This window comes from Microvirga sp. 2MCAF35, from assembly GCF_052115545.1.
Classification (GTDB): Bacteria; Pseudomonadota; Alphaproteobacteria; order Rhizobiales; family Beijerinckiaceae; genus Microvirga.
Map to the genome: position 1 here is coordinate 1 of NZ_JBFRGW010000001.1, position 56,737 is coordinate 56,737.

Annotated in this window: 52 protein-coding genes; 26 read left to right on the top strand and 26 right to left on the bottom strand. The window is 64.2% G+C overall.

What is annotated here, in order from left to right; all coding sequences use genetic code 11:
• Nucleotides 1-501 (top strand): amidohydrolase family protein (locus AB4097_RS00005; RefSeq protein WP_442035978.1); only part of this gene is annotated, 501 nt, incomplete at its 5' end.
• Nucleotides 502-513: 12 nt separating this feature from the next.
• Entirely contained in the window at nt 514-1,581 is a 1,068-nt protein-coding gene (locus tag AB4097_RS00010) for a Gfo/Idh/MocA family oxidoreductase (protein ID WP_442035980.1), read from the top strand.
• A 177-nt stretch (nt 1,582-1,758) separates the two neighbouring features.
• On the opposite strand, the gene AB4097_RS00015 is transcribed toward AB4097_RS00010, so the two are convergent.
• The 5 genes from AB4097_RS00015 to AB4097_RS00035 all read right to left on the bottom strand — a co-directional run bounded on the left by AB4097_RS00015 (nt 1,759) and on the right by AB4097_RS00035 (nt 6,668).
• A complete protein-coding gene (locus tag AB4097_RS00015) occupies nt 1,759-2,457 on the bottom strand; it encodes a hypothetical protein (RefSeq protein WP_442035982.1) in 699 nt (232 codons plus the stop codon).
• A 433-nt stretch (nt 2,458-2,890) separates the two neighbouring features.
• Nucleotides 2,891-3,322, bottom strand: a complete 432-nt coding sequence (locus AB4097_RS00020) for a GNAT family N-acetyltransferase (RefSeq protein ID WP_442036380.1) — start codon at nt 3,320-3,322, stop codon at nt 2,891-2,893.
• A 2-nt stretch (nt 3,323-3,324) separates the two neighbouring features.
• Complete coding sequence (locus AB4097_RS00025) at nt 3,325-4,149, bottom strand: ABC transporter permease (RefSeq protein ID WP_442035984.1); 825 nt, start codon at nt 4,147-4,149, stop codon at nt 3,325-3,327.
• A 3-nt stretch (nt 4,150-4,152) separates the two neighbouring features.
• A complete protein-coding gene (locus AB4097_RS00030) occupies nt 4,153-5,100 on the bottom strand; it encodes an ABC transporter permease (protein WP_442035986.1) in 948 nt (315 codons plus the stop codon).
• Nucleotides 5,101-5,168: 68 nt separating this feature from the next.
• Nucleotides 5,169-6,668, bottom strand: a complete 1,500-nt coding sequence (locus AB4097_RS00035) for an ABC transporter substrate-binding protein (protein WP_442035988.1) — start codon at nt 6,666-6,668, stop codon at nt 5,169-5,171.
• A 142-nt stretch (nt 6,669-6,810) separates the two neighbouring features.
• On the opposite strand from AB4097_RS00035, the gene AB4097_RS00040 reads away from it, so the two are divergent.
• From AB4097_RS00040 to AB4097_RS00065, 6 genes are all read left to right on the top strand, one after another.
• Complete coding sequence (locus tag AB4097_RS00040; protein ID WP_442035990.1) at nt 6,811-7,908, top strand: anhydro-N-acetylmuramic acid kinase; 1,098 nt, start codon at nt 6,811-6,813, stop codon at nt 7,906-7,908.
• 7 nt (nt 7,909-7,915) lie between these two features.
• A complete protein-coding gene (locus AB4097_RS00045) occupies nt 7,916-8,941 on the top strand; it encodes a serine hydrolase domain-containing protein (RefSeq protein ID WP_442035992.1) in 1,026 nt (341 codons plus the stop codon).
• 103 nt (nt 8,942-9,044) lie between these two features.
• The gene (locus AB4097_RS00050) at nt 9,045-9,935 is read left to right on the top strand and encodes an N-acetylmuramic acid 6-phosphate etherase (protein WP_442035994.1); all 891 of its coding nucleotides are present in this window, start codon (nt 9,045-9,047) and stop codon (nt 9,933-9,935) included.
• Between the two features lie 41 nt (nt 9,936-9,976).
• Nucleotides 9,977-10,885, top strand: a complete 909-nt coding sequence (locus tag AB4097_RS00055; protein WP_442035996.1) for an N-acetylglucosamine kinase — start codon at nt 9,977-9,979, stop codon at nt 10,883-10,885.
• 288 nt (nt 10,886-11,173) lie between these two features.
• Entirely contained in the window at nt 11,174-12,076 is a 903-nt protein-coding gene (locus AB4097_RS00060) for a sugar kinase (protein ID WP_442035998.1), read from the top strand.
• Nucleotides 12,077-12,172: 96 nt separating this feature from the next.
• A complete protein-coding gene (locus AB4097_RS00065) occupies nt 12,173-13,642 on the top strand; it encodes an HWE histidine kinase domain-containing protein (protein WP_442036000.1) in 1,470 nt (489 codons plus the stop codon).
• 127 nt (nt 13,643-13,769) lie between these two features.
• On the opposite strand, the gene AB4097_RS00070 is transcribed toward AB4097_RS00065, so the two are convergent.
• The 8 genes from AB4097_RS00070 to AB4097_RS00105 form a co-directional block, all read right to left on the bottom strand.
• The gene (locus AB4097_RS00070) at nt 13,770-15,353 is read right to left on the bottom strand and encodes a peptide chain release factor 3 (RefSeq protein ID WP_442036002.1); all 1,584 of its coding nucleotides are present in this window, start codon (nt 15,351-15,353) and stop codon (nt 13,770-13,772) included.
• A 394-nt stretch (nt 15,354-15,747) separates the two neighbouring features.
• Nucleotides 15,748-16,809 carry a succinylglutamate desuccinylase/aspartoacylase family protein gene (locus AB4097_RS00075; RefSeq protein WP_442036003.1) on the bottom strand — a complete coding sequence of 354 codons (1,062 nt, stop codon included), beginning with the start codon at nt 16,807-16,809 and terminating at the stop codon, nt 15,748-15,750.
• A 120-nt stretch (nt 16,810-16,929) separates the two neighbouring features.
• Nucleotides 16,930-17,871: a glucokinase gene (locus AB4097_RS00080; protein ID WP_442036382.1), complete on the bottom strand. Its 942-nt coding sequence runs from the start codon at nt 17,869-17,871 to the stop codon at nt 16,930-16,932.
• A gap of 104 nt (nt 17,872-17,975) precedes the next feature.
• Nucleotides 17,976-19,784 (bottom strand): glycoside hydrolase family 15 protein, encoded by a 1,809-nt coding sequence (locus AB4097_RS00085; protein ID WP_442036005.1) that lies wholly within the window; start codon nt 19,782-19,784, stop codon nt 17,976-17,978.
• Between the two features lies 1 nt (nt 19,785).
• Nucleotides 19,786-20,538, bottom strand: coding sequence for a trehalose-phosphatase (gene otsB / locus AB4097_RS00090; RefSeq protein WP_442036007.1), 753 nt, complete (start codon nt 20,536-20,538; stop codon nt 19,786-19,788).
• 22 nt (nt 20,539-20,560) lie between these two features.
• Complete coding sequence (locus tag AB4097_RS00095) at nt 20,561-22,762, bottom strand: alpha,alpha-trehalose-phosphate synthase (UDP-forming) (RefSeq protein WP_442036384.1); 2,202 nt, start codon at nt 22,760-22,762, stop codon at nt 20,561-20,563.
• A 496-nt stretch (nt 22,763-23,258) separates the two neighbouring features.
• Nucleotides 23,259-24,581 (bottom strand): HlyD family type I secretion periplasmic adaptor subunit, encoded by a 1,323-nt coding sequence (locus AB4097_RS00100; protein ID WP_442036009.1) that lies wholly within the window; start codon nt 24,579-24,581, stop codon nt 23,259-23,261.
• A complete protein-coding gene (locus AB4097_RS00105; RefSeq protein WP_442036011.1) occupies nt 24,582-26,357 on the bottom strand; it encodes a type I secretion system permease/ATPase in 1,776 nt (591 codons plus the stop codon).
• Nucleotides 26,358-26,755: 398 nt separating this feature from the next.
• Between AB4097_RS00105 and AB4097_RS00110 the strand changes: the two genes are divergently transcribed.
• On the top strand, nt 26,756-27,610 hold the full coding sequence (locus tag AB4097_RS00110; RefSeq protein ID WP_442036013.1) for a hypothetical protein: 855 nt from the start codon (nt 26,756-26,758) through the stop codon (nt 27,608-27,610).
• Between the two features lie 242 nt (nt 27,611-27,852).
• On the opposite strand, the gene cydB is transcribed toward AB4097_RS00110, so the two are convergent.
• The 6 genes from cydB to AB4097_RS00140 form a co-directional block, all read right to left on the bottom strand.
• The gene (gene cydB, locus AB4097_RS00115) at nt 27,853-28,902 is read right to left on the bottom strand and encodes a cytochrome d ubiquinol oxidase subunit II (RefSeq protein ID WP_442036015.1); all 1,050 of its coding nucleotides are present in this window, start codon (nt 28,900-28,902) and stop codon (nt 27,853-27,855) included.
• Nucleotides 28,903-28,913: 11 nt separating this feature from the next.
• The gene (locus AB4097_RS00120; RefSeq protein ID WP_442036017.1) at nt 28,914-30,350 is read right to left on the bottom strand and encodes a cytochrome ubiquinol oxidase subunit I; all 1,437 of its coding nucleotides are present in this window, start codon (nt 30,348-30,350) and stop codon (nt 28,914-28,916) included.
• Nucleotides 30,351-30,513: 163 nt separating this feature from the next.
• Nucleotides 30,514-31,392, bottom strand: a complete 879-nt coding sequence (locus AB4097_RS00125; RefSeq protein ID WP_442036019.1) for an MBL fold metallo-hydrolase — start codon at nt 31,390-31,392, stop codon at nt 30,514-30,516.
• A gap of 88 nt (nt 31,393-31,480) precedes the next feature.
• The gene (locus AB4097_RS00130) at nt 31,481-31,831 is read right to left on the bottom strand and encodes a hypothetical protein (protein WP_442036021.1); all 351 of its coding nucleotides are present in this window, start codon (nt 31,829-31,831) and stop codon (nt 31,481-31,483) included.
• Between the two features lie 296 nt (nt 31,832-32,127).
• Complete coding sequence (locus AB4097_RS00135; RefSeq protein ID WP_442036023.1) at nt 32,128-33,294, bottom strand: DNA topoisomerase IB; 1,167 nt, start codon at nt 33,292-33,294, stop codon at nt 32,128-32,130.
• 27 nt (nt 33,295-33,321) lie between these two features.
• Nucleotides 33,322-33,639, bottom strand: a complete 318-nt coding sequence (locus AB4097_RS00140; protein ID WP_442036025.1) for a SemiSWEET family sugar transporter — start codon at nt 33,637-33,639, stop codon at nt 33,322-33,324.
• Nucleotides 33,640-33,750: 111 nt separating this feature from the next.
• Between AB4097_RS00140 and AB4097_RS00145 the strand changes: the two genes are divergently transcribed.
• From AB4097_RS00145 to AB4097_RS00170, 6 genes are all read left to right on the top strand, one after another.
• Nucleotides 33,751-34,902, top strand: a complete 1,152-nt coding sequence (locus AB4097_RS00145; protein WP_442036027.1) for a glycosyltransferase family 4 protein — start codon at nt 33,751-33,753, stop codon at nt 34,900-34,902.
• Nucleotides 34,899-35,549: a class I SAM-dependent methyltransferase gene (locus AB4097_RS00150; RefSeq protein ID WP_442036029.1), complete on the top strand. Its 651-nt coding sequence runs from the start codon at nt 34,899-34,901 to the stop codon at nt 35,547-35,549. The genes AB4097_RS00145 and AB4097_RS00150 overlap by 4 nt, the downstream gene beginning before the upstream one ends.
• Nucleotides 35,550-35,692: 143 nt before the next feature.
• Complete coding sequence (locus AB4097_RS00155; RefSeq protein WP_442036031.1) at nt 35,693-36,208, top strand: Fur family transcriptional regulator; 516 nt, start codon at nt 35,693-35,695, stop codon at nt 36,206-36,208.
• 137 nt (nt 36,209-36,345) lie between these two features.
• Nucleotides 36,346-37,632, top strand: coding sequence for a flavodoxin-dependent (E)-4-hydroxy-3-methylbut-2-enyl-diphosphate synthase (ispG, locus tag AB4097_RS00160; RefSeq protein WP_442036033.1), 1,287 nt, complete (start codon nt 36,346-36,348; stop codon nt 37,630-37,632).
• Between the two features lie 198 nt (nt 37,633-37,830).
• Nucleotides 37,831-39,777: a potassium transporter Kup gene (locus AB4097_RS00165; protein WP_442036035.1), complete on the top strand. Its 1,947-nt coding sequence runs from the start codon at nt 37,831-37,833 to the stop codon at nt 39,775-39,777.
• A 43-nt stretch (nt 39,778-39,820) separates the two neighbouring features.
• Nucleotides 39,821-40,372, top strand: a complete 552-nt coding sequence (locus AB4097_RS00170; RefSeq protein WP_442036037.1) for a GNAT family N-acetyltransferase — start codon at nt 39,821-39,823, stop codon at nt 40,370-40,372.
• A 9-nt stretch (nt 40,373-40,381) separates the two neighbouring features.
• Here the strand turns inward: AB4097_RS00170 and AB4097_RS00175 are convergent, their stop codons facing one another.
• On the bottom strand, nt 40,382-41,308 hold the full coding sequence (locus tag AB4097_RS00175; RefSeq protein WP_442036039.1) for a polyprenyl synthetase family protein: 927 nt from the start codon (nt 41,306-41,308) through the stop codon (nt 40,382-40,384).
• Nucleotides 41,309-41,411: 103 nt separating this feature from the next.
• Between AB4097_RS00175 and mtgA the strand changes: the two genes are divergently transcribed.
• The 3 genes from mtgA (at nt 41,412) to AB4097_RS00190 (ending at nt 44,358) form a co-directional block, all read left to right on the top strand.
• Nucleotides 41,412-42,098 (top strand): monofunctional biosynthetic peptidoglycan transglycosylase, encoded by a 687-nt coding sequence (gene mtgA, locus AB4097_RS00180; RefSeq protein WP_442036041.1) that lies wholly within the window; start codon nt 41,412-41,414, stop codon nt 42,096-42,098.
• 152 nt (nt 42,099-42,250) lie between these two features.
• Nucleotides 42,251-42,436, top strand: coding sequence for a 50S ribosomal protein L32 (gene rpmF, locus AB4097_RS00185; RefSeq protein WP_009493255.1), 186 nt, complete (start codon nt 42,251-42,253; stop codon nt 42,434-42,436).
• A gap of 290 nt (nt 42,437-42,726) precedes the next feature.
• Nucleotides 42,727-44,358 (top strand): EAL domain-containing protein, encoded by a 1,632-nt coding sequence (locus AB4097_RS00190; protein WP_442036044.1) that lies wholly within the window; start codon nt 42,727-42,729, stop codon nt 44,356-44,358.
• A 7-nt stretch (nt 44,359-44,365) separates the two neighbouring features.
• Here AB4097_RS00190 and phaR read toward each other — a convergent pair whose 3' ends face one another.
• Nucleotides 44,366-44,941 carry a polyhydroxyalkanoate synthesis repressor PhaR gene (phaR, locus tag AB4097_RS00195; protein ID WP_442036046.1) on the bottom strand — a complete coding sequence of 192 codons (576 nt, stop codon included), beginning with the start codon at nt 44,939-44,941 and terminating at the stop codon, nt 44,366-44,368.
• 235 nt (nt 44,942-45,176) lie between these two features.
• Here phaR and AB4097_RS00200 point away from each other — a divergent pair, with 235 nt between their 5' ends.
• The 3 genes from AB4097_RS00200 (at nt 45,177) to AB4097_RS00210 (ending at nt 48,075) form a co-directional block, all read left to right on the top strand.
• Nucleotides 45,177-46,355: an acetyl-CoA C-acetyltransferase gene (locus AB4097_RS00200; protein ID WP_442036048.1), complete on the top strand. Its 1,179-nt coding sequence runs from the start codon at nt 45,177-45,179 to the stop codon at nt 46,353-46,355.
• 178 nt (nt 46,356-46,533) lie between these two features.
• Nucleotides 46,534-47,259: an acetoacetyl-CoA reductase gene (gene phbB, locus AB4097_RS00205; RefSeq protein WP_442036050.1), complete on the top strand. Its 726-nt coding sequence runs from the start codon at nt 46,534-46,536 to the stop codon at nt 47,257-47,259.
• A gap of 69 nt (nt 47,260-47,328) precedes the next feature.
• Nucleotides 47,329-48,075, top strand: a complete 747-nt coding sequence (locus tag AB4097_RS00210) for an SDR family NAD(P)-dependent oxidoreductase (protein ID WP_442036051.1) — start codon at nt 47,329-47,331, stop codon at nt 48,073-48,075.
• On the opposite strand, the gene AB4097_RS00215 is transcribed toward AB4097_RS00210, so the two are convergent.
• On the bottom strand, nt 48,076-48,555 hold the full coding sequence (locus AB4097_RS00215) for a MepB family protein (protein WP_442036053.1): 480 nt from the start codon (nt 48,553-48,555) through the stop codon (nt 48,076-48,078).
• Between the two features lie 195 nt (nt 48,556-48,750).
• Here AB4097_RS00215 and yddG point away from each other — a divergent pair, with 195 nt between their 5' ends.
• Nucleotides 48,751-49,626: an aromatic amino acid exporter YddG gene (yddG, locus tag AB4097_RS00220; RefSeq protein ID WP_442036055.1), complete on the top strand. Its 876-nt coding sequence runs from the start codon at nt 48,751-48,753 to the stop codon at nt 49,624-49,626.
• Here yddG and AB4097_RS00225 read toward each other — a convergent pair.
• Both AB4097_RS00225 and gloB read right to left on the bottom strand, forming a co-directional pair.
• Nucleotides 49,598-50,362: a GNAT family N-acetyltransferase gene (locus AB4097_RS00225; protein WP_442036057.1), complete on the bottom strand. Its 765-nt coding sequence runs from the start codon at nt 50,360-50,362 to the stop codon at nt 49,598-49,600. The two genes, yddG and AB4097_RS00225, sit on opposite strands and share 29 nt — an antisense overlap.
• A 33-nt stretch (nt 50,363-50,395) precedes the next feature.
• On the bottom strand, nt 50,396-51,163 hold the full coding sequence (gene gloB / locus AB4097_RS00230; protein ID WP_442036059.1) for a hydroxyacylglutathione hydrolase: 768 nt from the start codon (nt 51,161-51,163) through the stop codon (nt 50,396-50,398).
• A 114-nt stretch (nt 51,164-51,277) separates the two neighbouring features.
• On the opposite strand from gloB, the gene AB4097_RS00235 reads away from it, so the two are divergent.
• The 4 genes from AB4097_RS00235 to AB4097_RS00250 all read left to right on the top strand — a co-directional run bounded on the left by AB4097_RS00235 (nt 51,278) and on the right by AB4097_RS00250 (nt 55,465).
• A complete protein-coding gene (locus AB4097_RS00235) occupies nt 51,278-52,123 on the top strand; it encodes a class I SAM-dependent methyltransferase (protein ID WP_442036061.1) in 846 nt (281 codons plus the stop codon).
• A 138-nt stretch (nt 52,124-52,261) separates the two neighbouring features.
• Entirely contained in the window at nt 52,262-53,215 is a 954-nt protein-coding gene (locus AB4097_RS00240) for an acetyl-CoA carboxylase carboxyltransferase subunit alpha (protein WP_442036063.1), read from the top strand.
• Between the two features lie 259 nt (nt 53,216-53,474).
• Entirely contained in the window at nt 53,475-54,764 is a 1,290-nt protein-coding gene (locus AB4097_RS00245) for a L,D-transpeptidase family protein (protein WP_442036065.1), read from the top strand.
• A gap of 179 nt (nt 54,765-54,943) precedes the next feature.
• On the top strand, nt 54,944-55,465 hold the full coding sequence (locus AB4097_RS00250; RefSeq protein ID WP_442036067.1) for a hypothetical protein: 522 nt from the start codon (nt 54,944-54,946) through the stop codon (nt 55,463-55,465).
• A 61-nt stretch (nt 55,466-55,526) separates the two neighbouring features.
• On the opposite strand, the gene AB4097_RS00255 is transcribed toward AB4097_RS00250, so the two are convergent.
• Together AB4097_RS00255 and AB4097_RS00260 are read right to left on the bottom strand one after the other, a co-directional pair.
• Nucleotides 55,527-56,234: a protein phosphatase CheZ gene (locus AB4097_RS00255; protein ID WP_442036069.1), complete on the bottom strand. Its 708-nt coding sequence runs from the start codon at nt 56,232-56,234 to the stop codon at nt 55,527-55,529.
• 5 nt (nt 56,235-56,239) lie between these two features.
• Entirely contained in the window at nt 56,240-56,623 is a 384-nt protein-coding gene (locus AB4097_RS00260; protein ID WP_114943316.1) for a response regulator, read from the bottom strand.
• Nucleotides 56,624-56,737 lie beyond the last annotated feature (114 nt).

Consider the following 56,737-nt stretch of genomic DNA (forward strand, 5'->3'; position numbering starts at 1 on the left):
ACGCATCTCTACAACGCGATGCCGCCGCTGGCCGGGCGCGATCCGGGCCCGGTGGGGGCGGCGCTCGACAGCCCGGAGACCTGGTGCGGCCTGATCGTCGACGGGCACCATGTGAGCGATGCGGCGCTGCGGATCGCGATTGCGGCCAAGGGCCCGGAGCGGATGATGCTGGTGACCGACGCCATGGCGGTGACCGGCACGGATCTCGCCGGCTTCGCCCTGCACGGGCGCAGGATCCACCGCCGGGACGGCCGGCTCACCACGGACGACGGCACGCTGGCGGGCTCGGATCTCGACATGGCGAGCGCCGTGCGCAATGCGGTGCACCGGCTCGGGCTCGGCCTGCCGGCCGTGCTGCGCATGGCCTCCCTGGTCCCGGCCCGGTTCCTCAAACTCGATCACGAACGCGGCCGCATCGCCCCCGGCTACCGCGCCGACCTCGTCCTCCTCGACGAAAGCCTGCACGTGCGCCACACTTGGATCGGGGGCAACAGCAACTGAACGGGGTTTTTCATGAGCGCACAAAAGGTTCTCGTGGTCGGGCTCGGGAACATGGGATTGTCCCATGCCCTCGCCTATAGCCGGATCGACGGCTACGAGATTGCGGGGCTCTGCACGCGCAACATCGACAACATGGAGCTTCCGGCCGCCTTGGGAGATGCTCCGCGCTTTTCCGATTTCGAGCAGGCTCTTGAGGCCACGAGGCCGGACGTGGTGTCGATCAACACCTGGTCCGACACGCATGCGCCCTACGCCATACGCGCCATGGAAGCGGGTGCGCATGTCTTCGTGGAGAAGCCTCTCGCCGACAATGTGGCGGATGCGGAGCGCGTGGTCGAGACGGCGATGCGCACCGGGCGAAAGCTCGTGATCGGCTATATCCTTCGTCACCATCCGTCGTGGATCAAATTCATCGAGATCGCCAGGACGCTCGGAGCGCCCCACGTGTTTCGCATGAACCTCAATCAGCAATCGAGCGGCGCCGCCTGGGACGCGCACAAGCGCCTGCTGCAATCCCTCTCGCCCATCGTCGATTGCGGCGTACATTACGTCGACGTGATGTGCCAGATCACGAAGGCGAAGCCCGTGCAGGTCCACGGCGTCGGCACGCGCCTGACGGGGGACATGCCGGACGGCATGTACAATTACGGCCATCTCCATGTGACCTTCGATGACGGCTCGGTTGGCTGGTACGAGGCCGGATGGGGCCCGATGATGAGCGAGACGGCCTATTTCGTGAAGGACGTGATCGGGCCGAAGGGAAGCGTGAGCATCGTCATGGCCGAAACGGTCGGCGAGATCCGCTCGGACGATATCAACGCCCACACCAAGACCAACCAGATCCTGCTGCATCACGCGGCTTTGAAGGACGATGGAACTTTCGCGAAGGCGGACGAGCGCATCAGCACCACGGATGAGCCGGACCATGACGCCCTGTGCGAGCGCGAGCAGCGCTTCCTCCTGCGGGCGATCCAGGAGGACCTGGATCTGACTGATCATATGAACGATGCCGTCCGGTCGCTCCGTATCGTGCTGGCCGCCGACGAAGCGGTGAGGACGGGGCGGGTTATCTCACTTTAAAGCGGTTTGGTTCTTGCAATATCCGACCCGGCTGCCAGCGATTTTCGCCATCGCATCGAAAGCATTTTCGGCGGAGTAGACCCGGTTGGTCTTCGGAAATGCAGCTCAGCAAAGATGAGAGCTGATTCCACGCCAGTGGAAGTAGCTTTATCACGCGAACAATCGACTCCGAGGATGCTAAATCTGTGAAGTGAGTACGGCAGGATTACCTCCGGAAAGGGCAGCCAACGGCTTTCCGGCTGCATCCTCCACGCGAGAGGACATCAGCGCGGGCTCGGAAGGCGTGACCGCCCGTGCAAAGATTTGCGTCGTCGCAATCGTAGCCGCCAAAACGACCATATAGATCAGCACGAGCGGCAGCGCCGGCAGGAAGTTGAATTGAGGGAATGCGCCAAGGACGAACGGCACATACCAAGACGTTCCGGAGATTGCACCGGATGTGAGCAGCAGGAAGCGCTGGCTTGGGCTTAAGCCATCGAACATCGGACGCCCGATGTGATCATGAATCAGCGGCAAAACGGTTCGGTGGATGAAAACTCCATTCAGGGTAAGGACGCCCACAACGACAAGCTTGGCCCAAACCTTCTGGTTCGACAGCTTGACGGGGTCAAAATAGCTGTAGAAGACGAGGAATCCCAACCCGGTTATCCAAAGAAGCAGCAAGCCAAAGGCAACGATTCTCGAAAACAGAAGAATAATGTCGTAGTGATCTTTGCTGATCTTATACGGAAGAACGAATCTGAATATGAAGATATCGAGCAATGTTGCCGTTCCCAGCCCAAAAACCAAGCCGATCAGATGACCGACTATCAGGCTGGACTTTAAGGTCGCCACTGGATCGACCATTATTCTGTCTAACAAAATATGTGGGAACATGAGTTCTCTCCACAGACTTTGGTAACGCAGGAAATTTATCTAGTTTAATCGATTTTGCCTTCAAAGATGGCGAAAAGGTGAAAATAACAAATGCTCAGAGAGAATAATTTAACATAGATCTATATAAAATTGGCTAACACTTTATACACTTACTATTAGGTCGTTCTCCAGGCCTTCGATTCTTGAACCAGCCATGTTAGAAGCTACTTATGTCCGACCTCCAAGAAGATCTATTCTTTCATCAATCGGCCTATCGTCCGTATTCTAGGCGGCAACTTCGGGTCGTGAAATGGACCGCGTCAGCCTGACAGTGGATCAGCCCTGTTGGATGCTTGCCGGATTGGCAGGTAAACTTTTGAAATGGTTGGCTTGGAGGCATCCGAATTCCGGTCGAGAACCTTATAACCAAGGCAAGGCCGCGCCGGCCGAGCCTTCAGTCTTTGGCATAAAGCACGAAGTGGCGGCATCGCCCTGCGAACTCACGTTCGTACTCCCGTCCGATCCGCCAGCCATGCCGCTCGTAGAACCGGCGCGCTGCGTGATTGTCGTGAAAGCATTCCAGGCTCTTCGCACCTTGCGCTTCGGCCTCGCGGAGCAGGAGCGCACCGCCGCCTTTGCCGCTCGCATCGGGATCCATGAACAGCATGTCGATATGTCCATCGGTCATGAGCAGGAAGCCTATCGGACTGCCGCTCGAGAGCGCGACCAGCATGCGCTGCCATGAGGCGGTGAACCGCTCGGCAAAGTATGCGGCGTCCCGACCCGCGAGCACGTCCTGCTCCAGGATATCCGCGAAGGCTGACCGATAGGATCGCTCGGCGATGGCCGCCAGGGCCGGAATGTCTTCGGCCTCGGCGGAGCGCACGATCAAGATTGGCCCCGCAGGCGCGGATCGAGCGTGTCGCGCAAGGCATCGCCCAGGAGATTGAACCCGAAGGACAGGAACAGGATAGCGAAACCGGCGAAGATCGCGCTCCACGGCGAGAGCATGAGGAAGTTGCGGCCTTCAGACAGCATCAGGCCCAGCGACGGCGTCGGCGGTTGCGTGCCGAGGCCGAGGAACGAGAGCGAGGCTTCGACCAGGATGGCGGCGGAGAGCAGCAGGCTCGTCTGCACCAGGATGACCGAAGCGAGATTCGGCAGGATGTGCAGGAAGATGATGCGCGCGTCCGAGGCGCCGATGGCCTTCGCGCCCGCCACGTATTCGCTTTCGCACAGGACGAGCGCCGGTCCGCGCAGGAGACGGGCGAAGATCGGCGTATAGACGACCGCGATGGCCGCGGCCGCGCTGTAGGTGTGGGGCCCGAGGACGGCGATGATGCCGATGGCGAGCAGCATCACAGGGAAGGCGAAGAGCACGTCCATGATGCGCATGATGACGCGGTCGAGCCAGCCGCGGTAATAGGCGGCAACGAGGCCGAGCGCACCACCGACCAGCAGCGCTATGCCGACTGCGATGAGGCATGCGATGAGCGACGTGCGATAGCCGTAGAGGATGCGCGTCAGCACGTCCCGTCCGAGCTGATCCGTGCCGAACCAGTTGAGCCAGGATGGCGGGCGCAGGCGCCGTGCGACGCTTTGCGCCATGGGGTCGTAGGGCGCAAAGAGCGGCGCCCCGATGGCGAGGATGAGCTGGAGCGCCACCAGGATGACGGCGAAGGCGAGAAGCTTGTTCTTGGCCAGTTGCTTCACGACTCAGGCCCTCACGCGCGGGTCGACCACGATGTAGAGGAAGTCGACGAGAAAGTTCACGAACACGAAGCCTGCCGTCACCACCAGGATGGTGGCCTGGATCAACGGATAATTGCGCTCGGCGATGGCGCCGAGGATCAGGCGGCCGAGTCCCGGAATGGCGAAGACCTGCTCGACCACGATGGCGCCGCCGAGCAGATAGCCGGTCATGATGCCGACGCTGGTGAGAAACGGGATCAGCGCATTCCGCAGGGCGTGCTTGTAGACGACGCGCCGCTCCGGCAGCCCCTTGGCCCGGGCCGTGCGCACATAATCCTGCCCCAACGCGTCGAGCATGGCCGAGCGCACGAGGCGCGAGAGATTGGCGAGGATCGGCAGCGCCAGGGCGAAGGCGGGCAGCACCATGCGCTGGAGATTGCCGACGGGATCTTCCGAGAAGGGCACGTAGCCGAGCGAAGCGAAGCCCGGCGCCCAGCTGGAGAGAAGCAGGATCAGCACAATGCCGAGCCAGAAGGACGGGATCGTCAGGCCCGCGATGGCGGAAACCCGCATGGCCACATCGGCCGCGCCGCCGCGCGTCTGCGCCATCAGGCAGCCGACCGGCACGGCGAGAACCGCCCCAACGAGGAGCGACAGGAAGGTGAGCTCCAGCGTCGGCCACAGGTGCAGGAGGATTTCGGTCGAAACCGGTCGGCCCGTCCAGAGCGAGGTGCCGAAATCGCCACGAAGCGCCGAACCGGCCCAGAGCAGGTATTGCTCGATGATCGGACGGTCGAGCCCGACACGGCGGTTGAGCTCCGCCATGCGCTCGGGGGTGATCTCCGTGTTCGCGCCGAGCATGATCGCCACCGCATCGCCGGGGATCATCCGGATCATCAGGAACACGATGATCGACACACCGAAGAGAACGATGACGAGATCGATGAGGCGTGCGAGCAGGACGCGGTTCATACGGACGGGCTCTCTTCAAACAAAGATCCCGGCGCCGCGCAGGCGGCGCCGGGATGATGGCGGATGGATCAGTAGGATGCGTTGCGCAGCACCAGGAGCGAGCGGTTCGGCATCGTCTCGAAGCCCTGCAGCTTGCTGTTCATGGCCGAGAACAGGGTGCCGTAGGTCAGGTGCGCCACCGGGCCCGAGCAGGCGAGCTTCTGCTGCACCTTGTCGTAGGCGGCTTTGCGCGCGGCCTGATCCTGCAGGGTGCGCGCCTGGTCGAGCAGCCCGTCGATCTCAGCGTCCGAATACTTGAACACGTTGGTCGAGCCGCCCGTGCGGAACGTGCGATAGAAGTAATCGTCCGGATCGGGCTGGCCGGCATTAATCGAGGCGAACAGGTCGAAGTTGCTGTTGCGCCAATCCTGGATGAACTGGCCCTGCTCCTGGTTCACGAGCTCGACCTTGAAGCCCGCCTTGTTCAGCTGCTCCTGCACCACCTGGGCGATGTCCTTAATGTCCTGGCGCGGCAGGACCTTCATGGTGACGGAAACCGGCGTGGCGACGCCCGCTTCCTTCAACAGCGCCTGCGCCTTCGCAGGGTCCGGCTTGTAGCAGGCGAACTTGCTCACATCGAGCGCCCAGTTCTTCAGGGCCGGCGACAGCGGGCCGCCGGGGACGCCGGCGCCGAAGAGGGCCGCGTCGACGATTTCCTGGCGGTTGATGGCGTAGTTCACGGCCTCGCGCACCTTCGGATTGTCGAAGGGCGGCTTCGACACGTTCATGCCGATGAGCGTGTAGGCGAGATCCATGGTCTCGGAGAGCTTCACGTTCGGCTTGCCCTTGAGCTGCAGGGCCGTGGCCGCGTCGATGTTGGGCAGGAGCGCGTATTGGCCGTTGGTCAGGCCGACCTGGCGGGTCGCCGATTCGGGCACGATGTTGAACTTGAGGCCTGCGAGCTTCGGCATGCCCTTGTCCCAATAGGCCTCGTTCTTCGTGAGAAGGATGAAGCCGTTGGGCTGCCATTCCTGGAACTTGAACGGGCCGGTGCCGACGGGCGCCTTCTGCAGGGCGTCCTTGTTCGCCTCCATGCTGCCCGGCACGATAGCGATGGTGGCGAGCGAGCTCAGGAGCGCGGCTGACGGCTCCTTCAGCTTCAGCTCCACAGTCGTGGGATCGACCGCGTTGGCGCTCTCAATCGCCGAGAGGCGGCTCGCGAGCGGCGAGGCGATGTCCTTGCTCAGCACGCGGTTGAGCGAAGCGACCACGTCCTTGGCCTCCATGGCGGAGCCGTCATGGAATTTCACGCCCTGGCGCAGCTTGAAGGTATAGCCCTTGCCGTCCGGCGCGGCGGTCCAGGATTCGGCCAGACCCGGGACGATCTTCAGGTCCTTGTCGACGGCCGTGAGGCCCTCGTAGATGTTGCCGTTCACCACCATGAAGCTCGGAAAAGCCGTGATGAGATGCGGATCGAGGCCCGTGGGGCCGTTATCCGCTCCGATCTCCAGAACCTGAGCCGAGGCGGAGGCCATCGCCGCCACCATGAAACCTGCACCGATTGCGCTGCGCAGTGCTGACCTGACCATGCGTCTTTTCTCCCTTGGAAGCCGCCGGGGATTTATAGGCCATCGGCGGGAGCCTGTCATGGTCCAATCTCATACCACTCTGGACCAGTTCAGCGCCTGTGCTATGGTTTTGCCGCAAGATCGAACCACTTCGGAGCATCAGATGTCGCAACGTCCCCTCGTCAAAGCCATCGGCGTGATCAGCGGCACGTCCATGGACGGCATCGACGTGTCCATCGTGGAGACGGACGGCGACACCGTCGTGAATCCGGGGCCGGGGCGGACCTTCTCCTATCCGGAGGATCTGAGAAAAACCCTCCAGGCGCTCATTGCGCAGCCGGAGCGGGCGCAGAGCGAGCCGCTGGAGGATCTCGAACGGGCGGTGACGGACGCGCATATCGCGGCGATCCGGCGCTTCATGACGGAAGCCGGCGTTCCCGCCGGCGACGTAAGCCTGATCGGCTTCCACGGCCAGACTGTCTACCACCGGCCGGAGGTCCGCTTCACGCGGCAGCTCGGCCTCGGCGATCGGGTGGCGGCGGCGCTCGGCATCGACACCGTGTATCGCTTCCGCCATGCGGACGTGGCCTCGGGCGGCGAAGGCGCGCCGTTCGTGCCGCTCTATCACTGGGCCCTGGCGAGCGAACTTGCGCAACCTCTCATGATCCTCAACCTCGGCGGCGTCGGGAACGTGACCTATATCGACCGCGATACGGTGATCGCCTTCGACACCGGCCCGGCGAGCGCTCTGCTCGACGATTTCATCCTGCGCCGCCGGGGCCTGAGCTTCGACGAGAACGGGCAGCTCGCGGCCTCCGGCAAGGCGGATGCGAAGCTCGTCATGGAGTTCATGCTCAATCCCTTCTTCGACCGCCCTGCCCCGAAATCCCTCGACCGTCAGGATTTCCATGCCCGCGCGAAGGGCGTGGAAACCCTGTCCGATGCGGATGGCGCCGCGACCTTGGCGGAGTTCACGATCCAGTCCGTCATCGCCTCCCTGCGCCACGTTCCGTGTGCGCCGCAGCGCTGGCTCGTCACCGGCGGCGGGCGGCGCAATGCGCATTTCATGACGTGCCTGCACGCGGAACTGGGCGTGCCCGTCGATCCGGTCGAGGCCGTGGGCTGGGACGGCGATTTCCTCGAGGCGCAGGCCTTCGGCTATCTGGCAGTACGCTCCACACTCGGCCTGCCGCTCAGCCTTCCCACGACGACTGGCGTGCCGCATCCGATGCCCGGCGGTGAACTGAATCGGGCAGCGTGAACCGGCCATGTCCCTGACGACCCTGATCGAACGGGCTTTCGCGCCCGCTGCCGCCTCCGTTCGCGACGGCAGGATTCCCGGCGCCGTGCTCGGCATCGTTACGGCCGAAGGCGAGCGGGCCATGCAATGGGCAGGATACGCGCAGATCGAGCCGGAACGCGAAAATGTTTCCCGTGGAACATGGTTCGACCTCGCCTCCCTGACCAAAGTGATCTTCACGACGACACGCATTCTGCAATTGGTGGAAGCGGGCCGGATTTCGCTCGATGATCCTCTCGTGACGGTCATCCCGGATCTGCGCCAATACGACATGAACGCGGCGGAGCGGCGGCTCACCTTCCGCCAATGTCTCGCGCACCAGACGCATCTGCCGGCCGTCGAACCGCTCTACACCTACGGCCAGGACCCGAACACCCTGCGCGCCTTCATCCTGCAGCGCATCTGGCAAAGCGGGCCTCCCGTCTATTCCGACATCAATTTCATGCTGCTCGGGATCGCCATCGAGCGCATCACCGGACAGGCGCTCATCGATCAACCCTTGCCGGAACGGTTCTCGTTCCGGCCCGACCCGAAGCTTTGCGCCGCGACCGAGAAGGATACGTGGCGCGGGCGTGTCGTTCGCGGTGAGGTGCATGACGAGAATGCCTTCGCTCTCGGCGGCGCCTCGGGCCATGCGGGCCTGTTCGGCACCATCGACGGCTTGCTCGATTTCGCCCATTCACTTCTCGACGGCTCCGCCCTTTCGCCCGAATCCATCAAGGCCATCCGTACACGCGAATCAGAGAAGCGCACCATCGGTTGGGAGGGCTTCCATCCCGGCTGGCATGGCGGCGATTCCTGTTCGCCCGACAGTATCGGTCACACGGGCTTCACAGGCACCGGTCTATGGCTCGATTTCGAGCGCGGCCTCGCTTGGTCGCTGCTCACCAACCGCGTCCATCCGAGCCGTCACAAGGACAGCGGGATCCTGCAATTGCGCCGTGCAACGGGCGAGCAGGTGATCGCGTTATTTGATGGGAACTCGCGGCTTTAAGGATGCCGACAAAAAGTTGATCGCTGCCCCTATCCGGGTCCGCGCGGGCCGTTGTGAAGATTCGTCAACTGGTCCTATATTGGTCTGGAAGAAAGTTGGCACAATGGCGACAGAACATTTCAGCACCCGCTACCAGGATCTCGATACCTGGCCGAGCCTCGACGTCCTTTCGGCTTTCTACGAAGGCCAGCTCGCGGCGGTGGCCGCCGTCCGGCCCTCCCTCCCGGCCATCGCGGCCGCGGCGGAAGAGGCGGTGAAGCGCCTGCGTCGGGGCGGGCGTCTCGTCTATGCGGGGGCCGGCACCTCGGGCCGCATCGGCGTCCAGGACGGAACGGAGCTGCCCCCGACCTTCAACTGGCCCGACGACCGGGTGGTCTATCTCATCGCCGGCGGCACGGGCGCCATCATGCAGGCGGTCGAAAACGCCGAGGATTCGGTCGAGGAAGGCATCGCGGGAATCCGCAACAACAATATCGGCCCGGACGATGTGGTGATCGGCGTCGCGGCCAGCGGCCGCACGCCCTTCACCATCGCGGCCCTGAAGGAAGCCGCTTCGCGCGGCGCGCAGACCATCGGCATCTCCAACAATCCCGACACGCCCCTTCTGGATGCCTGCTCGCACCCGATTCTCGCCGATACGGGCGAGGAGGTGGTCGCCGGCTCGACCCGCATGAAGGCGGGCACGGCCCAGAAGATCATCCTCAACCTCCTGTCCACCCTGATCATGGTCCGGATGGACCGGGTCTATCGCGGCCTCATGGTCAACATGCGCGCGACGAACGCCAAGCTGCGGCGGCGCAGCGAGATCATGGTCGCGCAGATCACCGATTGCGACGACGCCACCGCCATCGAGGCGATCCGGCAATCGGACGGCGACCTGAAGACCGCCGTTCTCATCGCGCTCGGGGCAAGCCCGGCTGAAGCGCGCGGCGCGCTCGAGCGAAACGGTGGCAATCTGCGCAAAGCCCTGGCAGACTTCACCAGGACTGCATAAGGGCCGGCCGGTCAGCCGGCTGAAACAAGAGGCGACGGGTCATGGGGCTGGGGCTTGGCATCGACGCGGGCGGTACCGCTACGCGCTGGCGGCTGGCGGATATGAGCGGGCAATGCATGGCTCAAGGCTCCGTCGCTCCCCTGACCGGCCACCTCTTCTCCGCCGCCGCCGAAGAGCGCGCCCGGCAGATCGTCCTCGACATGGCCCAGGCGGTGATGAAGCAGGGCCGCCCTCTCGGCATCATCGCGGGCATCACGGGGCTGACCCGCGACACCCCCGCCGAGGCCACCATGCGGGCCCTGTTCGCGGAAACCTTCGAGCTCGCGCCCGACAAGGTCTTCGTCGCGGAGGACATGTGGATCGCCTACCTGTCCTATTTCGCCCTCGGCGAAGGCATCCTGGTCTATAGCGGCACCGGCTCCATCGGCTATTACCTGTCGGACAACAAGGAGGTCATCCGGGTCGGCGGGCGCGGCAACCTGATCGACGACGGCGGCTCAGGCTTCTGGATCGCCCGCGAGGCCCTCAAGGCCGTGCTGCGCGCCGAGGAGGAAAGCCCCGGAGCGGGGTGGACGACCGTTCTCGGCACCTGCCTCGCCAAGGCGCTCGGCGGCCAGGACTGGAACATCGTCCGATCCTTCGTCTATGGCGGCGACCGCGGCAAGATCGGCTCCCTCGCCCGCGCCGTGGGCGAAGCGGCCCAGGCCGGCGACGGGACCGCCCTGGCGATCCTGAAAGATGCGGGCGAGGAATTGGCCCGTCTCGCCAATGCGCTGATCAAGCGCCTCGGCCCCCGGCCCGTGGCCCTGGTGGGCGGCTCGGCGCGCCTCCACCCGGTCCTGTCCGACGCCTTCCGGAAGCAGCTGGTGGCCCCAGTCGAGTTCATCGCCACCGACCTGGACGCGGCGCTCACGGCGGCCCGGCTGGCGGCCACGCTCAACAAGGTGTGATGGCTGTTAAGGGCTGCCCCCTTTCGCTTTATTCTTTAAGGAATAACACCCTCTGCCGTCATGGCCGGCCTTGTGCTGGCCATCCCGATAAGGAAAAGCGTCGCGTTTCTCCAATCGAGATCACCGGCACAAGGCCGGTGATGACAAGGAAGGGCGAGCCTCTCACCCCTTTACAGTCCGTCACGCAAGCCTGCCTCGCCCAGCCCACTAGCCCGGAAGAGCTTGCCTAATCGGCCCTGCTCGTCCAAGACTTCCGGCATCGTATCCAGATCCGAGACGATTTCAGCGATGCATGCTCTCTTCGTGGGCCAGACCTATATCGACGTGACCTTCCTGGCGGACGAGCTTCCGACGGGGGACGAGAAAACCGTGGCGCGGGATTATGCGATCTCATTCGGCGGCAATGCGGTCACGGCCGCCTTCGCGTGCGCCAAGCTCGGAATCGCGCCCGACCTGCTGACCTCCATCGCCGATGACTGGCTCGGCCGGATGTTCATCGACATGGCGGCGAAGTACGGCATCTCGGTCCACCACCGGAAGGTCCACGAATCGTCCCTGTCCTTCATCATGCCCCGGGGCGGCAAGCGCGCCATCGTCCGTTGCCGCGACGACCATTACCTGCATCCGGTGCCGCCGCTGAACCTCCAGGGCTGCAAGGCCCTGCACCTCGACGGCCACCAGGCGGACGCCGCCATGCACTACGCCAAGATCTGCCGCGAATCCGGCATCCTCACCTCGCTCGACGGCGGCGGCCTGCGCTCCAACACCCATGAGCTCCTCGAATTCATCGATGTGGCCATCGTGGCCGAACGTCTCTGCGAACAGATGGATCTCAGCCCGTCCGGGATGCTGGACTACCTCAAGAGCCGCGACTGCAAGATCGGCGGCGTGACCTTGGGCGAACGTGGCCTCGTCTGGTACGACGAGACCGGCCAGGAGAGCGTCCTGCCGGCCCTGAACGTTCCCGGCGAGGCGGTGGTGGACACCAACGGCGCGGGCGACATCTTCCATGGCGCCTATGTCTATTCCGCCATGGCCCGCCCCGACCTGCCCTGGCGCGAGCACTTCATCTTCGCCCGCGCGGCGTCGGCCCATGCGATCCAGCATCTCGGCAACGAGGCGAGCCTGCCGAGCATCGAGGATATCGGACAGGTGCAGGAGCGCTACGCCGAACGCAAGCTGGCGGCGTAAATCCTCTCTAAACATAGAGTTACCTTATCTTGGAAGACTCCTAGAATTTAAGCCCTTCAGTCACTGCATGACCGCAGATGACGGAGAGGGCAAGGCGTGAGCTCCTTCCGAACCTGGGCGCATGGCCTCGACGAGATTCGCTTCCAACCCGAAGCGAAAAAACTCAGCCACGAGTTTTTGTCGAGCCTTCTGGAGAACGTCCCGCTTGCCATTTGCGTGACCGTCGGACCCGAGCACCACTACGCCTTTGCCAACAGGATTTTCCGATCCGCTCTCGCGCTCTCGGGCAATCTCATCGGCAAAACTCTTCGAGAGGCCCTGGGTAGCCGATACACGGACCAGACGCAGGGCCCACGGCAATCCGTGCTCGAGACCGGGCAACCGGTCCAAATCACCAACGTGCTTTGCGGCCCCGGCGCGACCCAGGAGACGACGTTCTGGGACATTACCTTTCTGCCCGTGCGGGATGCGGATGATCGCATCAGTGGTGTTTTGTCGCTCGGCGTCGACGTCACCCTACGGGTGAGTGCCACGCTCGAAGCAGACCGGCAGACTCAAGAGGGGATCATCAACAGCAAGCGGCTCGCCCTTGCCGTCGAGGCGACCGAACTCGGCCTGTGGGAATGGATTGCCGAGACCGGCATGATCTACTGGTCGGATCGCCAGAGGGAAATCTTCGGCATCTCCGCAGAGGAACCGCTCACCCACGAACTCTGGGTTTCGTCCCTTCATCCCGACGACCGGGACTGGGTTGTCGCCAAGGTCAGCTCCCTCACGGACCCTGCCTCGATGGGAAAGCTGCAGATCGAATACCGGATCGTTCGCCCCGATGGAGATTTGCGCTGGATCAGCAGCAGGGGCCGGATGCTGTATGAGACCGTGAACGGCAGGCTGCAAGCCGCACGCCTGCTCGGCACGATCCTGGACATCACCGAGCGCCGCACGAATGAGGAGGCGCGCCGCCTTCTCGCAAAGGAACTCGACCATCGGGTGAAGAACCTCTTCGCCATGGCGAATGCCATGGTGAGCATGACGGCGAGGACTGCGGCATCACCCGAAGAGATGGCGACAGCGCTGCATGGGCGCTTGCAGGCCCTGGCGAGGGCTCATGAGCTCATTCGCCCAGCTCTCGCGGAAGAACACCCGCATGAGGGCGAAACCACGATTGCCGCGATCATCGAGACGATCCTGGCGCCGCACAGGGATCTCAGCCTGCCCGGCAGGATCCTGATGGAATGCGCGCCGATCACGGTCGGCGCACGATCGGCCACCAGCCTGACGCTCGTCCTGCATGAACTTGCAACGAATGCTTCCAAATACGGAGCGCTCTCGGTCAGCGATGGATACCTCATCATCGCCTGCTGGCAGGAAGGCGACACGACATTCCTGGTCTGGCAGGAGAAGGGCGGCCCGTGCATCGAGGGCCCGCCCGCCTCAAAGGGCTTCGGTTCGCAACTGGCGCGCAAGAGCGTGACGGATCAGCTGGAAGGCGAGATCTCTTACGACTGGCAGCGCGAGGGTTTGCGCGTCGAACTACACATTCCCATCACGCATTTGTCTCAATGAGCCGTGTCGATGGAGAAGGTGGTTTCAAAGCATCGGACGTGAATTCGAACGCACGTCCGATGCTGTAGATTTTAGGCTTGACGCATCTTTGCACGCAAAACCGGTTCCCGCTTTTGCGTGCAATGCTTTAAGCCGCCTTCTTCTGGTAGTCCTTCACGTCCGAGAACCGGATCGCCTTGTAGCGATCGACCTCGTATTGAAGGTTGAACATGTTCGGCGCCATGAAGACCGGCGCGTCGTCGAGATCCCGCGCCATGGACGACAGATGGCTCTCGATGAACTTGTCGAGTTCCCGCGGATCGTCCGCCGTGATCCAGCGGCAGATGGAGAAGCGTGTCGGCTCGTAATCGATCGGCAGGCCGTATTCGGCCGCGAGCCGTTCCTTGAGCACGTCGAGCTGCAGTGCGCCGACCACGCCGACGATGGCGCCGGAGCCGTCCTGCGGCACGAAGAGCTGCACGACGCCTTCTTCCGCCATCTGCTGCAAGGCTTCGCGCAGCTTCTTCGCCTTCATGGCGTCCTGCAGCTTGATGCGGCGCAGGATTTCCGGCGCGAAGCTCGGCACGCCGCGGAACACGATATCCTCGCCTTCGGTGAGCGTATCGCCGATGCGCAAGGTCCCGTGGTTCGGGATGCCAACCACGTCGCCGGCCCAGGCCTCGTCCGCGATGGCGCGATCCTGGGCGAAGAAGAATTGCGGCGAGTTCAGGCTCATGGGCTTGCCCGTGCGAACCAGCTTCACCTTCATGCCGCGCTGGAGCTTGCCTGAGCAGATGCGCATGAAGGCGATGCGGTCGCGGTGGTTCGGATCCATGTTGGCCTGGATCTTGAACACGAAGCCCGACATCTTGGGCTCGCCCGCTTCGACGAGGCGCTTGTCGGCTTCCTGGCCGCGCGGCGGCGGCGCGTAAGCAGCCAGCGCGTCGATGAGATCGCGTACGCCGAAATTGCGCAGCGCCGAGCCGAAGAACACGGGCGTGAGATGGCCTTCGCGGAAGGCCTGCAGATCGAAGGGCTTGCAGGCCTCCTGGGCCAGCATGACCTCCTCCTGCCACGCATCCGTCTCCTCCGGCGGCAGCAGGTTCAACACCTTGTCGTCGGTCGGGCCCGACACCTCCGTCGGCTCCTCGTCCGTATCGATGCGCCGGACCAAGTTGCGGCGCAGGTCGAAGGTGCCGGCGAAGCTCTTGCCCTGGCTGATCGGCCAGGTGACGGGCGCGGTGTCCAGCGCCAGCGTCTTCTCGATCTCGTCGAGCAGGTCGAAGGGGCTGCGCGCCTCGCGGTCCATCTTGTTGATGAAGGTCACGATGGGGATGTCGCGCATGCGGCACACCTCGAAGAGCTTGCGCGTGCGCGCCTCGATGCCCTTCGCGGCGTCGATCACCATGATGGCGGAATCCACCGCCGTCAGCGTCCGGTAGGTATCCTCCGAGAAGTCCTCGTGGCCCGGCGTGTCGAGCAGGTTGAAGACGCATCCGCCATACTCGAAGGTCATCACCGAGGTCACGACCGAGATGCCGCGCTCCTTCTCGATGCCCATCCAGTCGGACCGGGTGGAGACGCGGTTCTTCTTCGCCTTCACCTCGCCGGCGAGTTGGATCGCGCCTCCGAACAGCAGGAGCTTTTCGGTCAGCGTGGTCTTACCCGCGTCCGGGTGGGAGATGATCGCAAAGGTGCGGCGGCGGCCCACGGGGGCCGGAAGATCGGTCATGGCGGTCAAAAAATCTCTGGGAACGACGGTGGGGACAGAACGCCGCAGCGCCCCGCCCTTTTGCTGGTCTCTTCTCACCCCATATGGGGGTTTCCCGTCAACAGCGAAAGGAGGTGATCCAGTGTCTCATTGTCATACCCTACGGTCCCCGGTTGCCGTGACCTGGATCTTGGCCTCTGCCGAGATTTGTGCGTAACGCACGGCGCATCGCGCGGAAAAGTGGAATCCGGTTTTCCGTATTGAGCGATGCGTAGGTTAGAACGAGCATCGAGTAGATGCCAAAAGTGGTGTCCACTTTTGGGTCCGATGCTCAGAACGGCTCCTTCAGGGCCGTGGAACCGACAATGGAAAGGCCGCCTTTCGGGGCGGCCTTTCTTTTTTGTTTCAGCGGACTTTACGCCCCGAGCAGCTTGCCCGTGCGCTTCGCCGTGGTGCCGCCGACCTTGGCGATCCGCATGCCTTTCGTGACGAAGCGCACGGCGACCCGGGCGAACATCACGCCGTCGGTGGGCGCCTTAGCCGGCGTCACGGCGCCGGTCAGCGGATCGATGACCTCCGCCAGGATCTCGCCCTCCTGCACCTTCGTGCCGATCTCGGCCCTGAACACCAGGATGCCGTTCTCGGGAGCCTGAACCGGCTCGGAGGCGGCCAGAGGGGTGGCCTGGCAGAGAGCCTCGGGCACCCGAGGAGCCTCGCCGGCAATGGCGCCGCGCAGGATCAGGTAGTCGACCATGGCGGCCGCATCGGCCCGGCCCGTCTCATGGGTCACGTCGCGCTCGCCCCGGAACTCCAGGGTCGTGGAATGGCAGGCGAACGGGATCGGGTGATCGGGGAACCGCTCCGCCAGCTCCGCCCAGGGGCGGCTGCAGGCCTCGTCGAAGGGCTCGTCGCCGGATACATCGGCGATGAGGTAGGCATGGGAGCCGAGGAGCGCCGAGAGCGGGGCGAATTCCTCCGCCGAGCGGGAATGGGTGTAGAGATGCACCACGGCTTCCGAGTCGCAGTGGAGGTCGAGCACGATGTCTGCCTCCTGGGCCAGACTCAGCAGGGCCTTCTTCATGACCTCGGCGGCGTTCGACGGCTGCCAAGCCTCCAGCTCGGCCCGCAGGGCTTCGCGGATCAGGCGGACGTTCTGGTACCCATCCTGCGTGAGCTTGCCCTCGACCCGCTCGGCCACCTTCGGCACGAGGTGCGGATAGCCGCGGTTGAAGTTGACGCCGTCGGCGAGATGGAAGCGGCCGATATGGTCGCCCATCACCCGCTGGGCGAGGCCGATGGGGTTGGCGGAAGGCACGAGGATGATCTCGCCCTTGATCTTCCCTTCAGCCTCGAGAGCCGTCAGGCGCTCGCGCAGGTGGTGTGCCGCGATCATGCCGGGGATCTCGTCGGCATGGAGCGAGGCCTGGACATAGATGCGGGGGCGAGCACCCTCGGCACCGAAGCGCTGAACCGTCAACGACAGGTCCGCCCCAGGGGCGAGAGGCGAAAGAGCAATCTGTTCTGTTTTCATATGCAACCAAAAGGGTTCCGACGCGGGAGAGGCTTATGCCCTCCCCTTGCGTCTTCAGCAGTGCCTTCAGGTAGCCTGCCATCCTTGCGATTGGAAGATGAAACGCCGGGGATTCGACACGATGGCGGCCAATCCCTCCAGGGCCGGCTCCGGATTGACGATGGCGTAGACCGGCACCTTCCTGGCCCAGGCATCGTGCGGCGCCTTGTCGTCGAAGGCGTCCCGGAAGCCGCCGCTCTGAAGGATGTCCACCATGCGCGGCGCGATGCCGCCGGCGATGAACACGCCGCCGGAGGACTCGAAGGTCAGCGCCATGTCGCCCGCGTAGCGTCCCAGCCACCGAGCGAAGAGATCAAGGGCGGCCTGGGCCAGTTCGTCCCCCTCGCGTGCCGAGGAGAGAACGTCGTTCGGCTTGGTATAGGGGCAGCTCACGCAACGCTGGGCGGCAATCGCTCTTGCGATGCGGAACAGGCCGGGACCAGAGAGAACCACTTCGGCGGAAACACGTCCCCCGACCCTCTCCAGATGCGGCCAAAGGTCTGCCTCCGCCTCCGTCGCAGGGCCGAACGCGATATGCCCCGCCTCGGTCGCCACGATCGTCCAACGATCCTCGACCGGGACGAGGGCACCCACGCCAAGACCCGTCCCGGGCCCGAGGACCACGAGAGGGGTGCCCGGCTCCGGGCGTCCGTTGCCGATGGGGGCAAGATCGCCCTTGGCCTCGTCGAGCACCGCCACGGAGGCGGCGACCGGGGTATAATCGTTGACGAGGGTGACGCGCTCCAGGTTCAGTGCCTTGCCGATGGCCTGTGCGTCGATCACCCAATGGGCATTGGTGAGGCGGATCGCGGGCGCGTCCACCCGGGTCGCCACTGCGATGATCGCCGAGCGGGGAGCGGGCCCCTCATAGGCTTCGAGCGCGATCCTGATGGCTCCGACCGGATCGGGCGTCTGCGCCGTCAACGTGCGTGGCAGGAGCTGAACGGTCGCTCCAGGCTCAGGCAGCACGGCGAAGCGGGCATTGGTCCCGCCGATGTCTCCGAGCAGAACAGGAAATGCAAACATCGAAGCCTATCGTCCTTTCTGCCTCACTCCGCACCGACCGAATGCGATCAGAACGCTTCCTCCCAACTCCGGCTCAGGCGCACGGCGGAGTTGACGAGACCGACCATGGAATAGGTCTGCGGGAAGTTCCCCCACAATTCGCCGGTCGTGAAATCCGCATCCTCCGAGAAGAGCCCGAAGGAATTGCGCAAACTCAGAATGTGCTCGAACAGTTCCTTCGCCTCGTCCTTGCGTCCGATGGCGTTCAGCGCATCCACGTACCAGAAGCCGCAGATCATGAAAGCCGTATGCATGAGGCCGAAATCGTCTTCCACATCATAACGCAGGAGCAGGTCGCCGCGCCGCAGCTTCGCGCCGACGGCCTCCACGGTGGCGATGAAACGCGGATCGTCCGGCTTCACGAAATCGAGTTCGGCCAGGAGGAGAAGCGTCGCGTCGAGATCCTCGCCATCGAAGGAGGACACGAAGGTGCCCTTCTCGGGATTGTAGGCGCGCTCGTTGATCACCCTGTGCATATGATTGGCGTTCTCGCGCCAGAATGCGGCCCGATCCTCGCGGCCCATGGCCTCGGCGATCTTGATGAGGCGGTCGCAAGCCGCCCAGCACATCACGCTCGGAAAGGTATGCACGGCCGCCTTGGTGCGAAGCTCCCACGGCCCGGCGTCAGGCTGGTCGAAAACCTCGATGGCGCGCTGCCCCAGCTTCTCCAGGTGAGAGAACAGGGCCCGGTTGCCGGTGCGGATCAGGCGCTTGTCGAGGAAGGCGTGAACGGAGGCCAGGACGATGCTGCCATAGGCGTCGTTCTGGATCTGCGTATAGGCCGCGTTGCCGACGCGCACGGGGCCCATGCCGCGATAGCCCGCGAGCGCCGTCGCCTCCCGCTCCTCCAGATCCGGCGAGCGCGTGATGCTGAAGAGCGGCGGCATGTCCTTCTGGTCGGGGATCGCCTCCATGTCGTCGACGATGTTGGTGATGTAGGTGAGGTATTCCTCCATCGTCTTGGTGGTGCCGAGCCTGTTCAGCGCCTGGATGACGAAATAGGCGTCGCGCAGCCAGCAATAGCGGTAGTCCCAATTGCGTTTCGTGTGCGGCGCTTCCGGCACCGAGGTGGTGAGCGCCGCCACGATGGCACCCGTCTCCTCGTAATTGCAGAGCTTCAGCGTGATGGCGGCGCGGATCACCGCCTCCTGCCAGTCGAACGGGATGGACAGCGAGCGCACCCAGTCGCGCCAGAAATCGACCGTGCTGTCGAGGAAAGCACGGGCCGTGGAATCCGTCTCGGACCGGAGCGGCTCGTCCTCGCCGAAGAAGAACGACAGGGGCCGGTCCACCACGAAGGGCCGCTCGTCCTGTACATAGGACACGGAGGCGTCCGTGGTGAGACGCAGCGAATAAGCCGGTCCGACGAAACGCAGATGGTTGCTGCCGCGGGTCAGGCTGGGCGGGCAGCCGCCCCAGTCGTAATAGGGCCGCAAGCGCACGCGGATGCGCGGACGTCCCTTCACCGGATAGACCCGGCGGATCAGCATTGGCGGACGGAACGTGCGGTCGTAATGCTTGAAGCGCGGCGCGAAATCCGTGACCTCGAGAATGTTGCCGAAGGAATCCGTCATGCGCGACACGAGAACGGCCGTGTTCTCGAGATAGGTCTGCTCACAGGAGACCATGCCGACCATGTCGATGGCGAAGATTCCCTTCTGTTCGGCGTCGGTCCGGTCCTCGGGACTGTCGAGCAGGGCGGAAAACACCGGGTCGCCGTCGAAGCGGGGAAAGCAGCTCCAGACGATCTGCGCCCGGCGATCCACGAGGGCCGAGATCGTGCAGTTGCCGATGACGGCAAGGTCTAGCGAACTCATATCAGCAATCATCCCCTCTGAAAGGCAGCGTCCCTTCGTAAGCCCACGTGGACAGGCAATGTCGCAGATCCGCAGGCGTTCCAAGGCGAACCTTGGCAACAGTGTCTCCCGCACCGATGCGCACGGACAGGCCGTCATGAGCATTGACGGTCTTGAACCCGTGCTCGTCGGTGAGATCGTCGCCGATGAAGATCGGACGCCGCCCCTTGTAGGGAGCTTCCTGGAGAAATCTCTCGATCACCTTGCCCTTCCCGGCCGCCGAGGGAAGGATTTCTGCCACAGCTTTCCCGTGTTGAACACGGTAATCAGAGCCTAGCGCCTCGACGGCCGCGTGAGCGGTGGCGAGGGCGAAATCCTTCTCGTGCGGAGCAAGGCGCCAGTGGATGGCAACCGAGCAACCCTTGTCCTCGATCAGGACGCCTTCCTTGTCCGCAACAATCTTGCACAATCGCTCGACCATCTCGCGCAGGGCGGGGTGCTCGTCGGGGTCGCACATGGAAAGCCGGCCGGCGATGCGATGCTCGAGCCCGTGAAGCCCGGCCATGTCGAAGACAGGGGGTGCGAGGCGCCTATCGAGGAACTCGACCGGACGTCCGCTGATGACCGCGAGCGCGCCGCCGAGTCGTTGCTGCAGCCGGGTAAGAATGTCCGGAAGGGCCGGATCTACGGCCACCGCATCGGGCCGTTCGGCAATGTCCACGAGGGTTCCGTCGAAATCGAGAAAGAGCGCATAGTCGTTGTTCACATCAGGCATCGGATCGGGTCTCGCAGGAGTTTCACGCATTGGCCGGTGCAATCCTCCGCCCCTTGGCGATCAATCGCCTGATCCGCTGCTGCTTGCGCAGGCGGGAAGCGGCCAGCAGCATCTGGCCCGCCCAACGATAGACGTTTCGCTCCTTGACCTGATCGCGCATCAGCCGCATCCGCTCTCGCTGCTCGTTCTGCGACATGGTCAGCGCGCGGTTGATGGCTTCGCCCATGGCGTGGGCATTATAGGGGTTCACGATCAGCGCTTCGGACAACTCGCGGGACGCGCCGGCAAACGCCGACAGGATGAGCACGCCCTGCTCGTCGTCCCGCGCCGCCACGAACTCCTTGGCCACGAGGTTCATGCCGTCGTGCAGGCTCGACACGATGCATAGATCCGCCGCGCGGAAGAGCTCGAAGACCTGGTCGGGTTCATGATGGCGGATGAGGAGCTTGATGGGCTCATATCCGTTGCCGCCATGTTTCTCGTTGATGTCGCGCGCCAAGGCTTCGGCCTCTTCCTGGAGCAGGCGGTAATTGGAAAGCTTGCTCCTGGTAGGCGCCGCCACCTGAACGAAAGCAAAATTGCCGTGCCATTCGGGATGTTCCGTCAGGAGCGCGTCGATGGCCTGCATGCGGTCGATAATGCCCTTCGTGTAATCGAAGCGCTCGATGCCGACGCCGATACGCATGTCCGGGGACAACCCCAGACGCTCGCGCACGATCCTGCGGCATTCCTCCACAGGCTTCTGGCCTTCCATGGCCGTGGGCGGCCATTCGATGGAGATGGGGTAGGGACGGATCAGGGTTTCCTCGCCGCCGAAGAACACGGAGTCCTTCTCCCGGTCGATGCGGCTTTCCACGTAAGAATCGACGGCCTCCAGGAAATTGTTGCAGTGGGCCTGGGTGTGGAAGCCGAGGATCGAGGAGCCCAGAAGCCCGTCGATGATCTCCTCGCGCCAGGGGCAGATGCCGAAGGTTTCCGCGTTCGGCCAGGGGATGTGCCAGAAGGTCACGATGGTGGCCCGAGGCAGCCGGTCGCGGATCATGCGTGGCAGGAGCGCGAAATGGTAATCCTGCACGAGGATGACCGGGTCTTCGCGCTTGGCCTCGGCGACGATCGCCTCCGCAAACTTCTCATTGACGGATCGGTAGAGCTGCCAGTCCGCCTCTCGGAAGATCGGGCGTACGAAGGCGATGTGGCACAGGGGCCAGAGGCCTTCGTTGGCTGCGCCGTAATAATACCCATCCTGCTCCTCTTCGGAGAGCCAGACGCGGCGCAGGGTATAGGAGGGGTGATTCGGGGGAACCGGCACCCGGTCATTGGCGTCGACCGTGTCCCGATCGGCCGTGCCGCTGCCATGGGCGACCCAGGTGCCGCCGCAGGCGCGCACCACCGGCTCCAGGGCCGAGACGAGGCCGCTCGCCGGAATCTGCAGGGAAATCTCGCCGCTCTCCGTCCGGTTGTGGATGTAAGGCTCGCGGTTCGACACCACGATGACCTCCGACCCCGACAGCTCGTTGGAGAGCGCGGCCCTCAGGGTCTCGGGGCTCCAGTCCGTATGCGCGGCATCGATGGTCCGCCGCGAGGCCTCCAGCTCCTGGAGCACGTCGCGGATTTCCTGCCCGAGGGGGATGATGTTTTCCTCGGCGGGCGGGTTGGCGTTGCCCGCGCGGGCGCTCTCGAGGGCCTGCCGGATGGAGGCCAGCCAGCGACGCATGATGATGGCCGCGATCATGGCCGCCAGGGCCGCGGCCCCGAAGGCGACGCCGGCAAGAGCCAGGAAGAGGTAGTTGCGCGCCTCTCCGCCGCGCTGGTCGGCATAGCTCAGGTCGTGCAGGACCACGAGATGCCCGGACTGACCTCCTACGGTCAGCGGAAAGGAGCTGACCAGGATATTGTGATCCTGATTTTTGACGATGGAGAAGCTTTCCGAATCGGACCGGGAGGCCTCCGCACAGGAAAAGGACGGAGGCATGTTGCTGGTCGGGAAGCGCAGATCCTGCCCGTCGCAATAGCCGATGGCGAGAACCCGCTCGTCGGTCGCGATGCGTTCGAACAGGATGCCGGCCTGCTGGGTATCGTTGCGGGCTAGGAGGCCGCTGACCTGGTCCCGGACGGAGTTGAAAACGAGGCGGGATCGCAGCTCGACGTCGCGGCGCGTCCATTGTTCCACGAAGGATGTAGCAAAGGGCAGCACGGCCAGGATGACGATGGCCGCGACGAGCATTGCGATACCGCCAAAGCGGAAGATGATCCTCAAAACGCTAAGTTCCTCAAGAAAACCAAGACTGTCATCGAAGCGGACCGGTCCGATCCTGCGACGGGACCTCGGATTTTGCCTTCGATGGAGGGCCGCAGCAGAACACGGCCCTCGCCCCTGTTATGGGTTTCCGCACGGAACTTTCCAGCCTTGGCCGGCCTGCGGTCGAATCTCTCGCGTATCGGACCCAAAAGTGGATTTGCATTTTTGGGATGCCATCTGATGCGCCACTTCTAGTGCATCATGCGGAAAAGTGGACCCGGTTTTCCGCATCAACGATGCACACACTAAGGAAGAAGCATCGGATTCGATCCCAAAAGTGGACCCACTTTTGGGATCGAATCCGATGCTTTAGAAGAGCGCATGGTTCAGCACGGACAACGCTCCGAGAGCTCAAACGAAAACCGCGGCCGAGGCTTATGGCCCCGACCGCGGTTTCCGATATTCGTTCGGCCTGGAGGGATCAGTGCTCGCGGAAGGCGCGGGCGATCTGCTCTTCCATGGGCTTGAAGAAATACTCGAACGGGGTGCGCTGGTTCACCTCGACGAAGACTTCGGCCTGCATGCCGGCGATGAGATGGAGGTTCTCGAGCTTCTTGATCTCATCCTGGGACAGCTCGACGCGGATCGTATAGAAGGTCGCGCCGGTCTGCTGATCCCGCGACACGTCGGCCGAGATCCGGGCGACAGTGCCGTGCAGATCCGGGATCATGCGCGCGTTGGAGGCATGGACCTTCACGGTCGCCTTCTGGCCGATCTTCACCTGGTCGATCTCGTTGGGCAGCACCTTGGCTTCGAGCTCGAGCTTGTCGTTCACCGGAACGATATTCATCACCGGCTCGGCCGGGGAGATCACGCCGCCGATAGTGTGAACGTTCAGCTGGTGGACATAGCCGTCGCTGGGCGCACGGATGTCGATGCGCTTCAGCTGGTCCTCGGCCGCCACGCGCCGCTCGGTATATTCCGCGATTTTGCCCTGGATCTCGCGCAGCTCCTGCATCGCCTCGGCGCGCATCTGCTCGTCGATCTGGATGATCTGGAACTTGGTCTCGGCAATGCGGCTCTCGGCCTGGGCGACACCGGCGATGAGCTGGCCGCGCTGGCCCTCGATGCTCGCGGCATCGCGCTCGAGGGCGTTCAGGCGCGTGATCGGAACGAGGTTCCGGTCATAGAGGTCGCGAACGCCCTTCAGTTCCGCCACGATCAGCTCGGCCTCGCGGGCCTTTGCCGTCTGCTGGGCCTTCAGGCCCACGATCTCGTCCTCGGACTGCGCGATGCGCTTCCCGAGCTGGTCCTTCTGCGCGTCGCGGGAGGCGCGGCGCGCAATGAACAGGGTGCGTTCCGAGGACACGATCTTCTGAATGGCCGGCTCATTGAGACGAGCGGCGAACTCTGCCGGCATCTCGATCATGGACGCACCATCTCGCTCCGCCTCCAGGCGAGCCTGACGGCCGAGATACTCGTCGAGCTGCTTGGACACGACCTGAAGGTTGGCGCGGGTCATGGTCTCGTCCAGGCGGACCAGGAGATCGCCCTGGGCGACCCGGTCGCCTTCCTTGACCTTCAGCTCGCCGACGATGCCGCCGGTCGAGTGCTGGACCTTCTTGACGCTGGTATCGACCACGAACTGACCGCCGGCGACGACGGCGCCGGACAGGGTCGACGTAGCGGCCCAGAGGCCGATGGTCCCGGCGAAGAGGGCGATCATGGCCACGCCGCCGATGGTCGACTGACGTAGGATCCGCTGGTGGACGGACGGTTTTTGGGGGGCTTGAATGACCAACATTTAACCAACCTCTCGCAGGTTCGTGGCCTGGGCGGCCGGCGCCTGTTGCGGCCGCACCGGTGCCGGTGCCGGCGTCGCATTGCGTTTCATGACGGACTGCAGAACCTCGTCGCGCGGTCCGATGGCCTTGATCCGGCCTTCTTCCATGATGGCCACCTGATCGACCTGGCCAAGGGCCGCCGGACGGTGCGTGATGACGACGACGACGCCGCCGCGCTTGCGCACCGCCAGGATGGCTTGGTTCAGGGCCTCGTCGCCGGCACCGTCGAGGCTGGCATTCGGCTCGTCGAGCACGACCAGGAACGGGTTGCCGTAGAGCGCGCGGGCAAGAGCCACACGCTGGCGCTGACCGCCCGACAGGGAGGCTCCGCCCTCGCCGATGCGGGTGTCGTAGCCGTCGGGCAGATTGAGGATGAGCTCATGCGCACCGGCGGTCTGCGCCGCGGCGATGATGTCGTCCGGCTTGGCGTTCGTCTGGAAGCGGGCGATGTTTTCGGCAACGGTGCCTTCGAACAGCTCCACGTCCTGCGGCAGGTAGCCCACGTGGCGACCGAGAGCGTCCGGCTCCCACTGGTCGAGGGCCGCGCCGTCGAGGCGGATCTCGCCGCGCAGGGTCGGCCATACGCCGACCAGGGCGCGGGCGAGGGTCGACTTGCCCGAAGCGCTGGGACCGATGAGGCCGAGGCCCTGGCCGGCCTGGAGCCGGAGCGAGGCGGCCTGGACGATGGGCAGCGAGGCGCCGGGAGCCCCGACATAGACCTCTTCCACCGACAGGGCGGCCTTCGGGGCGGGCAGCGGCATGCGCTGGCCCTGGGCCGGCACGAGGCTCATGATGTGCTGGAGGCGGCGATAGGCCTGGCGGGAGGCGGTGAAGCCCTTCCAGTGCGCAACCGCGATTTCGATCGGGGCGAGCGCGCGGGACATCAGGATCGAGCCGGCGATCATCAGGCCGCCCGACATCTGGCCCTGGATCACGTAATAGGCGCCGAGGCCCAGGACGGCCGACTGAATCACCATGCGGAAGACCTTGGCGAAGGCACTGATGCCCGCCGAGGATTCGCTGGCGCGCAGGCCGTCATTGACGTGACGGACATGCACCTCGTCGTAGCGCTTGGCCAGGAAGCCCAGCATGCCGTTGGCCCGGATGGTCTCCGCGTTGCGGCGGCTCGTCTCCGCCATGGCATGGCGTTCGGCGCCGCTCTTGGTCACCTCGTAGGAGGGGGCCTTGCTCTTGGCGTCCGTGTAGAGGGTCAGGAGGATGATGACCACGCCACCGACCACCGACAGGACGCCGATGCCGGGGTGAATCATGAAGCAGCCGATGAGGAAGATCGGCATGAACGGCATGTCGAACAGGGCCGTGGGGCCGAGGCTCGACAGGAAGCCGCGGATCGTGTCGACGTCGCGGATCGGCTGCATGCTCTCGGCCTGCTTGGCGCCCTTGAGCGGCATCGTGGCCACGAGATCGAAGACCCGGTGCGAGAGCAGCTCGTCGAAGCGGGCGCCGATGCGCGCCAGCATGCGGCCGCGCAGCATGTCGAGCCCGCCCGAAAGGGAATAGGCCGCAAGCGTGATCAGCGACAGACCGATCAGGGTCGGGATGCTCCGGCTCGACAGCACCCGGTCATAGACCTGGAGCATGTAGAGGGAGCCGGTGAGGGCCAGGAGGTTGACCACTGCCGAAAATGCGGCAACCCCGGTGAAGGAGGGAAGGCACGACTTCAGAGCGTCTTGGACCTCTGTGCTGTCTTCCCGATTTCTCGATGCCTGCTTCATAATCTTCTTCCATCGGCAGACCAGTTAACCCGGCGCCTTCGTGGTGATAGAGCCATTGTGCAAGGATATACCTTATCACAATGTTCGCCATCTGGCGATGGCTGCGATATCGGGCAGTGGCCCCAAAGAGTATCCCGTTATAGTGAGGCCTGGAAGGCCCGGTTTATCAGCACTCTTATGGGTATGAGAGATGCCCCTAAGATGGTCGCATTCCGTTACGCCACCTTTTGTAACCCTATTATATGTAACTATGTCAACAAAAAGTTCGATTCTGATATGAATTTTATTACACCCTCTCCATTTCGAGAGGGCATGCAACGTAAGTACTTAACTGTAAAGCTAACCCTTTGGTAAACATTCAGGGTTAACGTTCTCTGACCTGGAAATGAGGTCGGAATATGGACAACAACATACGTTCTCAGGCTGGCGGCGAAGCGGCGAAGCAGGCCGGTGCATCCACCCTCAACCCCGTCCAGATCGATCCAACGGCCAATGCGGCTCTGGAAGAGGCCATCCGAAGCGCGAAGCTCGGCCTGAGACCGGCCCCCTCCCCTAAAGTTGCACCGAGCAAGGCGGTTGCGTCCGTCCGGGCATCGCCCGCAAGGTTCCTGGGGCAGGCCGCCATGGCCCTGCTCCTCGTCGGGATCGGCTGGACCGCTTCCTATATGGGAACGCTCGCCAACCAGGACGCCATCCGTCGCCTGGAGACCCAGACAGCCCATAGCCAGGAAATCCTCGCCCGGCTGAGCACCGACCTGAACGCTCTGCGGGAAACGGTCGTCGCGTTCAAGGACATCGAGCACACCGCGTCCACATCGTCTGTGTCGGGACAGGCGACGCTGTCGGACAAGGTCGAGCGCCTGGCTATCAGCCTGCAGGAGCCGGGCAAGAAGCTCTCCTCCCTCGAGGAAAGGCTGGACCGGATGGAAAGCCAGATCATGACCACCCTGGCCGGACTCGCCACGAAGCCGGCAGTTCCGGCTGCACCTCCGGTGACCGAAGCGGCCTTGCGCGAGGAAGCCCCCGCGCCCAAGCCGATGAAGAGCGAGCCCGTGAAAAGCGAGCCCGTCGACGGGTGGGTGCTCCGTGAGGTCTATGACGGCGCGGCCCTCGTCGAGAACCGCAGCCGCCGCCTCTACGAAGTCATGCCCGGCGGCATGTTGCCCGGCGTCGGTCGCATCGAGGCCATCGAGCGCCGCGGCGCCCGTTGGGTGGTCGTCACCGACAAGGGCTTCATCGGCACCTATCGTTAGCGCATCGTGCGGAAAAGTGGCCCCGGTTTTCCGCTTCGAACGATGCGCTCTTCAATCAGTGGAGCATCGGATGGATCCCAAAAGTGCAAGTCCACTTTTGGGTCCGATGCTCTAATGGGGAATGATGCCCCTCAGGCCGTAGACGAGTCCCGCGAAGACCACGAGACTCGCCACATAAATGAAGACAAACCAGAGAAGGCGTTTCGAGCGCGATCCCAGCGGGCGCTGCATTCCGGCCTGCATCAATGGTACCCGTAGCCGCCGCCCGAGATCTCCTCGGCGACCTTGCCGCGGAAGACGTAATAGGCATAGGCGGTATAGGCGAAGGTGATCGGCAGCACGATGGCGAAGCCCACCAGCGCGAAGAGCTGGGAATGGACGGTGTTGGCGGTGTCCCAGATCGTGAGGCCAGGCGGCACGATGAAGGGGAAGAGGCTGACGCCGAGGCCGAGATAGCCCAGCAGGAACAGCGAAATGGCCAGGAAGAACGGCCGGACGTGCCGGCCCTCCTCCAGGTCACGGAAGAGTCTGTACCCGACATAGGCCGTGATCAGCGGGATCGGCGCGAGGAAGGCGATGTTGGGCCAGGTGAACCAGCGCGTCTCGATCTGTCGCCCGAGGAACGGCACCCACACCGACACGACGGCCATGGCGAGAATGGTGGCGAGGAGAAAGCGCACCGCCATGCGCCGCGCCCAGATCTCCAGCTCGCCCGTGGTCTTCATCACGCACCATGTCGCGCCGAGAAGCCCATAACCGCAGATCAGGCTGATGCCGGTGAGCACGCTGAACGGCGTCAGGAAGTCGAAGGTGCCGCCGGTGAACTGGCGGCCGTCGGTGGGAAAGCCCTGCACGAAGGCACCCAGCACCATGCCCTGGAAGAACGTCGCCAGCAGCGACCCGAAGAAGAAGGCGTTGTCCCACAGGAATTTCGAGCGATCCGCCTTGAACCGGAACTCGAAGGCGACGCCGCGAAAGATCAGCGCGATCAGCATGAGGATGATCGGGATGTAGAGCGCCGGCATGAGCACCGCATAGGCGATATGAAACACGGCGAAGAGACCGCCGCCGCCGAGGATGAGCCAGGTTTCGTTGCCGTCCCAGATGGGCGCGACGGAAAACATCATCCGGTCGCGCCAGTTCTCGCTGCCGGCCGCCTTGAAGAGGATGCCGACCCCGAGATCGAATCCGTCGACAATCACGTACATGGCGACGGCGACCGCGATCAGCCCCGCCCAGATCAGCGGCAGCCAGAAGGCCAAACCTTCGTGTTCCGTTCCGAAACCGAACATGCCCTGCCCTCCTATTCCGCCGGCTGCGCGCGATAGCCCGGGCGTCCCTCGATGGCCTCGTCCGGCACGGAGAACGGACGCTTCGGCTTCTTGCCGAGATCGTCTCCGCGCATATCCTCGACCGGGTCGGGCCCGCGCCGCAGCAGCTTCGCGAGATAATAGGAGCCGAAGCCGAACACGAAGGCATAGACGACGATGAAGGTCAGGAGCGATGCGCTCACCGCTCCTGCCGCGACAGGAGACACCGCGTCGGCCGTACGCAGATGGCCGTAGACCACATAGGGCTGGCGGCCGATCTCCGCGACGAACCAGCCGAAGAGCACGGCGCCGAACCCGGACGGCGTCATGATCATGGCCGCGGTCAGGAAGGTTCTGTTGGTGAAGAGCGTGCCCTTCCAGCGCAGATAGAGGCTCCACAGCCCGATGCCGAGCATCGCAAAACCGATGCCGACCATGATGCGGAAGGAGAAGAAGACCGGCAAGACCGGCGGGCGCTCGTCCGGCGGCACTTCCTTCAGGCCAGGCACGACGCCGTCGAAGGCGTGGGTCAGAACCCAGCTGCCGATCTTCGGAATGGCAATTTCGTAATGGTTCGTTTCCGCCACCTCGTCGGGAAGGGCGAACAGGCGAAGCGGCATGTTCGCCATCTTGTCCCAGTTGCCCTCGATGGCCGCCAGTTTCGTCGGCTGGTATTTGAGCACGCCGAGGCCGTGAAGATCGCCGATCAGGATCTGCACGGGCACGAAGATGGTGGCGAACCACAGCGCCATGGACAGGGAGCGCCGCGAGGCGGCGAGCTTCGCGGCCGGCGCATCGTGCGGATGCCGCAGCAGCATCCAGGCGGACATGCCGGCGACCGCGAAGGCCGTCGTCAGGTAGCAGCCCATCACCATATGGGCGTAGCGAAGCGGGAAGGACGGGTTGAACACGACCTTGAACCAGTCGACCGGCACCGCCTTGCCGCTCTCGATGGCGAACCCATCGGGTGTCTGCATCCAGGAATTGGCGGACAGGATCCAGAAGGCCGAAATCAGGGTGCCCAAGGCCACCATGCAGGTGGCGAAGAAATGCAGGCGGTCGCCGACCCTTTCCCAGCCGAAGAGCATGATGCCCAGGAAGGCCGCCTCCAGGAAGAACGCGGTGATCACCTCGTAGGCGATGACGGGTCCGAGCACGTTGCCGGTGAATTCGGAGAACCGCGACCAGTTCGTCCCGAACTGATAGCTCATCACGATCCCGGACACGACGCCGAGCCCGAAGGAGACGGCGAAAACCTTCACCCAGAAGCGGAAGAGGTTGCGATAGAGCGGGTCGCCCGTTCGGAGCCAGTTGAATTCCAGCGCCGCGAGCCAGCTGGCCAGACCGATGGTGAAAGCCGGGAAGATGATGTGAAAGGCGATCGTGAACGCGAACTGGATGCGTGAGAGCAACAGGGCATCGAATTCCATTTTCCGCTTCCCCTCATCGGCCTACCAGCCTGCTTTTAGGGCGACGGCCGGCAGCGACCAGAGGGAGGAGCCGTTTCCACGCCCTTAGGAACGGCTCCGTTCGCGATTTTTAGCCCTTTTAACGAAGAAGCCGGACTGACTTCGCCGCAAGTACTCTCGTGGATTAATGGGCTCGCAGAATTGGATGATAGTGCCCGGAAATCGGTCGCCATCCCGTGCTCAGACGCTGCAGGGCCTCGAGCTCGATCGGGTCATGGCTGCAGAAGATCTTGACATTGCTGCGACCGTCGTTTGCCAGAGCCCGCAATCGTTCCTGATTGTGAAGGCGCAGCGGCCGGTCCTCCTCCATCAGCTTTTGATAGGCGCGGAGCCCCGGCGTACAGGACGGATCCTCATCCATCTCGTGCCGATGAAAGTAAGCGTCGCCCGCGTTGAGCAACCAGCCCTCCGGCGTGTCGATGGCGATGCCGGCATGGCCCATGGTGTGACCGGGAAGCGGGATCATCAGGATCTCGGGCGGCAATCCATCGAGGTCTCGCACGGAACGGAAACCGAACCACCCCTCACCCGTCGGATCGTAGAAGCGCCAGCTCCGCACCTCATCCCATTGCCCGGGGCTGTAGCGGCGGCGATGGATGAAGCCCTGCCTCACCTCCGCCTCCTCGATCTCGGCGCGCAGGACGTGAACGGTCGCGTCCGGGAAATCCTCGAGGCCGCCGGCATGATCGAAATCCAGATGGGTCAGTACGATGTGACGCACGTCGCGAGGCGAGAAGCCGAGGCGCCTCACCTGCTCCAGCGCCGTATAGCGGTGTTCCAGCTGAATTCGGTTGGTGTGGATGAAGAGCGGGCTGATGCGCCCATAGGGGTCTTCCACGTCCCTGGAGCCGAAGCCCGTATCGACGAGAACGAGACCGTTATCGTCCGTCTCGACGAGCAGGCAATGACAGATCAAATGACCGGTCAGGCCAGGGCTGGCGCCATCCCAAAGCTTTCCCCCGACGGGACACATGCAGCCGCAATTGAGATGATGAATGCGCATGGCGGGGCCTCGCTGAAACGGAGATGGCGAAGCCCTAACGGACGAAACAGGGAAATGTTCGCACCGCTTACTCCAGCGGACATTCCCGTCACTTGCTGCAGGAGAAGGGCGGAAACGTGCTCGCCGTTCCGGCATTCATGGCGGCCACCACCATCATGTTGGCGAGTTTCAGCTCCTCCGCCGAGCGCGGGCAGACATCGCCCTTCGTCAGGCAGCCCGAAGCCAGGAATGCTTCGTGACGATCGATGAATTCCCGGCTCAAGCCCTTCGTGCCGCGATGGGCAAGTGCCTCCGACCAAGCCTTCTTGTAGCGGGCGCATTTCACCTCGGGCCAGCTCTGAGGTTGCGGCTCCTGTGCGACCGACAGTGTCGCTCCGCTGGCGATGAAGCCGGCGAGGAGGGCCACGGTGGCGGCAATCGTTTTCAATGAGAGGTTCATGTCAATCAGTTTCAGCAAATGCGAATGGAATGACCATGTGAGACGCAAGCGGTCAAGGTGCCGAGCGTACTGTATGCAATACTCTCGACGTCATCACCGCCTTGTGCCGGTGATCCCGACCCGAGAAGCGCCGCGCTTTTCCAATCGGGATGGCCGGGACAGGCCCGGCCGCGACGGGAAGGTCTCATTCAGTCCTTAAGTCCGCGCGACATCCGCAAGAGGCAGGCGCAAACGAGGCGATCTGAAAGGGATCCCGGATTCGCTCGGCCTAGAGCAACCTTGAACCGTCCAGTTCCTCAAACCCGCATCTCGGGCTGAGCCTTCTGCTTTCTTCCCGAAGAAACGCGACGCTTCTTCGCGGGCTTCTTCTCTTCGTGCTTCTCTGCTTCCCGGGAGAGCCGCTGCTCCAGCAGGGCCAGGACGGCAGCCTCCTCGGGCTTGAGATTGGAGAGATCCTCGCGCAGCTCCGTCTCGATCTCCTGCTTGATATCCAGCAGCAGGCCTCCATCGAGATAGGACGCGAAGATTTCCGGGTGCACGTAGCATTTACGGCAGATGCTCGGCGTGTTGCCGAGCCGCGAGGAGACCTTCTCGATAGCCGCGCGGATGTTCTTCTTGGCCTTCGCATCACTGTCGAATTCCTCGAATTCGGCGAGAGCAAGCGCCGCCAGCACCGTTCCGGCCCAGGTGCGGAAATCCTTCGCCGTGATGTCGCGTCCGGTGATCTCCTTCAGATAGGCGTTCACATCGGCCGAGGCGATCGATTGCTGCTCGCCTGTCTCGTCGAGATACTGGAACAGATCCTGCCCCGGCAGGTCCTGGCAGGCCTTCACGATCCTGGCAATGCGCCGGTCCTTGACCTGCAGGCGCCACGTCTTGCCGCTCTTGCCCTTGAACTGGAAGCGCAGTTCGCTGCCCTCCACCTTCACATGCGGGTCGCGCAGGGTAGTGAGGCCGTAGCTCCTGTTCTGCTTGACGTAATCGGAATTGCCCACGCGGATGAGCGTGTTCTCGAGCAGATGAACGACCGTGGCGAGAACCTTCTCACGCGGCAGGCCGCGCAGGCTCATATGCTCGTCGATGGTCTTGCGGATCGCCGGCAGGCCCTTGGCGAATTCGAGCATGTGCTCGTATTTCGTGCTCTCGCGGATCTCGCGGAAGGCGGCATGGTAGCGATACTGCTTGCGGCCCTTGGCGTCGCGCCCTGTCGCCTGGATATGGCCGTTGGCCTTGGCGCAGATCCAGACATCCGTATAGGCGGGCGGGATCGCCAGCGACTTAATGCGTTCGAGCGTCGCCTCGTCCTCGACCTTCTTGCCATCCGGCCTGGTATAGACAAAACCCTTGCCGGACTTCTTGCGCCGGATGCCGGGCTCCTCGTCGGAGACGTAACGCAGTCCCGCCGTTTCGGCGGCATCGCGGGGATCAACGATGTTCTCGGTGGTGGCGTTCGGGTCCAGCATGGGAAGCCTTGATTCAGGTGCAAGACGTCAACCGGACCGTACCAGTCCGGGTTCCCTGTGCGACTGTGTACCTTGGGATTTGCGCTTCTCGTTGCGGATCTTGAAGACCAGGATGGTAGCGCTCAACCCAAGGCTCAGCAGGTTGAAGACCATCATGGGCCAGCTGCCGATCATGAACCCGTAGGCCGACCACAGGACGAAGGCGGTGACCGTGACGATGTACATATGCTTGGAGATCGCGCGCGTATCCCGCTCCCGCCAGGCTTTGACGACCTGAGGGACGAAGCTCGATGTCGAGAGAATGCCCGCAATCGTCGCCAGGAAGTTCGGCAGCCAATCCGGCATGTCTGTTTTCTCCCTGTCTTCAAGATGACGGCAACGGATCCCGATGGAGGGAGTTCCCTTTTGCCCCTTGAGAAGGGTAGAAGAGCGCAACCGTTTCATCCGGATGATACCTTGTCTGCCTTTCCTCAGCCTGACCTCCAGGGCCGCAAGCTCGTCTTCGTGATCACCGAGGACTGGTTCTTCGCTTCCCACTTCCTGCCCATGGCCAGGGCTGCGCGCGAGCTCGGGCTCGACGTCTCAGTCGTGGCCCGGGTGCGCTCGCACCGGAACGTGATCGAGGCCACGGGCGCCAAGGTGATCCCGCTCGAGGCCGAGCGGCGCAGCCTGAACCCCATGGCGGCGGGCTATGCCGCCGGGCAGCTGGCCGCGATCCTCAAGAACGAGAAGGCGGATCTCGTCCATTGCATCGCCCTCAAGGGCATCCTGGTCGGTGGCTTCGCCGCCGCCATGGCGGGCATTCCGCGCCGGGTCTATGCGCTGACCGGGTCAGGTTTCCTCGGTGCCCGGAAGGGCATGGTCGCGCGCCTGTCGCAGCGCGCCGTGCGCCTGCTCGTGCGCGGCCTGGAGACGGGCAAGACCCGCTACGTCTTCGAGAACACGGACGACCCCAGGCTCCTCGGCCTCGACCCGGCGAGCGACCGCGTCACCATTCTCGGAGGCGCCGGCATCGATCCGGATCTTCTCAGGCCCAGTCCCCTGCCCCCGCGGCCCCCGCTCAAGGTCGCGGTGGTGGCCCGCATGCTCTGGTCCAAGGGAATCGACGTGGCGGTGGAGGCCGTGCGCGCCGCAAGGGCAAAGGGCGCGGCCGTCGAGCTGTCCCTCTACGGCGCGCCCGATCCCTCAAACCCGAAGGCGATCCCGGAGGAGACCCTGAAGAAATGGAGCACCGAGCCCGGTATCTCCTGGCTTGGAGCGACGCGGGACGTGGGCTCCGTCTGGCGCGAGCACCATGTCGCCTGCCTGCCCTCGCGGGGCGGCGAGGGCCTGCCGCGCACGCTGCTGGAAGCGGCCGCCTGCGGCCGCGCCATCGTCACCACGGATGTCCCCGGATGCCGAACATTGGTGCGGGATGGTGTCGAAGGGCGCCTCGTCCCTCCCGGCGACGCCGGGGGGCTCGCCGAGGCGCTCGTCGCCCTGTCCGACGAGCCTGATCGCGTCGCCCGCATGGGCGAGGCAGCCCGGGCCCGGGTTCTTGACGGCTTCACGGAACGGGACGTCATCGAAAGCGTCAAACGGCTTTACGCCTCCATGCTGGCCCCATGATTCCCGATCCCGTCGCCTTCATCCGGTCCGAAACCCGCCTCCTCCCCGTGCCCCACGCGCCGGAAATCTCCCTGCACGTGGCCGACGAAGCGACGGAGCTTTGGCAGAAGACCGAGGAGGAGCTGGGCGAGATCGGCCTGCCGCCGCCCTTCTGGGCCTTCGCCTGGGCGGGCGGACAGGCGCTCGCCCGTTACATCCTTGACCATCCGGAAACGGTGAGCGGACGGCGCGTCCTGGATTTCGCCTCCGGCTCGGGTCTCGTCGCCATCGCGGCCTTGAAGGCCGGGGCTGCGGAGGTGACCGCCTGCGACATCGATCCCTTCGCCATCGCGGCCATGGGCATCAATGCCGCGGCCAATGCGGTCTTGATCACCCCGCTCCAGGCGGACATCGTCGGGCAGGACGGAGGCTGGGACACGGTGCTGGCCGGCGATATCTGCTACGAGCGTGATCTCGCCGAGAGGGTCATCCATTGGCTGTTCGCCCTGAGCGAGAGGGGCGCCACAGTGCTGATCGGCGATCCGGGACGCAGCTACCTTCCCAAGGATCGGCTGGAGATCCTGGCTGCCTACGAAGTTCCCGTGACCCGCACCCTCGAGGATGCGGACATCAAGAAATCCAACGTCTGGCGCTTCCGGCAACCCTGATCCTCGGCCGGCGAAGCGGCACCTTGCCAAGCTGGATTGCCTCCTCAAACGAGTAGTGTTATAACCTACATATATGAAGTGGATCCGCATCTCGGATGCGGGTACCGCAGGAATTACGTCAGCGATTTACGAGGATCGACCGGATGGCCCATTCACCGTCTCTTCCCCAGGAGCTTCCCTATGGCGGCGCTCCAGTTCACGCTTCCGGAACCTCCGAGAAGACGAAACGGGCCATGGCGCTGTCGGAAGATCTCTGCCAGGCCAAGGGAGCGCGCCTGACACCGATCCGCCGCCGGGTCCTTGAAGTGCTCCATGGCGCCGACAAGCCGCTCGGCGCCTACGATCTGGTGGATCTGCTCGGATCGCACGGACGGCGCATGGCTCCGATTACCGTCTATCGCGCCCTGGATTTCCTCATCGCACAGGGTCTGGTGCATCGGCTCGCGAGCTTGAACGCCTATATCGCCAGCTCCAGCACCTCCAGCGGTCACGGCACCACGGCTTTTCTGATCTGCGAAGGCTGCGGAGACGTCAACGAAATCACGGCTCCGGACGTGGCCGAGACCGTGCTCAAGGTCCTGCAGGAGCAGGGCTACCAGCCCCGTTCGAAGATCCTGGAGATCACCGGGCGCTGCACCCATTGCCAGGATGTTCACTGAGACGTTCCATCGACGCATCCTGCGGCCCCGAAACAGGCACGCGTCCGGATCCGATGCGCTAAGCCGCGCTTGACGAAGAGGGCTTTTGGCATCAGCTAAACGGCGGGCAGCCCGGAGCTGCCGCCGTGGATTGCAGCATGTCCTTCATCTCGTCTCCCGAGACCTCCTCGTTCTCTGAGAGCTTTGCCGGCCCCGCCCCGCGCCACCGCACGGTGGGCGTGCGCGTGGGTTCCGTCATCGTCGGCGGCGGTGCGCCCATCGTCGTCCAGTCGATGACCAACACCGATACGGCCGATGTGGACGCAACCGTGAAGCAGGTCGCCGCGCTTGCCCGGGCAGGCTCGGAGATCGTGCGGATCACCGTGGACCGCGATGAGGCGGCCGCCGCCGTCCCGAGGATCCGCGAGAGGCTCGACCGGCTGGGAATCGATGTGCCGCTCGTCGGCGACTTCCACTATATCGGCCATCAGCTCCTCGCCGATCACCCCGCCTGCGCCGAAGCGCTGGCCAAGTACCGCATCAATCCCGGCAATGTCGGCTTCAAGGAGAAGAAGGACCGGCAGTTCGGCGCCATCGTCGAGCAGGCGATCCGATACGGGAAGGCGGTGCGCATCGGGGCCAATTGGGGTTCGCTCGACCAGGAATTGCTGACCCATCTCATGAACGAGAACGCGGCCTCGGCGAACCCGCGCGACATGCGCTGGGTCACCCGCGAGGCCATGATCCAGTCAGCCCTGCTCTCCGCTACCCGCGCGGAGGAGATCGGATTGGGGAAGGACCGGATCATCCTGTCGGCGAAGGTCTCGGCCGTGCAGGACCTGATCGCCGTCTACCAGGATCTGGCCCGCCGGTCCGATTATGCCATTCACCTTGGCCTCACCGAGGCCGGCATGGGGACGAAGGGCATCGTTGCCTCGTCCGCCGCCATGGGCATCCTGCTCCAGCAGGGCATCGGCGACACGATCCGGTATTCCCTGACCCCGGAACCGGGCGGAGACCGGACCCTGGAGGTCAAGACGGCCCAGGAACTGCTCCAGACCATGGGGTTCCGCACCTTCGTGCCGCTGGTCGCCGCCTGCCCGGGCTGCGGACGCACCACCTCCTCGGTGTTCCAGGAACTGGCGCGGGACATCCAGAACTGGATCTCCACCTCCATGCCCGAATGGCGCCGGACCTATCCCGGCGTCGAGAACCTGAACGTGGCCGTGATGGGCTGCATCGTGAATGGGCCTGGCGAGTCGAAGCATGCCCATATCGGCATCTCGCTCCCCGGTACCGGCGAGCAGCCCGCCGCCCCCGTCTTCATCGACGGCCGCAAGGCCATGACCCTGCGCGGTCCGACGCTTGCCAGGGACTTCCAGAAGATCGTTCTCGACTACATAGAGAAGAACTATGGCCAGCCCGGACGCGATGCCGCCGAATGAGGCAGCAAGCGGGGCCATGGAACCTCAGGCGAAATTCCGTTTTTAAGCTAAAGCGCGATGTGCTAGAGAGCGCGCCGCGCCGGCAATGACGGCCGCTGCGCTCAATGGAGAATTGGGCGGAGAACAAGCCGCCCTTCGTCGTTTTCAGGGTGTTTCAACAAGGGCCGTCTGCGGGTACGCTCGCGAAGAAAAGCACACATGGCAGAACAGCACGCCGTCGCCCCGGGACATGCAGATTCCGCGGCCCCAGAGGCCACCTTACCGGACAGCCACTCCAAGGCGAGCTTCTGGACCCTGACGCTTGGCGCCATCGGCGTCGTTTATGGCGACATCGGCACCAGCCCGCTTTACGCCATGCGGGAGACGGTGATGGCCGCTACCGGCGGACACCACGGAACGCCCGTTCCCCTGACCCGCGAACTGGTGATCAGCATCCTGTCGCTCCTGCTGTGGGCGCTGATCCTCACGGTTTCCGTCAAATACGTAGGCCTGCTGCTGCGGGCCGACAACAAGGGCGAGGGCGGTTCGCTGACCCTGGTCGCCCTGGCGCAGCGCGCACTTGGACGGAGAAGCCTGCCGGTGCTCATGATGGGCATGGCGGGCGCGGCCCTGTTCTACGGCGACGCAGCCATCACGCCGGCGATCTCGGTGCTGTCGGCCCTCGAAGGCCTGAAACTCGTCACGCCGACGTTCGAGGCCTATGTTCTGCCCGCCGCCCTGGTGATCCTCATCGCCCTCTTCACCGTGCAGAGCCGCGGCACCGGCAAGGTGGCGGCCTTTTTCGGCCCGCTCACGCTCCTGTGGTTCATCTCGATGGCCGGCCTCGGTCTGATCCATATCGCCGACGACTGGGAAGTGTTCCTGGCCTTTAATCCGTATTACGGCGTCTCCTTCCTCCTGACGCATCCGGGCACCGCCTTCGCTATTCTCGGCAGCGTCTGCCTTGCCGTGACCGGAGCCGAAGCGCTCTATGCGGATCTCGGCCATTTCGGCCGCAACCCGATCCGAGTGGCCTGGGGCACCGTCGTCTTCCCGGCGCTTGCGCTGAACTATCTCGGTCAGGGCGCCCTCGTCCTGTCCAACCCGGAAGCCATCACCAATCCGTTCTTCCTCCTGGCTCCCCCCTGGCTGCTCCTGCCCCTCGTGATCCTCGCGACGCTCGCGACCATCGTGGCGAGCCAGGCCGTGATCACCGGCGCCTATTCCCTGACCCGTCAGGCCGTGCAGCTCGGACTTTTGCCGCGCCTGGAGGTTCGCTTCACCTCGGAGACGCACCAGGGGCAGATCTACCTGCCGCGGGTGAACTGGCTTCTTCTGTGTGCCGTCGTCGGCCTCGTGCTGCTCTTCGGCTCCTCCAGCAGCCTCGCCAGCGCCTACGGCATCGCGGTCTTCGGCACTATGGTGGTCACCACCCTGCTCGCCTGTCTGGTGATGAGCCGGAGCTGGGGCTGGGGCCCGGTGAAGACCGGCCTCATCATGATTCCCCTGCTGCTGATCGACCTCACCTTCCTGTCATCGAACCTCGTCAAGCTTCTCGACGGCGGCTATGTCCCCCTGATCATCGCGAGCATCTTCTTCGTGGTCATGTGGACCTGGGTGAAGGGAACCCGGATCCTGTTCGACAAGACCCGCAAGATCGACGTGCCGTTCCTCGAACTGGTACAGATGCTGGAGAAGAGCCCGCCGCACCGGGTGAAGGGCACGGCCGTGTTCCTGACCAGCGACCCGGATACGGCGCCGGCCGCCCTCCTGCACAATCTCAAGCACAACAAGGTGCTGCACGAGAAGAACGTGATCCTCACCGTCAACAGCGCGGACGTTCCCCGCGTCGAGGACGAGGACCGCGTCGCCCTCGAGCATGTGGGCGACTCGTTCTGGCGCATCCGCCTGAGCTACGGCTACATGGAAACGCCCAACATCCCGCGCGGCCTCGCGATCCTGCGCAAGCAGGGCTTCAAGTTCGACATCATGGCGACGTCGTTCTTCCTGTCACGGCGCTCGATCCGTCCCGCGAGCCAGTCGGGCATGCCGCTGTGGCAGGACAAGCTCTTCATCAGCCTGGCGAAGTCGGCAAGCGACGCCACGGACTTCTTCCAGATCCCGACCGGACGCGTTGTGGAAGTGGGCACGCAGGTGACGGTGTAGGCCTGTTGCCCTTGAGTTCGGGCGATGTCAGTCTGGGCGGTCCATGACAGACATCGCCCTCGTTCGCCCGAGCCTGAACTGGCTTCCCTTCTACGCCGACGCCCTCGCGCGGGGCTGGTCGCCCAACACGGACCAGGATGTCAGCCGCGAGCAGCTCTTCCAGCTCCGGCGCAATCCTGAGCGCTTTCTCCGCGACCTCTACCATAGCGCCATGGTCCTGCTGCCGGACGGGCGCGAGGTGCCCCGCCTCCCGGCCCACGATTTCTGGATCAGCGACGGGGAGTTCTGCGGCCGCATCGGGTTTCGCTTCCAACGGGGAACGGACGACCTGCCCGTCGCCATCTACGGTCATATCGGTTACACGATCGTACCCTGGAAGCAGCGGCGCGGCTATGCCACGCAGGCGCTTCGCATGATCCTACCGGTCTGCCGCTCGGAAGGCTTCTCGCAGGTGCTGATCACCTGCGACGACGACAACGAGGCGTCGCGGAAGGTCATCCTCGCCAATGGCGGCGTGCCCGCAGGCTCGGTTCCGCACAACCGCCGCCCCGGTCACGTGAAGCTGAAATTCTGGGTGCCGACAGTCTCAACTTAAAGTTGCCCTTTAAACCTGCCGCTCCACCACGAAGCGTACGGCTTCGCGCAGGATCTGCGCTTGCGGGCCGAACCCGTCGAGAGCGCTTTCTGCCTTCTCCGCGAGCTGCCGGCACTCGCGCTGGGCGCCCTCCATCCCGAGCAGGTCGACGAGGGTGGCCTTGCCCTTCTCCTGGTCCTTTCCGGTCCGCTTGCCGAGGGCTTCCGAGGTGGCCTCGCGATCGAGGATGTCGTCCGCGACCTGGAAGGCCGCCCCGAGCGCCCGTCCGTATTCGACGAGCTTCCCGCGCGCCGCGGCATCGGCCTGCCCCAGGATCGCGCCCGCCTCGACCGAGAAGGTCAGGATGGCGCCTGTCTTCATCATCTGGAGCAGCCGCACGTCGGCCTCGCTCATGGTTGCGGTTCCGTAGCGTCCCTCGGCGGTCAGGTCGAGCAGCTGTCCCCCGACCATGCCGCCCAAGCCCGAGGCGCGGGCGAGGCCGAGCACGAGGTCGGAACGGACGGCCGGATCTCCGGCCGTCGCCGGATCGGCGAGGACCTCGAACGCAAGGGTTTGCAGGGCATCGCCCACCAGGATGGCGGTCGCCTCGTCATAGGCCTTGTGGACGGTCGGACGCCCCCGGCGCAGGTCGTCGTCGTCCATGGAAGGCAGGTCGTCATGCACCAGGGAATAGCAGTGCAGGAGCTCGACCGCGCAGCCTGCCCTGAGCGGCCCCTGCCCTTCCACCCCGAAGAGGCGCGCCGCCTCGATGGTCAGGAACGGACGCAGGCGCTTGCCGCCTCCAAGGACCGCATGACGCATGGCGGCCATGAGGCGGGGCGGACGGGCAAGCTCGCCGGGAGCGGCTTTGTCTGATAGCAAGGCTTCGAGACTTGCTTCAACAACCCTCGCGGCGTCGGAGAGCCGTGTCGTGAAAGTGCTGGTGGATGGCGTCATGATGAGCCTGAATTCGGATGGAGCCGCCGCTCCGCCCGAGGGGAGCGTTGATGGACGAGCGAGGCCGAAATGGACGCTGCGGTCGGGACGGCCGCGGAAGCCGATGACGGTCGCCCGCTTTCTCCGCCGAGTCGTTCAGATCGGCCTTGGTCTCATTCTCTTATGGGTCGGGGCGGTCTTTTGGCTAGGCCTTTTGTACTGGGCCGTGCCCCCGGTCTCGACCCTGATGCTCGGCCGCTGGCTCACCCTGCAGCCGGTGGAGCGGGATTTCGTCAGGCTCGATGAGATTTCGCCCAACCTGCCTCTTGCTGTCATGACGTCGGAGGACAGCCGCTTCTGCGAGCATAATGGCGTGGACTGGAATGCGCTCTGGGACGTGATGGAGGCCGCCGACGAAGACGGACCGTCCCGTGGCGCCTCGACAATTCCCATGCAGGTGGCGAAAAACCTCTTCCTGTGGCCGAGCCGCTCCTATCTTCGCAAAGGGCTGGAGATCCCGGTCGCTCTCTACCTCGACCTGATCTGGTCGAAGCGGAAGATGATGGAGGTCTATCTCAACGTGGCCGAATGGGGCGACGGCGTCTTCGGGGCCGAGGCGGCCGCCCAGAAGTATTTCCGCAAGCCGGCCAGGAACCTGACCCGTCAGGAAGCGGCCCTGCTTGCGCGGGCCCTGCCCAATCCCCTGGTGCGCAATCCTGCCCGCCCGCGGTCTGGCCACCGGGCCCTGGCGGGCCAGCTCCAGGCGCGCATGGAGCGAGCAGCCCCCTTCAGCGATTGCCTCAAGCCCTGAAGACATCCCTGCGGCAATGAAAAACCCTCGGATTGCTCCGAGGGGCTAGATATTTCCCCAAAGACCTTGTATGAGGCGCAACCTCATCAAGTTTGAGATGTGAGCGTTCCCCGGTTGAGCGGGCGCTCCGCTATTTTAACCGGAGACGAGAAATGGCCGTTCCAAAAAGAAAAACGTCGCCTTCGCGGCGCGGAATGCGTCGCTCCGCCGATGCCTTGCAGGCCCCGACCTACATCGAGGACAAGGATTCCGGCGAGCTGCGCCGCCCTCACCATGTTGACCTGAAGACCGGCATGTACCGTGGCCGTCAGGTCCTCAAGGTGAAGACCGACGCGTAATCGACGCGACATGCGACAATCCGAACCGGCGCCTCAGAGCGCCGGTTTTTTTATGCCCGCAATCCCCAAACACCCTGATTTCTCTTCGCTTTTTACCCTTCATTAAACCTGAGGGCGGATCCTGTACCCCACGGCGCATCGGGCGGAAAAGTGGATCCGGTTTTCCGCATCAACGATGCGCCAATCATAGAGAATGAGCATCGGATCCGATGCTCTGATTTCCCGGGCAGTCAGGCTTGTGAAGGCATCTTCGGCCACCCCGGTTCGTGCGTATTTCGAGGGTGAGTGTGATGGCGACGAAGAGGCAGGGCCGGACGGGGCTTTTCAAGGGCGTTTCCCGGCCGCGACGTCAAGCCTCGCGGAGCCCTCTCCCTGCGACGGTCAGCGTCCTCTATACCTGGGACATGGTCTCAGATGCCCTCACCTGGGGGCCCGGCGCTGCCAAAACCCTTGGCCTGCCGGCGAAAGACCTGCCGAAGACAGGCCAAGGCTTCTCTCACCTGGTCGAACCCGGCTGCGGCCTGTCCCGTCAGAATGCCATCGCGTCAGCCGAAACCCTGAGCGGCGCCTATGAGACCCGGTATGCCCTTCGCTTCGACCCTGACCGCGTGGTGCTGGTCGAGGATGCGGGTCGGTGGCAGCCGGATCCCCATGGGCTCCCGGCCTTCGCCCGCGGTCAGCTGCGCCTTGATCCGGTTCCGGGCGCGCGGGACCAGCTGCCCGCGATGCTGAAACAGCGCTCGGAGCTTCTGTGCAGCATTCAGAACGGCATCAATGAAGCCCTGAGGGTGTCCCAGACCTGCACCCTGATCGTCGGTGCCCTCGACAATGAGGGGGCCGACGCGATGGCGGAGATCGCCCGGAAGGTGCGCCCGATGATGCGTCGCCACGACCTCTTCACCATCCTCGGATCCCATCGCTTCGCCTTGACCCTGACCTGCTGCCCGGCCGCCGATGCTCCAAGCGCCATGAGGCGCCTCGCCGGGCTCCTCAAGGATCACCCGGCCGTCGCCTCGCTGAAACTGGGGGCGGCCTGCGCGCCGGACCATACCTTCAAGGCCACCAAGCTGCTGCGTTTCGCCGAGCAGGCCTTGGCCTCGGGTCTTGAGAGCGGGGAAGCCTGCAAGCTCTACGACGCACGCCCGAAGCTCCCCTCCCGGGCTGCCGACCGAACCCCGTTCGACTGGGTCGACGCCCTCAACAGCCGGAGCCTGACACTCGCCTGCCGGCCGCTGGTGGAGGCCCAAAGCCGTGCTCCGGCCCTGATGCAGGCCTGTGCTTCCCTACTAGGTTCTGAAGGCCATCCACTCCTGCTCGGCCCGGTGCCGAGGCTCAAGGACACGAACCTCGCGCTCCTTGTCGACGGACGCGTGCTGGAGCTTGCGGCCGATCACCTGAAGGACCATCCCGGCCAGCGCTTGGCGCTACCGGTCTCGGCCAAGACCCTGCAGGATGCCGAATGGCTGCCCATGCTGGCGGCCCATCTCGGGGCTCGGCCCGGCATCGAGTCGCGGCTCATCGTCGAGGTTCCCGAGGCGGCCCTGGCCGAGTGCCGGACGATTCTGGGCCGTCTCCATGCCATGAAGGCCCTAGGCGTCGGCGTCGCGCTCACCGGCTTCGGAGCGGGCTACGTGACGCCGGACCAGCTGCGCATGCTGCCTGTCGACCTCCTCAAGATCGACGGCGTCTTCATCCAGCCGCTCAAGCGCTCGACCGGCGACCGGCTCACCGTCAGGACCTTGATCGACAGGGCCCAGCATCTCGGCATCGCCACGGCGGCGGAATGGGTGGAGGACGAAGCCACCGCCCGTCTGCTGACGTCCTGGTGCGTGGATTACCTGCAAGGCGGGCTGTTCGGCGAGCCGGAGGCCGTGCCGCAGGCTTCGAGCCTGCAGCGGATGCTGAAGAAGGCGCGCGGCTGAAACCGGACTACTTGCTCGCGAGCTTGTCGAGCTTGGCCTGCATGTCGGCCATCTGCTGCTTCAGGCGGTCGAGGTCGTTCGCCTCCTCACCCTTGGCTGCCGGCTTTGCCTCTGGCGCTCCCGACGAGGCCTGAGGGAAGGGCGAGAACATGCGCATCGCTTCCGTGAAGAAGCCCATGTTCTTGCGAACCTGCTCCTCCATGGCCTGGAAGGCTCCCGGTCCGAAGGCCTGCGCCATCTGCTCCCGGAGCTTCTGCTGCTCCTGGGACAGATTGTTCATGGAAAATTCGAGGTAGCTCGGCACCAGGGCCTGCATGCTGTCGCCGTAGAAGCGGATCAACTGGCGGAGCACCGTGACGGGCAAGAGGTTCGGCCCCTCCTTGTTCTCCTGCTCGAAGATGATCTGCGCCAGAACCGAACGGGTGATCTCCTCGCCGGATTTCGCGTCATAGACCACGAAGTCCTCGCCCTTGCGCACCATGCCGGCCAGATCTTCCAGCGTCACGTAGGTGGAGGTGCCCGTGTGGTAGAGGCGGCGGTTGGCATATTTCTTGATGACCGTCGGTTGTTTGTCCGTCGCCATTTCGCCCGATACGCTCCCGGGAATACCACCATGGCCGACCTCCCCGATCCCGATCCGCAGGCTGCCAGCCGTTCATGATTATAAGTCTTATGCCGGACGATCAAAGCGTCAAAAGTCTAAGGCGCGTCTGAGCAGGGTTGCATGATCCGGTCCTTGACATCCTACCCCCTGGGGATTTGATCGACCCGGCACTACATTCATTCTGCGACCAGACAATCAGCATGAGGAGAGAGGAATGGCCGGAGACAGGATCGTCATCGTCGGCGCGGCGCGCACCCCCGTCGGCTCGTTCAACGGAGCCTTCGCCAACACCCCGGCTCATGAGCTTGGCGCCATCGCCATCAAGGCGGCCCTCGAGCGCGCCAAGGTCGAAGGCGGGGAGGTGGACGAGGTGATCCTCGGCCAGATCCTCACCGCAGCCCAGGGCCAGAACCCGGCCCGTCAGGCCGCCATGGCGGCGGGCGTCCCGCAGGAAAAAACCGCCTGGGGCCTCAACCAGCTCTGCGGCTCGGGCCTGCGCACGGTCGCCATCGGCATGCAGCAGATCGCCAACGGCGACGCAAACATCATCGTGGCGGGCGGCCAGGAATCCATGTCGCTGGCGCCCCACGCGGCTTACATGCGCTCCGGCACCAAGATGGGCGATTTCAAGCTCATGGACACCATGCTCAAGGACGGCCTGATGGATGCCTTCAACGGCTACCACATGGGCAACACCGCCGAGAACGTGGCCCAGCGCTGGCAGCTCACCCGCGAGGAGCAGGACCAGTTCGCCACCGGCTCCCAGAACAAGGCCGAGGCCGCCCAGAAGGAAGGCCGGTTCAAGGACGAGATCACGCCCGTGACGATTGCCTCCCGCAAGGGCGACATCGTCGTGGACCAGGACGAGTACATCCGCGCCGGCACCACGGTCGAATCGCTCGCCAAGCTGCGCCCCGCCTTCTCCAAGGAAGGCACGGTCACGGCCGGCAACGCCTCGGGCATCAACGACGGCGCCGCCGCCATCGTGCTGATGACGGAAGCCGAGGCCGAGAAGCGCGGCCTGACCCCGCTCGCCCGCATCGCCTCCTGGGCGACCGCCGGCGTCGATCCGGCCATCATGGGCACGGGCCCGATCCCGTCCTCGCGCAAGGCGCTGGAGAAGGCCGGCTGGAAGGTGTCCGACCTCGAACTCGTCGAGGCCAACGAGGCCTTCGCCGCCCAGGCGCTCGCGGTCAACAAGGACATGGGCTGGGATCCGGCCATCGTGAACGTGAACGGCGGCGCCATCGCCATCGGCCACCCGATCGGCGCATCGGGCGCCCGCGTGCTCGTGACCCTGCTGCACGAGATGGGCCGGCGCAACGCCAAGAAGGGGCTCGCGACCCTCTGCATCGGAGGCGGCATGGGCGTGGCCATGTGCCTGGAGCGCTAAAGCGCCCTGACGCACCGAAACTGCTAAAACGTCATGAAGCTCCGGAAATTCCGGAGCTTCTCTCTTTCCCGTTCCGTCAAATATCCTAAGCTATGTTGTGGGGGCTCGGATCGAGCCACCCGACAATGAAGGGATCCTCGAGAGATCCGCACGGGAACGGTCTTGGGAAGGAAACAGCATGGCGCGTGTTGCATTGGTCACCGGCGGCACCCGCGGCATCGGTGCCGCGATCTCAAAAGGCTTGAAGGATGCGGGCTACAGGGTTGCCGCCAATTACGGCGGCAATGACGAAGCCGCCAACCAGTTCAAGCAGGAGACCGGCATCCCGGTCTTCAAGTTCGACGTTTCCGATGCGGCATCCTGCGAGAGCGGCATCAAGGCCGTCGAAGCCGAGCTCGGCCCGGTCGACATCCTGGTCAACAATGCGGGCATCACCCGCGACGGCATGTTCCACAGGATGACCTACGATCAGTGGTCCGCCGTCATCCGCACCAACCTCGATTCCATGTTCACCTGCACGCGCCCCGTGATCGAGGGGATGCGGGAACGCGGGTTCGGGCGCATCATCATCATCTCGTCCATCAACGGCCAGAAGGGCCAGATGGGACAGGCGAACTATTCCGCTGCGAAAGCGGGCGTGATCGGCTTCGCCAAGGCGCTGGCGCAGGAGAATGCCAACAAGGGCGTCACGGTCAACGTGATCGCGCCGGGCTATATCGCGACCGAGATGGTGAAAGCCGTCCCCGAAGAGGTTCTCAAGTCGAAGATCCTGCCGCTCATCCCCGTCGGCCGTCTCGGCGAGGCGGAGGAAATCGCCCGCAGCGTGCTCTTCCTGGCCGCAGACGAAGCCGGCTTCGTCACCGGCTCGACCCTGTCCATCAACGGCGGCCAATACATGGCCTGACCAGCACGGCATCGTCCCGGACCCGGGACGATGCGCCGTATCCGGCCTGCAACACGGAGTATGTGAGGGATGAACCGCATCGACATGGCGGGCAAAACCGTCGTGATCACGGGAGGGGCCCGCGGCATCGGCTATGCGATCGGCGAGCGCCTCGTGCAATCGGGCGCTCGGGTCGCCATCTGGGATCTTCGCCTCGACGAATCCCAGACCAGCGCCGCCGCGCTCTCGCAAGATTGCCTCGGCGTGAGCGTCGACGTCTCCGACAGCCTGTCGGTCGAGCACGCCGCGCAGCAGACCCGCGCCGCCTTCGGGCGCATCGACGGCCTGGTGAACGGCGCCGGGATCACGGGGCCGGTCAAGCCTCTCGTCGATTATTCCGTCGATGAGTGGCGCAGCGTCGTTGAGGTCAACCTGACCGGCACCTTCAATTGCTGCCGCTCCATCGTGCCGATCATGCAGGAGAACGATTACGGCCGCATCGTCAATATCTCATCGGTCGCGGGCAAGGAGGGTAACCCGAACCTCGCCGCCTACAGCGCCGCCAAGGCCGGGATCATCGGGCTCACCAAGTCGCTGGGCAAGGAACTGGCCAAAACCGGGATCGCGGTGAACTGCATCACACCGACCACCGCCAAGACGAAGATCCTCGATTCCCTGACCCCGGAATTCATCGAGTACATGCGTGTGCGCATCCCGCGCGACCGCTTCGCCGAACTGCACGAGATCGCCGCCATGGTGACCTGGATGCTCTCCGAAGAGAACTCCTTCACCACGGCCGCCACCTTCGATCTCAGCGGTGGGCGCACGACCTATTAGTCATTTCTCCAGACCATAGAGCATCCGAGCTCTTGTATTGTCCAAAGGGCGATCTCCGAGGATGTCTAAGAAATAATCGCGTTGCCAATGCTGTGTTTGCAATGCTTGGCGGCTGGTCGGCTGATCCCAAGGTGGATAAACGCGCATGCCGCGCTTACCGCCTTTACCATCCTTCGCAACGATATCGTGATCGCGCAAAACTGACTTTGGGAAGACAAACTGGCCCAAACACCGATCTTTACGGCAGCTGATCACGAAAAGATCGTCCGGATCGGACATATCGAAAGGCCGGATCGGACCGCCTCCAATACGCTTCCACAAGGTTACGAACTGCCCGACTTTTGTCGGTGTGATCTTGGCAACGCGGAAGCGCAAGGCCAGACCGCTTAGGTCGATCGTACACGCACCATATTCTGAGCTTTCCTGTTCCAGTTTCGGCTCTGAGCATTCGAACCCGTTCGGAACGTAGACGAGCATCATCGCAGCCCTAACATCCTGATGAGCTTTTAAGCCGGTAGAATTCAAGAAAATGGCCTTTCGGACAAATGCGCCTTCGCCTCTCCCCCTTTACAACCTTGATGAAATTTTTGCCAACCAAGTGCGATAAAATTACAAAAAATCGAAAATTCCGTTCCTGAGCTTCGCTTCCGTTAGAAAGACATGCTAGTGGCGGCCATGACGACTCGCACCGCCACCTCCATCGGCCTCATCGCCATCCTGCTCTGGTCCATGCTCGCCCTGTTCACGGCGGCGACGGGCACGATTCCCCCGTTCCAGCTCAATGCCATGACGTTCCTCGTCGGCGGGCTGGTCGGCGTGGGGAGCTGGATCGTGCGGCCTCAAGGGCTCAAGGCTCTGCGGCAGAAGCCCGTCGTCTGGGCCTTGGGCATCGGCGGCCTGTTCGGCTATCACGCGCTTTACTTCGCGGCCCTGCGCTGGGCGCCTCCAGCCGAGTCGGGGCTGATCAACTATCTCTGGCCGTTGCTGATCGTGCTGTTCTCCTCGCTTTTGCCCGGCGAGCATCTGCGGCGGGCGCATATCGTGGGAGCGCTGCTCGGATTTGCCGGCGTCGTCGTGCTGATCGCCGGGCGCGGTGCCTTCGACGCACGCGCCGAATACATGCCGGGCTACATCTGCGCCTTCGTGGCCGCCTTCGTGTGGGCCGGCTATTCGGTGCTCTCCCGCCGTTTCGGCCAGGTGCCGACCGATGCGGTGGCGGGCTTCTGCCTCATGACCTCGCTCCTGAGCCTCGTCTGCCACCTCGCCTTCGAGACCACAATCTGGCCTGAGACGACGACGCAATGGCTCGCCCTTCTGGCACTCGGCCTCGGCCCGGTGGGCGCGGCCTTCTACGTCTGGGACATCGGCATGAAGCGCGGCGACATCCGTTTCCTCGGCGTCGCCTCCTATGCGACGCCGGTGCTGTCGACCCTGCTGCTGGTGGTTGCCGGTTATGCGGAGCCGACCCTGACGCTCGTACTCGCCTGCGGCCTCATCGTAGCCGGCGCGCTGGTCGCCACCCTCACACCGAAGAAGACCGTCCCGGCATGACCCGGTGTGTGTAGCGGTAGGCGGTCTCGAAGCCGAGCGTGCCATAGAGCGCACGGGCGATCTCGTTTTCCTCGCGCACCTGCAGATAGGCGGTATGCGCGCCCTCCCGGCAGCCCCAGGCCATGAGGCTCGCCACCACGCGGCGGCCCAGGCCGATTCCGCGCAGGTCCGGCGCCACAACGATGTCGTAGAGGCCGACATAGCCGCGCTCCACCACGCCGAGCCCCCAGGCGACCGGCCTCTCGTCGAGGCTGAGGGTGGCATATGCCGTCTTCTGACGGATCCGGGAGACGATCCTCATCAGGGTCTCGTCGTCGGCCTTGTCGCCGCCATAGGATTCCGCCGCCGCCCGCACCCAGCGCTTCGAAGCCTGCGGCTCGATATTGACTTCCGGGTCCATCTCGCAATCGCCGCTCTGGATCGAGGCCGCAAGGACATGCGTGGGCTCGATATCCTTGAACCCGCGTTCCTTCAGCAGCTCGTCCGCCTGAGGCGCCTCTATTCCGTTGAGGCGGAAGGTGGGACGAACATTGGCCTCCACGAAGCGCGCGATCATGTAATCGAGAAGCTCGTCGTCGAGGCCGATATCCGACCGGAAGGGCGTCGCCGAATTGGCCCGCTTCGAATAGCCGTTCGCCAGCCGGAGGACCCAGCCGTCGTAGAGCTGATAATCGAACGAGGGCCAGGCGTTCAGGAGACGGCTCTCGAGTCCGATGATGAGGCTGTGATCGTTCATGAGGCTGTCGGCTCCTGCAAGGTCATGCCCTCATCAGAACCTGTTCTTCCACTCGCGCAAGGCCTGAAACACCTCCACGGGCGCCGCTCCTTCCTTATGAACGGATTTCGCGAGCTCAGGCTCCCCGGCCCGCAAAAACGGGTTTGTGGCTTTCTCCCGACCGATGGTCGTCGGCACGAGGAAACGACCCTCGGTCTTGGCCTTCTCGGCTTCCGCCGTCCGCGTCTTCAGGGCCCCGTTATCCTGATCGGCGGCGAGCGCGAAGCGTGCATTGGACAGCGTGTAATCGTGCCCGCAATAGACCCGCGCCTCGTCCGGCAGGGAGGCGAGACGCTGCAGCGTGGCCCAGAATTCCGCGTAGGTTCCCTCGAACATGCGCCCGCAGCCAAGGGTGAACAGGGTGTCGCCCGCAAACAGTGCCCGATCCTCCGCGAACCAGTAGGAGACGTGGTCCAGGCAATGGCCCGGCGTCTCCCAGACATGCGCCTGCAGGCCGCCCACATGCACCGTATCGCCCTCGCGCACATAGGTATCGGCGGACGGGACCGCCTCGCGCGCCTTGGCCGAAGCCACGACCCGGCAGCCCGTGCGGCGCTTCAACGGCTCCACGGCCTGCACGTGATCGGCATGGCGGTGCGTGACGAGGATGTCGGTGAGCTGCCAGCCGGTCCGGGCGAGAGCCTCCAGGATCGCCCCCTCGTCCGGCGCGTCGATGGCCGCGCAGGCCCCCGTATTGGGATCGTGGACCAGAACACCGATATTGTCCTGGAGGCAGAGAAAGGCGTGGATCTGGGCGGACATCGAGGCACCTCGTCTTGATGTGCTCTGAGCTATCATGGAACAGTCGGCGCGTGAAACCAGACCCGGATCCGCAATCGCTTGCCGGTCCGGGTCGAGAGGCATCCTGTTGAGGGCATGAGCATCGACATTACCGATCTGCGCGGCTTCTACGCCAGCCCGTTGGGAGCCGTGACGCGCCGATTCGTCGGACGCGCCATCGACCGGTTCTGGGGCCCGCTCACGGGCCTGCGCGTGCTCGGCCTCGGCTATGCGCCGCCCTATCTCTCGGCCGTGAAGGACGAAAGCGAGCGGACGCTGGCCTTCATGCCGGCGAACCAGGGGGTGGTGAACTGGCCCAAATCCGGCGCCTCGGCCTCGGCGCTCGTCGACCCGCTGATGATGCCCCTGCCCGATGCCTCCATCGACCGCGTCCTCGTGGTTCATGCCCTGGAGACGGTGGAGAGCCCGAGCGAGCTTCTGCATGAGATCTGGCGCATCCTCACCCCGGGCGGGCGGATCATTCTGGTGGCCCCCAACCGGCGCGGCCTGTGGGCACGCATGGACACGACCCCCTTCGGCTACGGGCAGCCCTACAGCCGCTCGCAGCTCAAAAGCCTCATGCGCCAGACCTGGTTCTCCCCCGAGGGCTGGGCCGAAACCCTCTATGTCCCGCCCTTGCGCAACCGCCTCCTGCTCCAGAGCGCCCAGGCCTGGGAACAGGTCGGCGCCAGGTTTTCGCTGCCGTTCGCGGGCCTTCACATCGTGGAGGCGACGAAGCAGCTCTACCGGCCGGGAGCCGTCCATGCGGTGCGCCGCTCCCGGCGCCTCTCACCGGTTTTCGTCCCGGCTCCGGCCGCCCCTGCCTCGCGAATGGCGTCGCCGTCCTTGATTCCGCCGGGTTTTACAGGAGTAAGTTCAGCGCATCGTGCGGAAAAGTGGCCCCGGTTTTCCGACCTGTACGATGCGCAGTTTAAAAACTGAGCATCGGACCCAAAAGTGGGCCCACTTTTGGGTCCGATGCTCCAGGCTCAACTTGACTTGAGTCCTCCAAAACGCCAGTGTCCGGCCCGCTTCGGCAGGGCTATCCGGTCACGCCGGCCTTCATGTTCATAGAGTCTGATGCGCAGTTATCTCGATTTCGAAAAGCCCGTCGCCGAGCTGGAAGCCAAGGTCGAGGAGCTCCGGGCTCTCGGTGAGAACCGGGACGCCGTCTCCATCACCGACGACATCTCGCGCCTGGAGGTCAAGGCGGCCGACGCCCTGAAGGAGCTCTATGCCAAGCTCACGCCCTGGCAGAAGACCCTGGTCGCGCGCCATCCCCAGCGTCCGCATTTCGTCGATTACTGCGCCGGTCTCATCACCGAGTTCACCCCGCTCGCCGGCGACCGCAAATTCGCCGAGGACGAGGCCATCGTCGGCGGCTTCGGCCGCTTCCGCGGCCAGCCCGTCTGCGTGATGGGCCAGGAAAAAGGCTACAACACCGAGACGCGCATCCGGCACAATTTCGGCATGGCCCGCCCGGAGGGCTACCGCAAGGCCGTGCGCCTGATGGAAATGGCCGACCGGTTCAACCTGCCGGTTATTTCCTTCGTGGACACCGCCGGAGCCTATCCCGGCATCGAGGCGGAGGAGCGCGGACAGGCCGAGGCCATCGCCCGCTCGACCGAGATGCAACTGGCCCTCGGCGTGCCGAACGTCTCCGTCGTCATCGGCGAAGGCGGTTCGGGCGGCGCCATCGCCATCGCCACGGCCAACAAGGTGCTGATGCTGGAGCACGCCATCTACAGCGTGATCTCCCCGGAAGGCGCGGCTTCGATCCTCTGGCGCGACGCGGCCCGCGCCCAGGACGCGGCCACCAACATGAAGATCACGGCCCAGGATCTCCTGCGGCTCGGTATCATCGACAGCATCGTCACGGAGCCCGTGGGCGGCGCCCACCGGGATCCGCAGGCGGCCATCCAGGCCACCGGCAACGCCATCGAGGAAGCCCTGCACGACCTCGACAATATGGGCCCGGCCGAGATCCGCGACCACCGCGCCGACAAGTTCCTCAATATCGGCCGCAAGCTCTGAAGCTGCCTTCTCGTCAGGGCTCGCCCGACCCTCGGGCGGGTTCCTCTGGCGGATCCGCCCCTCCTTTACCCCGGAAGAGACATTCGTCTCTCCGATGAGCGGTGCCGAAACCTCTCGCAACCGGGTCTTTTACCTCCGATTCAGCATAACTCCGTTACGGCACCGCTTGCAGTAAGGGCCAGTTAAGGCTAACGATTTAGGGGTTGAAGGGGAACTGACCGGCACAGACGCCGGCAGATCAAAAATTGCGGGGTCCCCCATGATGAAGCGTTTTGCATTGGCCGCGAGCCTGGTGCTCGCGCTTGCCGCCTGTCAGGACGACCAGTTTTCCCGTAGCTCCACACGACACCTTGTGCCGATTCCGCCTGCCACGATGGCGTTGATGTCGACCAAGGGCATGTCCAAGGAAGACCCTATCCTGGTCCGGGCCTATAAGAAGGAATCGGAGCTGGAGGTCTGGAAGCGCGGCTCCAACGGGAAGTATGCGCTCCTCAAGACCTACCCCATTTGCCGCTGGTCGGGCCAGCTCGGCCCCAAGACCCGCGAAGGCGACCGCCAGGTGCCGGAGGGCTTCTACACGGTCACCCCGGCCCAGATGAACCCGAACTCGGCCTATTACCTGTCGTTCGATACCGGCTATCCGAACGCATACGACCGATCCTTCGGCCGTAACGGCGGCGACATCATGGTTCACGGCGCGTGTTCCTCGCGCGGCTGCTTCGCCATGACGGACCAGAACATCGCCGAGATCTACGCCATCGCCCGCGAGGCCCTCGGCGCCGGTCAGCGGGGCTTCCAGTTCCAGTCCTATCCGTTCCGGATGACGGCCGAGAACCTGGCCAAGCACCGGCTCGACCCGAATATCGGCTTCTGGAAGAACCTGAAGGAAGGCTCCGACACGTTCGATGTGTCGAAGGAAGAGCTGCGCGTAGCCGTCGCCAACCACCGCTACACCTTCAACGTGGATGAGAGCACGATGGCCTCCGTGGCGCAGAAGCAGCGGCACGACGAGCAGGAGGTGGCCGAGCTGGTCGCCAAGGGCGAAAAGCCGATCAAGCTCGTCTACAACGACGGCGATACGCACGAATCCTTCCGCGCCGCCCTGGCCAGCGCCTCGGGCGTGTCCGACAGCAAGCTCGGTTTCGTGAGCCGCACCGAGGGCATTTCTTCGGGTCCGCAGCAGATCGCGCTCGACGACAGCGGCCGCGAGAAGATCGACACGCCGTCGACCGCGCTCGCCTTCGCGTCGATGAGGGAGGTGCCCGCCTCGCGGCCTGAGCGCAGTCAGGCCGAAAGCCGCGTGGCAGTGACCCAGCAGACCGCGCCGGTCGCAACCGCTGCTGCGGCGTCCTCCGCGCAGGAGACGCCCTTCTACAAGAAGATGTTCAGCGGCGTGACCGACCTGTTCAGCACCTCGGACGCACAGCCCGTGGCCGCGACGGTCCAGGTCGCTCCGGCTCCCCTCAAGGCGGCGGCACCGGCGATGAAAGCCGTGCCGCAGAAGAGGGCGCAGGCTTCCACCGGGGTCAATGTGGCAGCCGCCAACTGAACCGCTCCTTCCGATATAAGACGCAAGAGCCCGCCTCACCGGCGGGCTTTTTGTTTATGCTGCTGGGACGTCACGCCGCTCCGGAGCGAAAGCGCGGATCGGCGGTTGAATAGGACCGGCTGAGCGCGTCGAGCGGAACCCACAGATGCGCCGGAGCGCCGGACCCAAGGGAGGCATCGATGCATGACCTTTCGTCCCGCCGAGCCTATGGCGCCATTCTCCTGGCCTGTGCCGCGACCGGGGACGCGGCCGCCGCGCCGGCTGCTTTCGACCTCTACGCCGGATCCTTCTCCGCGACAGGCACCATCCTGGAAGGGCCGGACGCCAGCTCCCATCGGGTCAGTTGCAGCTTCACGATCCATCAGCAGGGATCGACGGATCTCTCGCTCCAGGGCACGTGCCGGGCTTACCTGATCATGGCGAGATCGGTCAGCGCCCGCCTGTCATGGGATCCCCGGTCCGGTCAGGTCACAGGCACGTATACGGGCTCGCGGGTCGGGACGGCCCTGCTCAAGGGCCGTCAGGTGGGAAAGGATTTCGACCTGGCCATCGAATGGCCGCGGCCCCTCTATGGCGACACGACGGCTCGGATGCGCGTGGCCAGCCTCGATGCGGGCAGCTTCCGGATCGTCGTCACGGACCGCATCGGCACGAACGGCCCCCTCCGCGCCACGACCGACCTCACCCTCCTCCGGCAGTGACCAACGGCAAAAAGCCCGGCACGATGGCCGGGCTTTGACTGCTTTCGCGGTGCAGGCCCGATCAGCCGAACAGGGCGTCGATGGCATCCTGGGAGGTGCGGTTCGGGTCGCCGTCGAGGGCCGGCCCGTTCAGCAGGGCCTCGTCCCCTTCACGGTCCGGCATCTGGAAGGCGTCCACGTCGTTGAAGCTTTCGAGACCGCCCCAGATATGCGCCATCTGGGTCACGCGCTCCTCGATGAACTTCATCGAACCGACGACCTTGCTGATGCGCTGACCGGTGATGTCCTGGAAATTGCACGCCTCGAAGATCGTGATCACCTTGTCGGAGATCCGTTGGGTCATCGCAGCCTCCTCGCCGGACAGGCGCGAGGAAAGCGTTCCGGAGATCTCGTCGATCTCCTCGGCGGCTGCCAGGATGCTGTTGGTGGCCGCTTCCGTACCGGAGACAACGGCGCCCAATTCATCCGTGACGCTGGTCACCTGCCCGCCCGGCGTGTGGGAATGCAGGGTTGCGATCTCCCGCTTCGTGCGCTGGATCGATTCCGTGATGGCGTCGAGCTCTTCCTTGAGCCTGAGCGCCTCGCGCAGATCGGTACGGATCTGATCCAGGAGAGCCTTGGAAGCCCCGCTGTTGGGCTCGAGTGCCGCATGAATGGCCGCCATGCCCCGCATGAGCTCCGCATGCCGCCGGGCGGCGATGCTCTCGCGGGACTGAGCCAACAGGTCCAGGCTCAAAGGGTCGAAAGAGACGGGTGGCGGAAGGCGCATGGCGGCTACTCGCCCAGCACCGCGGCGATCTTCGAGCGCAGGGTCTCCGCGTTGAAGGGCTTCACGATGTAGTTGTTCACGCCCGCCTGCTTGGCCGCCACGACGTTCTCGGTCTTGGCCTCGGCGGTGATCATGATGAAGGGAAGGGCATTCAGCTCCGCGTCGGCGCGAACCTTCTGAAGCAGCTCGAATCCGGTCATCGGCGCCATGTTCCAATCGGAGATCACGAGCCCGTATTTCTTCTCCTTGAGCTTGCCCAGGGCTTCCGAACCGTCCTTGGCCTCGTCGACATCGGTGAAGCCGATCTGCTTGAGGAGATTGCGGATGATGCGCAGCATCGTCTGGTAATCGTCCACGATGAGCACCGGAAGGGAGGTATTCAATGCCATGATGTTTCGGCCCGAACTGAGAAAGGGTTGCGGATCGGACCCTTCGGCAGGGTCCTGTTCCAAAAAGGTTGTCGTGTCCTTGCCTTATTCACGACGATGCTTGCCTAAAGCTGA

What these genes read in the sequence shown, in the direction of transcription:
- AB4097_RS00010 (WP_442035980.1), top strand. Translation starts at nt 514, where the DNA reads ATGAGCGCACAAAAGGTTCTCGTGGTCGGGCTCGGGAACATGGGATTG.
- AB4097_RS00015 (WP_442035982.1), bottom strand. Translation starts at nt 2,457, where the DNA reads ATGTTCCCACATATTTTGTTAGACAGAATAATGGTCGATCCAGTGGCG.
- AB4097_RS00030 (WP_442035986.1), bottom strand. Translation starts at nt 5,100, where the DNA reads ATGAACCGCGTCCTGCTCGCACGCCTCATCGATCTCGTCATCGTTCTC.
- AB4097_RS00035 (WP_442035988.1), bottom strand. Translation starts at nt 6,668, where the DNA reads ATGGTCAGGTCAGCACTGCGCAGCGCAATCGGTGCAGGTTTCATGGTG.
- AB4097_RS00040 (WP_442035990.1), top strand. Translation starts at nt 6,811, where the DNA reads ATGTCGCAACGTCCCCTCGTCAAAGCCATCGGCGTGATCAGCGGCACG.
- AB4097_RS00045 (WP_442035992.1), top strand. Translation starts at nt 7,916, where the DNA reads ATGTCCCTGACGACCCTGATCGAACGGGCTTTCGCGCCCGCTGCCGCC.
- AB4097_RS00050 (WP_442035994.1), top strand. Translation starts at nt 9,045, where the DNA reads ATGGCGACAGAACATTTCAGCACCCGCTACCAGGATCTCGATACCTGG.
- AB4097_RS00055 (WP_442035996.1), top strand. Translation starts at nt 9,977, where the DNA reads ATGGGGCTGGGGCTTGGCATCGACGCGGGCGGTACCGCTACGCGCTGG.
- AB4097_RS00060 (WP_442035998.1), top strand. Translation starts at nt 11,174, where the DNA reads ATGCATGCTCTCTTCGTGGGCCAGACCTATATCGACGTGACCTTCCTG.
- AB4097_RS00070 (WP_442036002.1), bottom strand. Translation starts at nt 15,353, where the DNA reads ATGACCGATCTTCCGGCCCCCGTGGGCCGCCGCCGCACCTTTGCGATC.
- AB4097_RS00085 (WP_442036005.1), bottom strand. Translation starts at nt 19,784, where the DNA reads ATGAGTTCGCTAGACCTTGCCGTCATCGGCAACTGCACGATCTCGGCC.
- otsB (WP_442036007.1), bottom strand. Translation starts at nt 20,538, where the DNA reads ATGCCTGATGTGAACAACGACTATGCGCTCTTTCTCGATTTCGACGGA.
- AB4097_RS00095 (WP_442036384.1), bottom strand. Translation starts at nt 22,762, where the DNA reads ATGCTCGTCGCGGCCATCGTCATCCTGGCCGTGCTGCCCTTTGCTACA.
- AB4097_RS00100 (WP_442036009.1), bottom strand. Translation starts at nt 24,581, where the DNA reads ATGTTGGTCATTCAAGCCCCCCAAAAACCGTCCGTCCACCAGCGGATC.
- AB4097_RS00105 (WP_442036011.1), bottom strand. Translation starts at nt 26,357, where the DNA reads ATGAAGCAGGCATCGAGAAATCGGGAAGACAGCACAGAGGTCCAAGAC.
- AB4097_RS00110 (WP_442036013.1), top strand. Translation starts at nt 26,756, where the DNA reads ATGGACAACAACATACGTTCTCAGGCTGGCGGCGAAGCGGCGAAGCAG.
- cydB (WP_442036015.1), bottom strand. Translation starts at nt 28,902, where the DNA reads ATGTTCGGTTTCGGAACGGAACACGAAGGTTTGGCCTTCTGGCTGCCG.
- AB4097_RS00120 (WP_442036017.1), bottom strand. Translation starts at nt 30,350, where the DNA reads ATGGAATTCGATGCCCTGTTGCTCTCACGCATCCAGTTCGCGTTCACG.
- AB4097_RS00125 (WP_442036019.1), bottom strand. Translation starts at nt 31,392, where the DNA reads ATGCGCATTCATCATCTCAATTGCGGCTGCATGTGTCCCGTCGGGGGA.
- AB4097_RS00130 (WP_442036021.1), bottom strand. Translation starts at nt 31,831, where the DNA reads ATGAACCTCTCATTGAAAACGATTGCCGCCACCGTGGCCCTCCTCGCC.
- AB4097_RS00135 (WP_442036023.1), bottom strand. Translation starts at nt 33,294, where the DNA reads ATGCTGGACCCGAACGCCACCACCGAGAACATCGTTGATCCCCGCGAT.
- AB4097_RS00140 (WP_442036025.1), bottom strand. Translation starts at nt 33,639, where the DNA reads ATGCCGGATTGGCTGCCGAACTTCCTGGCGACGATTGCGGGCATTCTC.
- AB4097_RS00150 (WP_442036029.1), top strand. Translation starts at nt 34,899, where the DNA reads ATGATTCCCGATCCCGTCGCCTTCATCCGGTCCGAAACCCGCCTCCTC.
- AB4097_RS00155 (WP_442036031.1), top strand. Translation starts at nt 35,693, where the DNA reads ATGGCCCATTCACCGTCTCTTCCCCAGGAGCTTCCCTATGGCGGCGCT.
- ispG (WP_442036033.1), top strand. Translation starts at nt 36,346, where the DNA reads ATGTCCTTCATCTCGTCTCCCGAGACCTCCTCGTTCTCTGAGAGCTTT.
- AB4097_RS00165 (WP_442036035.1), top strand. Translation starts at nt 37,831, where the DNA reads ATGGCAGAACAGCACGCCGTCGCCCCGGGACATGCAGATTCCGCGGCC.
- AB4097_RS00170 (WP_442036037.1), top strand. Translation starts at nt 39,821, where the DNA reads ATGACAGACATCGCCCTCGTTCGCCCGAGCCTGAACTGGCTTCCCTTC.
- AB4097_RS00175 (WP_442036039.1), bottom strand. Translation starts at nt 41,308, where the DNA reads ATGACGCCATCCACCAGCACTTTCACGACACGGCTCTCCGACGCCGCG.
- mtgA (WP_442036041.1), top strand. Translation starts at nt 41,412, where the DNA reads ATGACGGTCGCCCGCTTTCTCCGCCGAGTCGTTCAGATCGGCCTTGGT.
- rpmF (WP_009493255.1), top strand. Translation starts at nt 42,251, where the DNA reads ATGGCCGTTCCAAAAAGAAAAACGTCGCCTTCGCGGCGCGGAATGCGT.
- AB4097_RS00190 (WP_442036044.1), top strand. Translation starts at nt 42,727, where the DNA reads ATGGCGACGAAGAGGCAGGGCCGGACGGGGCTTTTCAAGGGCGTTTCC.
- phaR (WP_442036046.1), bottom strand. Translation starts at nt 44,941, where the DNA reads ATGGCGACGGACAAACAACCGACGGTCATCAAGAAATATGCCAACCGC.
- AB4097_RS00200 (WP_442036048.1), top strand. Translation starts at nt 45,177, where the DNA reads ATGGCCGGAGACAGGATCGTCATCGTCGGCGCGGCGCGCACCCCCGTC.
- phbB (WP_442036050.1), top strand. Translation starts at nt 46,534, where the DNA reads ATGGCGCGTGTTGCATTGGTCACCGGCGGCACCCGCGGCATCGGTGCC.
- AB4097_RS00210 (WP_442036051.1), top strand. Translation starts at nt 47,329, where the DNA reads ATGAACCGCATCGACATGGCGGGCAAAACCGTCGTGATCACGGGAGGG.
- AB4097_RS00215 (WP_442036053.1), bottom strand. Translation starts at nt 48,555, where the DNA reads ATGATGCTCGTCTACGTTCCGAACGGGTTCGAATGCTCAGAGCCGAAA.
- yddG (WP_442036055.1), top strand. Translation starts at nt 48,751, where the DNA reads ATGACGACTCGCACCGCCACCTCCATCGGCCTCATCGCCATCCTGCTC.
- AB4097_RS00225 (WP_442036057.1), bottom strand. Translation starts at nt 50,362, where the DNA reads ATGAACGATCACAGCCTCATCATCGGACTCGAGAGCCGTCTCCTGAAC.
- gloB (WP_442036059.1), bottom strand. Translation starts at nt 51,163, where the DNA reads ATGTCCGCCCAGATCCACGCCTTTCTCTGCCTCCAGGACAATATCGGT.
- AB4097_RS00235 (WP_442036061.1), top strand. Translation starts at nt 51,278, where the DNA reads ATGAGCATCGACATTACCGATCTGCGCGGCTTCTACGCCAGCCCGTTG.
- AB4097_RS00240 (WP_442036063.1), top strand. Translation starts at nt 52,262, where the DNA reads ATGCGCAGTTATCTCGATTTCGAAAAGCCCGTCGCCGAGCTGGAAGCC.
- AB4097_RS00245 (WP_442036065.1), top strand. Translation starts at nt 53,475, where the DNA reads ATGATGAAGCGTTTTGCATTGGCCGCGAGCCTGGTGCTCGCGCTTGCC.
- AB4097_RS00250 (WP_442036067.1), top strand. Translation starts at nt 54,944, where the DNA reads ATGCATGACCTTTCGTCCCGCCGAGCCTATGGCGCCATTCTCCTGGCC.
- AB4097_RS00255 (WP_442036069.1), bottom strand. Translation starts at nt 56,234, where the DNA reads ATGCGCCTTCCGCCACCCGTCTCTTTCGACCCTTTGAGCCTGGACCTG.
- AB4097_RS00260 (WP_114943316.1), bottom strand. Translation starts at nt 56,623, where the DNA reads ATGGCATTGAATACCTCCCTTCCGGTGCTCATCGTGGACGATTACCAG.